This window comes from Pantoea sp. SS70 (assembly GCF_029866845.1).
GTDB lineage: Bacteria > Pseudomonadota > Gammaproteobacteria > Enterobacterales > Enterobacteriaceae > Pantoea > Pantoea leporis.
This window is the reverse complement of the sequence record NZ_CP117201.1, coordinates 57,672-115,342: the sequence shown is the minus strand read 5'-3', so window position 1 is coordinate 115,342 and position 57,671 is coordinate 57,672. Positions and strand designations below refer to the sequence as shown.

Genomic DNA, 57,671 nt, shown 5'->3' with positions numbered 1-57,671 from the left:
CACGGAGTTTCAGGAGTTTGGAGATATATATCCCACGATACACCGTAAGTCGATGGTGATCGCGCTCTACAATTTCTTTGAACACCAGATTAAAACACTCTGCATCGAGGTTAACAGGCTGCTTCCGGCAGATATGAGCAGCAAGTATTTTCGTAGCGTCTGCATCAGGAGCTACCGTAAATTTCTCCGACACGAGGCGGGTTTCGGCATTAATCCAGGTGGCTCACTGTGGAAGCTATGGGAGGAAATGCTTAAGGTTGAGCAAATCCGGCATGTTCTGGTTCATTCAGAAGGTGAGATAGAGAAAGACCGGGTTGAACGACATGCGGATATAGAGAGTTACTGCAAATGCCGGAGTGATATCAGGCTTTACCGTCACAAAATCCTCATCGATAAAGGATATGTGGCAACCCTAATTGCTGACTTAATCGCTCTCTTTGAAAAGCTAGATAACCACGTTGGCACTTTCATAAGACAGTACGAAAACGAACATGGCCGCTATGAAATTCCGTTGCCTCCGGGAGCATCACGCGCCCCGCTATGAACATTATGCACCGTACTGGACAGAATAACCTGAGTGTCCAATATGAGTGAAAAGCAGCTACATGGTAGAATCCTAGTATTCACTCATTTAGCACTAAAGATGACACCATAATGCAGAAGACCATAGCAGAACGGTATGACTTACTTGAAGATGATTACGAGGACGTATTAGCAACCAAATATCTAAAGTTCAATTCCATGCTTAACGCAAATAAAATGTATGTGGATTCCGCAAAATACAAAACATGGATCGGACGGGTAAAAAAGTTACTGGAAGACAGCTATGGAAAGGATTCTGACTTTTATAAAGATTTTATTAATGCGCAGAAAGGATTTTACGCTTCAAACCATGAGATTCTCACCACCCAACTGAAACCGGCTTTCGATGCCGCTAAAGCTGACCTGGTTTATGCCATACCCCTGAATTCAAGTCCGGTATATCAAGAAACTGACAGATTAGATCTGATTATTAATGTGCTTGAAAGGTTTCCTGCATTCTGCCGTCAGTTAAAAATGCGACATAACGAAAGAGAAACTATTGAGGTGAACGACGAGTATGACGTTCAGGATCTGGTTCATGCGCTTCTGACGCTGCATTTTGATGATATCAGGGATGAAGAGGCTTCACCCAGTTATGCAGGTTCATCATCCAGGCAGGACTTTCTTCTGAAGAAGGAGAAAATAGTCTTAGAGGTGAAAAAAACCCGAAAATCTCTGGGTGCACGTCAAATTGGAGAGGAGCTGATTATAGATATGGCACGCTACCGTGAACATCCTGACTGCGAGACGCTGATCTGTTTTGTGTATGATCCTGAAGGCTGGGTGAAAAACCCCAAAGGTGTTATAAGCGATCTTGAGCGAGGTGATGCAAAAGGAAAGACCAGAGTGGTGATAGCTCAGTTCTGATTGCCAAGTTACCACCTGGACAGAATAACCTGAGCGTCCAATATGGCGTTGTAAGAACGTTGCAGAGCATATTTACCATCGGTTCAGCTACTGACTGCGCGCCCGGCCGAAAGTTATGCCAGCATTTTTCAGTATGTCCGTGTAGTTGGTGCAACCAGAATGCCAGCACTGGACAGAATAACTTGAACGTCTGCTATTGGCACTCAGCTGACGAACCTGAATTGCCGTCGGTACGGACGCACGTCCGCTGCTAAACTCAGTATACTCGCACGATAAGCCGGCTCACCAGACAACTCTTTTTCCCTGCGGGGGTCCGCCGCAGGGAACGTTTTTTCCTTATAAACAGCCCTTTTTGAACTCCAGCAAACTGATGGCCAGCCGCATGTATGCTTGGCTGAGAGTGCCATGCGGAGGTCCGTAGTTAAGAAGCATTACGGGGAAGGATGCCGGTACGGGGACAGTTTATTTAACCCCTGGTGAAATACGGAGCCTATAACCCGTACCGGCGAGCCTTAATTTAGCACAGCCGCGCACCGTCTCCATCTGTCCGGGGCCCTGCATCCGTCCTGCCCCAAAGTGCCTGCCGGGTGAGCCAGAATCCGGGGGGAGTGAAAAACGATGCCCAGCTGGTCGGCCAGCGTCTGCTTCACCGGCAGGTGCCCCGCCAGAAAATCCCAGACGATATCGCTGTCTAGCCCGCTGCGGTCACACAGCTACGAAACGGAGACGTCGTGCTCAGCCAGAAGATAAGCGAGAAAGCGTACGGGAGAGGTGTGGCCATCCATAGGTTGCCCCGGACAATTAAAGGGAGAGTTTTCCAGATTCAGGCGATTCGCCTGCCCTACACAACGGGTCCGGAAAGAAATATCTGCCGTTAACTGTCAGCCCGCAACGCTCGCCGTAGTCACTGCTGAGGCGTACCGCAGCAGCGCGAAGAACGAACAGCCGTGCGAGGAAGCGTCATTTCACCGGAGCCGGCAGAGACTACTTACGCACCCGGCCCGAAATCAGATAAAGCAGTTTAAGAAGCCCGGCCGCGGAAGACCAGGCTGCTGGAGTACAGCCAGAGAACGCATCCATACGCATCTCTCGCCCTGCCTCATCATAGGTGATGTCTGGTCGGGTTCAAAAAAATTTTCGCCTGCCTCTCAGCCACATAAAACCGTTTACGGCATGTAACTGCATGTCTCCTCTTGCCATCTAAATCCCGCCCCTTAATACTGTATGCATAAACAGTAATATTATGAGGAGGATTTTATGCGCGACTTACATACAGCACTCACCCGTCATCCTGTGTACATCCCGGGAGCAGCAACATGAAACCCGCGGCGTACGCTTCCGGCCTAATGCTGCTTTGGCCACCCATATTCACGCCGCGCATGCGCGTGCCAATGTTTGCTGACCCCTGCGCCGCCGGCTTTCCTTCTCCGGCGCAGGACTACGTCGAAAAAGAGCTCGATCTCAACGAGCTCTGCATTCGCCGGCGCGCGTCGACGTTCTTCGTACGCGCCAGCGGCAACAGCATGCAGGATCTCGGCCTGTTTGATGGCGACGTCATGGTGGTTGACCGGGCAGAAGAGGCCGCGCACAACGACATCGTCATCGCGGAGGTAGACGGCGAATTCACGGTCAAGCGCCTTCAGCTGCAGCCGTGTCTTGCGCTGCTGCCCATGAATCCGGCCTACCCCATCATCTATCCGGAGGAGCTGCAGCTGCTTGGCGTGGTCACATGGTTTTTCAACAGTACGCGCGCACGCCGGAGGTAACCATGCCTATGTTTGGAATAGCCGACGCGAACAAGTTTTATGCCAGCTGCGAGGCGCTGTTTAGGCCGGACCTGCGCGGCAAACCCGTGGTTGTGTTGAGTAATAACGATGGCTGCGTAATCGCAAGATCGGTCGGAGCAATCGCCATGGGTATCAAAATGGGCATGCCGTGGTTTCAGCTTAAAGCTCAGGAATACTCTGAGAAAGTTCACGTATTTTCAAGCAACTACGCCTTATATCACTCGCTTTCGCAGCGCATTATGACAGCGCTGGAAGAAATGACGCCCCGGGTTGAACAGTATTCCATTGATGAAATGTTCCTCGATTTAACCGGCATAGATGGCTGCGAGGACTTTGAACATTTCGGGCGGCGCCTGCGCGCGCACGTACTGGCCACAACCGGCCTGACCGTGGGGGTCGGCATGGGGCCGACCAAAACTCTGGCGAAATCTGCGCAGTGGGCCAGCAAGGAGTGGAAGCAGTTCCGCGGCGTGCTTGCGCTGACGCCCGGCAATTCTAAAAGAACCGAAACCCTTCTCCTGAATCAGCCCGTAGAGGAAATCTGGGGCGTGGGGCGTCGCATCGGCAAGCGCCTTAACCTGATGGGTATTGAAAATGCTCTGCAGCTGGCGCGAGCGCACCCTGCCCTCATCCGCAAAAATTTTAGCGTTGTGCTTGAGCGAACCGTGCGCGAACTCAACGGCGAATCCTGCATTCCCATCGAGGAGATGCCGCCGGCGAAACAGCAGATCGTCTCCAGTCGCTCTTTCGGCGAACGCATCACCACCAAGGTGGCCATGCAGGAGGCGCTCTGCCAGTACGCCGCGCGCGCAGCGGAGAAGCTCAGGAAAGAGCGTCAGTTCTGCCGGCACGTTGGCGTATTTATCCGGACCTCGCCGCATGCGAAAGATGAGGTGTTCTACGGCAACAGCGCCGGCGAGAAGCTCCCGCGTCCGACGCAGGACACGCGTGACGTCATTGAGGTGGCTATGCGATCTCTGGACCGCATCTGGCTGGGAGGTCGCCGTTATATGACTGCAGGCATCATGCTTGATGACTTTACGCCGCATGGCGTCAGCCAGCTGAACCTGTTCGATGAAGATCAGCCGAGAAAAAACAGTGCGCAGCTGATGAAGGTGCTGGACGGTATTAACCAGTCCGGGCTGGGAAACCTGTGGTTTGCTCGTCAGGGTGTGAACAACGAGTGGAAAATGAAACGGGAGCTGCTTTCCCCTGCCTGGACCACAAACTGGAAAGATATCCCTGTGGCATTTGTCAGATAAGGTCTGTCGAACAAATCGGGATAAGAAGCCGATCGTTATCAGCGCTGCCCGTGATGAGCAGCGCATCAGCAGTCTCGATTACTTTGGCCGGACCTCCGTGCTTTTTTCACAGTAGACCACTTTTAGCCAGCACATCTTTATTCACAAAGGCCATAGCGCCAATCGTCACGTTATTACCAATGATTATTCTCCCTGATTCATCCTCAGCGTTTTTTTACCCAATCGCCATATTCTCACGCAGTTTGAGGCTACGCCCGATGACAGTTTTTGCTCTGACGACAATCTCGACGTAATGGTTCACTTTCATTTCCGGACTGACAGAAGCCTCAAGGGTGATGTCAGTGCCGTAACGTCTAAGTAGCTTGAGGTTGAAACGGAGCGCTCTTTTCTGCATACGCAGAGAAGGCAGCATATGTATATAAATGGCCACTTGCCATCAGAAGTAATAATTGTTCTTTTAGCCTAAAAGCACCCGATGGATGACTTTAAACAAGGTTAAATATTCAATTTCTCAGTGGGTCAAGACTTCGCTTTAGGAAGTAACACCAAGTGGCGTCAGTTAGCTAAGGCTGTTTAAGGATCGGTAGGCCAAAGCAAGCTGCGAGAAGCTAATTGAAATTCTTAACGACATTAACCAATCTGGCGCGAAAACGTATGGTTTGTGAAGCAGGTCGTTAATACATAATGGAATATTAAATGAGAGAGTCTTTCAACGGCATGAACTGCTAACTGGAAGAGTATACCAATAGCAAAAGTTTATTGATGATAAGTAAAAACAAATTTGATTATCAATTGAAAGCCCCCCTCACATCATTAATGACATTGAAATCATGGGAATTTCAGATTGAAATATCACAATATTTGACAATACATACAATGACTTAAAAATATTTTTTGCCGGGGATTACTATATGAAATTTCATCACCATACCTGCACCTGAAGCCCTAATGTGAAGTGAGGCAGTCCCTCATTAGCAGCTCATTCTCTACACAGCAAAAAGCGAATCCGATTATTAACAGCGAAGGGCGGTCATCAGGAATATCTTAAACACAATAATGGACATCGATGTAGAAAATCATGTCAGTACAACAATTTTATGAATATCAAAAAAAGTTGCACGCACAAAATTTAAATGTACACTCGCTTCAATGATTGCCAATGGAGATGAGTGATGAAAAGTACTTATGGTGGCGTGGATGAAACAGCCCGCAGGGCGACCGCAATGCTACGCAGTATGAGCGATGACATAATAGGGAAGCGTCACGAGTTTGGCCTAGATAAGTATTACCAGACTTATACGCGTAATACTGTGGCAAACATGCCAAAACTGAGTCGCCGCGCGGTAGAGCAGGCGATTGCAGAAATGGAAAAAGAAGGGCATGTGTTCGGAAAAAAAGATGCTGGCAATGCTAAGCACTACGCTCTGACAGTTCAGGACGTCGTAGACATCTATGAACACCGTAAAGTGCCCAAATATCGTGAGCTACACGAAGAGGATGGTCCGTTCACTATTTTCGTCGTCAATCTTAAAGGTGGTGTGTCCAAGACGGTTAGCACCGTAACGCTGGCGCATGGGCTGCGCGTTCATCCCGATCTCCTGCAATATGACCTGCGCATTTTGGTTGTTGATCTTGACCCGCAGGCATCCAGCACGATGTTCCTTAATCATTCAAGCAGCATTGGTTCCATCATGGAAACCGCAGCGCAGGCCATGTTGAATGATTTGGATGCGGAACAGATAAAGGAAGACATTATTCTTCCTACCATCATCCCCGGCGTAGATATTATTCCGGCGTCCATTGATGATGGCTTCGTGGCCAGTCAATGGAAGGAACTCGTTAGCGAGCACCTGCCTGCAATGAAGCCTTCGGAAGTACTGCGCCGCAATATCATTGATCGCGTCGGTAAGGACTACGATTTCATTTTTATCGATACCGGGCCACACCTAGATGCCTTTATGCTTAATGCTATTGCTGCGAGCGATCTGCTTTTAACACCGACGCCGCCAGCTCAGGTCGATTTCCACTCCACATTAAAATATCTGACTCGTTTACCAGAAATGCTGGAGAAGCTTGAGGATGAAGGCATTACTCCAAGAATCAAAGGCAACATTGGATTTATGTCGAAGATGACCTCCAAGCGTGACCATGAAATGACGCATGGTTTAGCGCGAGACGTCTTCACGTCATACATTCTGGACGCGACATTGCCACGCCTTGATGGGTTTGAACGCTGCGGTGAAACCTTTGACACAATTGTCAGTGCCGATCCTCAGTCATATCCAGGTAGTACGGAAGCATTGAAAAATGCAAAGCGCGAGGCGGAACGGTTTACGCAGGCAGTATTTAAAAGAATTGAGTTCGTGAGGGGAATGAAATGAAGAAAGAGCTGAAAGGGCTAGGGCGTTCAGTAAGTGAATCCAGCTTTTCTAAAAAATTAAGCGAGACAGACGGCAACCGAACTTTTGTCCTGAAATCAGGTGCGGAAGCAAGTTTTACGCTCACACATGTACTTCACGATGAAATTGAAAAGCAAACTTTCGTTGATGCCGGCGTAAACGGCCGTGACCAGTCATTCATCACCAAGGAGTCGGTTAGTGACATTGCCCGCACTATTAAGCTTCAACAATTCTTCCCGGCGATCGGCAGAGAAGTAGAAGGGCGGATTGAAGTACTGGATGGCTCTCGCCGCCGTGCAGCCTGTATATTTAATGGCGCGGCTTTTGATGTTTTGGTGACTAAAGACGATTTATCACTGGCTGATGCCCGTCAACTGGCGATCGATATCCAGACGGCGAAAGAGCACACATTACGTGAACTGGGTAAACGACTAAAGCTGATGTATCCGGAAGGAACGACGCAGTCTGAAATGGCGAAGGCAGAGGGCATATCGCCCGCTAAAATCACCCGCGCTTTTCAGGCCGCATCAGTGCCCGATGAAATGATCGGCGTGTTCCCCTCCGTTAACGAGCTTTCAATCAGCGATTATCAGGCTTTGCTTGATGTAGCGGAGAAGGCCAACGTTAAAAACATCTCCATCAGCGACCTTGTGATTAACGTCCTTGAAAAAATGGACGAAGATACCAATTTGAAGGTTGATGAGACGGCTTACAAAGCCAAGATTATTGGTTATTTCCGCACTGAAGTCGCTGGCCTAAAAAGCGGCAAACCAGCCTCTAAAGTCGTGACTATAAAGATGGCGGATTTTGCGGATAAGAAGCAGTTCGCGCGTAAGAAGACTGATTCAGAAAAGCGACTCGTTACATATGAGTTTGCTCGCCTTCCAGCAGTTTATCAGGCGGAGCTCGATGCTGCTGTTAAAGAAGTAATAGCGCGAATGCAGGCTGAAAGTAATAGCTAATTAATACCATCATATGAAAGAGACACTCTTCAGCCTGTGAGCTGTTTGTGTCTCACTCAAGCAATCAGAAAAAGTGAAATGCTCCCCCTATAAAAACCCACTGTAAATTCCTGTAATTATTACAAATTTTATAAATATTTCACATTGAAATTCCCAGATAACTGCTGACCTGCCCCAGGATTAGATACAACCTTAAGTTAGTAATGTCGGTTGGTTTTTCTTCATATTTCCCGTTTCGCTAGTCCGTTGCGAATTCTGCTGGTGTCTGGTAATACAGGATGAATGGAGACGACACTCGTATAATCCTGCCGCCAGTCATTAATCGTTTTCCGGGCATGAAGAATATCGCTGAACCAGTGTTAATTCAGACACTCATCGCGAAAGCATCCGTTAAAACTCTCAATAAATCCGTTATGTGTTGGCTTACCTGGCTGGATAAGCCGTAGTTCCACACCATGCTCAAAGGCCCATTGATCGAGCGCGCGGCAGGTGAATTCCATGCCCTGATCGGTTCTTATTGTCGCCGGATAGTCCCGAACCAGCGCGATGCTGTCCAGAATACGCGTGACCTGACGCCTGAAATAACGAAAGTAGCGGTGATCCTCAGACACTCCTTCGTTAAATCATCCACGCAGGTCGGGTACTTAATCCGGTGGCCGCTGGCATGTGCATCCATGACAAAATCCATCGACCATGTCAGATTTGGCGCATCCGGACGAAGAAGTGGAAGCCGCTCAGTTGCCAGCCATTTACGGCGTCGCCTGCGCTTTACGCCCAGGCCATTGAGATGATAGATGCGATATACCCGCTTATGGTTGACGTGAAAGCCCTCTCGGCGCAGTAGCTGCCAGATGCGTCGATAACCAAAGCGGCGGCGTTCACTTGCCAGCTCTGTAATGCGTAGAGACAGTTGCGCGTCAGCAGCCGGACGCTGAGCCGCATAACGACAGATTCAAAGGGACAGAACTGCTAACCTGCAGGCTCAACGTTGTGACAGATCCGTAGCTTCACACATGGCCTCCACAGCTTCCCGCTTCTGGTCTGTCGTCAGAAATTTCGGCCCAGAGCCACCTGAAGTGCCTTCTCATCCGGCATTGCTTCAGCTAGCAACTTCTTGAGGCGGGCCTTCTCCTCTTCAAGTGAATTGAGCCGCTTTACTTCGAGAACTTCCATACCATCAAGCTTCTTGCGCCAGGTGTAGAAGTTAGCTTCTGAAATAGCATGCTTGCGGCAGAGTTCCCGGGCCGAAACTCCGACTTCGGCCTCGCGGAGAATACTAATGATCTGTTCGTCGGAAAATCGCTTCTTAACGGGGACGTCCTCATGTGACTAATGAAGACATTACTAACATCGAGGGGTATTAATAAACGAGGATCTGGTCAACTAGCAGCTGTTGATGGCTTAGAAAACAGCAGCGTTTTCCGTAAATTCAGCTCCTTCATTAAATGCACGTGTTAGCAGACTTTTGTTAGTACTTTTTCAGTGACGACCACTATAGCGAGTAAGTTACTCTCTACAGCGGTCATTTTAAGAAGCAACAAGCACGTCTTGTGTATGAATGCAGACTTCTCAGCCTACAAGATTAGAGAATTTATCTTCTCTCTACAGTGGTCTTTAACCCATAAAAAATGGTCTTAAGGCTTGATTTACAAACCAAGTAATCAGAAAAATTTAATATTCAAACCATGCATTTAGCATCAGTAAGTACGACTCGGTCATCCTCCGATCCCCGACATTTTATTCATAAAACTACCTATTGTCCGTGTTTTGATACACGAAACTAACGAGTCAATTAGCCAAGAGTAAGAACTCTTTTGTGTAGTGGCGCTCCTTGGCTTTTTACGGTTAGGCAGCCCTGCACAAGTACGCTAATTCGTAGTCTATAAAGATCGTGCTTAGCTATTATCCTCTAAATCTCCAATATTTTTCATAAGCTAATGGTTATATCGTTCGTCTGGACTTTATCCACGTTATCCACAGGCCAGATCCAATAATTTGATCCTAATATGATCCCATCAAGATCCTAAACAGATCCCTAAATCGCTGCAGGCCATGGTGTTAAAGGCTTAAACCCCTATAGATGACTGCTGTAGAGAGCGTAATGACTATTGTAGCGAGCAACTTGACCGCTATAGAGAGCACTGAGGACCTTTATAATGAGAACATAATGACTGCTATAGTGAGTAAACGCCTGATTTACCTGTTAATAAATCATTTAGATGATTATTTGAGCTTAGCCTTTCTGCTAAAGGGCTCAGCTTCGCTTGTAATCTCTTGGACTCTTAGTTCTAAATAGTTATGCATCGAAAATAGCACCAGAAATTGGCAATAATTCGTTTCTAAAAGTTATCAAATGACTAGATCCGATAACAGATCCATATAAGAACCAAGATGTTCTTATTAGATCTCGGTACGTTAAGGAGCCTTAATCTAACTGGGTTTACTAATGATCTCCGACCGCTATAGCGAGCGAAAAGACTACTGTAGAGAGTAATTAACCCGCTATAGTAAGTAGAATAACCGCTGTAGTGAGTGCTAGTATCCTCTTTAACGAGTAACGGCGATTATCGCTTGTTCATATCACGGATTTTCAAATGCCGAAAAAAGAACAAGAAATCAACCTGATAGCTGAAGCATTCAGTGAAACGGACAAACGAACTGGTGAAGTTATTCACCTTACGCCCAACAGCAACAATACTGTTCAGCCAGTAGCGTTAATGAGGCTTGGTCTATTTGTCCCAACACTGAAATCCACCGCTAATGGTCGGAAGAATCAGATGTCCTCTATGGACGTAACTGATGAGCTTAAACAACTCTCGATCGTTAAGGCAGAAGGTTATGAAAACATTAAGATCACTGGCGCACGCCTTGATATGGATAACGACTTTAAAGCATGGGTCGGGATCATTCATGCCTTTGCGAAATACAAAGTGCTGGGCGATAGTGTAACGCTCCCCTTTGTTGATTTCGCCAAACTATGTGGCATTCCCTCATTGCGCTCGTCTGCGAAGCTTAGAACGCGTCTGGAGGCCTCTCTAACGCGTATTGCTACCAACACCATCCACTTTGCTAACAAAGAGGGTGAATATTACGTCACGCATCTGGTTCAGTCAGCTAAATACAGTGTCAAAAATGACACTGTGACATTGCAGGCTGATCCTAAGATTTTTGAACTTTATCAGTTTGACCGCAAGGTATTGCTTCAGCTACGCGCTATCAACGAATTAGCGCGCAAAGAGTCCGCTCAGGCACTTTACACATTCATTGAGAGCTTACCCCCCGATCCCGCCCCGGTGTCCATGCAGCGCCTTCAGGCGCGCTTAAATTTGACCTCGCGGCCTAATACTCAATATGCAACCGTCAGAAGGGCTATGGAGCAGCTGAAAGAGATTGGGTATCTCGATTACACGGAGTTCAAACGAGGATCGACGGTCTACTTCTCAATCCACTATCGGCAACCTAAGCTAAGGCCTGCAAATATCCCAATTAGTCTCCCTGAACTTGAAGACGATGAATTGGATAGTGACCATGAAATTGCTCTGGCTAAAAAGCCAGTGAAGCCGAGAACAGCTCCTAAAGCTAAGGAGGGAGCTGCCGGCAAGATGGTCATGTTGTCAGAAGAAGAGCTGGTTATGCTGGAAACCATCAGGAAGCGCAAGAATAACTAAAGTCAAATACTGACAAGATGGCACTCAACTATGAGTGCCTTTTTTAAATTTTTGAATAACCAAGACCGCTGTAGTGAGAAGGCTACTCGCTATAGCGGTCTATAAATGGGTCATAAATGTGACTGTAATCACTCTCACTACAGTGGTCATTTAATCTAACTTTTAGGGGGGTAACTCAAAATAATATTTAAAATTAGTAATTTATCTCGAATCAAAACTCATGGCTTTATTGAGAAAACGCTGATTATTTCCCAGTCGGTTTTGACTGCTGTAGCGAGAAGACATAACAGCGTAAGCTTAACTTTTTACAGAGCGTCCTGATGATCACTACCCTTATAATTTTGGTCACAAAGCTTGTTGGTAATGACTAACTGTGCGCATTACCATTAGGCTCTATCATTTAATATAAAGCCATCTGTTTGGACTTTAGTCTTTATACTCATCACAGCGGTCATTAACATCTACTCGTCATAGCAGTCATCCTAGTTCTACGTCTCGACTACTCACTACAGCAGTTGTTACTCCCCATAGCGGTCATTGCTTATTACTAACTACTACTCATAAGATGAATATGTGGAGTCATCCAAGCTCATAGGTAAATCTACCCTTTATTTTGAGCATACAAGGAGCCCATGGCCCACCACGATTTATTCAATTCATTTAGAGAAGAAGCTGTCCGCCAGATGTTCGAGTGGGGCTATTCCGTCGCCGACTATTCTGAACATTTTGGCTTCTCGCAACACTGCCTACACAAATAGGGCCGCTACATGATACCAGCTGTTAGCGGGTACCAGGCATGGGATATGCTGCAGGCCCAGACGGAGATACCCCGACTGAAAGCGCAGCTCAAGCGATCTGGGGACAAGCGGGATACACTGAAAAAGGCGGCGCGGTACTTTGCAAGAGAGCCCAAATAAAGTGCCGCTTCATTAACGCTCACCATCAGGTCTGATCGATCACACTGATGTGCCGGGTTCTGAAGGTTCCCCATTCCGGTTTTACATCTGGCTCCACTGACCGGTGTCAGCTGAAGAACATCATAATAAGCGATTGCTGACGCTTATCCTCGACTCTTAGACCCTGATTGGCGGTGGTTACGGATCTCCACAGATCCACAACGACCTGCGAGGAACACGAGGGCGTCCGTCAGTAACCGCTCCTAACTATCAAGCTGCAGGGCAAGCAGGCCCGGCTTATTAAGCCAGTTCTGTAGAGGCTGATTACCTGAAACTGCTGCATGAATGTCTTGTTTAAAGACTTCTTTTTGAGCGCGACGTCAGCGGCAGCACTTCATTTACCTGGCTCTTTGCAAAGTTAAAACTGAAGCGATTTAAAAGCGTCTCAATGTGGTGAGATCCTGTCATACACCGGGAACACCCGCAAAGCCCTGGAGAAAGTCAGCTTCTTCAGCTTCCACCAATAAGATGCTGGCAACGGTTTTTGGGATCCCAGTTCCGTTTCAGGGGCGTTTTGAAATCTGAAAAGATGCTGGAAGCTTTGGTGTAAGTAGTTACCGGGTAGTCGGACGGAATTTCTCTCGCCCCCAGAGCGGGATCAAGGAAATAGCGTTTACCCGGTTCCGGGATGAATGAAACCCAGCGTGATGCGGTAAATCCGTCTTTATTGAACGTCATTTTCCCGTCAACCAGCGCCCACTGGCCAGCGGAGTAGAGCTGTTGCAGCGCCATCAGCTGGCCGGGTCTGACTTTAGCGGACATCAGTGTTCCTCCGGAGGGAAGAATATTCGAACCCAGCTCGTAGCGCTCTTTTCTGTCGTAGCAGATTCCCGTCTTCTCATACACGGAAAGGTAGAAAGTACCGACAAAACCTTCAGGGTCCTGAGCAAGAACAGTTGCCGCATCCTCACCGGTATAGTTGGTATAGTCACGGGGCAGGAGGGCAGAACAGCCGGCAAGCAGCACGGCCGGGACAAATACAAGGAAGGCGCTGCAGGGGCGCACAAAAGGCATAGGATACTGCTCCATATATCATAAATATGAACATGTATCGGCTTCGTCTTACTAAAGATTAATGATTTCTGGCGGAAAAGCACTTTCCACAAAAAGGCTGAAGTTATGCCCGCTTTGCTTACTTTCAGTACCTTAGTTATTGATTGGTGTAAACCTAACTTCCAATGTAAAAACACTTCTGAAAGTCATCATCATTTCTTATAAGAAGCCGATAATCCACGACAGAGGCGTTGGGTCTGCTCTCTGAGATCGGCCATATCCAACGTGATAATAAAGTTAACTCTCCGTTAGTAGAACATTCAGGAGGATATGCATTCAGTGAAACTCTATGAAAACGTGGTCATTGGTAATTTCCTTTACGGGCTGGGCGTTTCTGTGGGGGCCCGGCTGGGAGGAGAGGTACTTCCAGCGTCGGTGAACCTTCTGCAGCAGACGCCGGAAGATAAGGCGCTGGGAGACGTACTCCTTTCCTTCCCCGGCACGCTGCGGCTGATTGAGTTCAAATCTGCGGCAAACCGGTCAGATAAAGAGGAGACCCGCTTCCGAAAGCTCTCCCACGCGCTGGAGTGCCGTAAGGGACTGAGTGAGGTCTCTCACCGGATCCACTGGTACGTTGAGACCACCCCTGACGTTCAGTCTGGCGTAAAAACCTACTTTTCGAGCTATCTCAGCGCGCTCTCTCAGCCTGCCCGACAGGCAGAGCCCCTGAACCTTGAGCGCTTTATTGCACAGACGACGCGCAGCATCTTTTCAGCTCAGACGGAAGCAGAAGATCCGGTGGCCGTCAGTAACTCCCTGAAACTGATCCGGTGGTGCCAGGACGTCGATGAAAAGAGCAGCGCCGGGGCGCTTATCGTCGTGTGTGACGGCCGCGGCAATCTGCAATATGCTGAGCTGAAAAATATCATGGAGCTGTCAATGACGCATGAGAAATGGCTCGAATACAGACTCAGTATGGAACACGGCAAAGAGCTGGAGAGGGAAAAATCAATGGATTACGACAGAGGAATGGATCTGAGCCTGTGAAAAACACAAACATAAACACAATCAGCGACCATGACATACGCCTGTTCTTTGACGCCGCAGACAGGCTGCTTCAGGCCGCGCAGCAGCAGGGAAAAACGGCCGACAGAGCAACGTCAGCGCTGCTTAAGGTCACCGCCGCCCATGAACGACACGTAAGGGAAGTCAGGGATGACGTCATCGGTGCCGTGACGTCCATGGCCGGCTCAACGGCTCAGGAGTCAGCACGGCTTCTGACGGACCATTTCCGCGAAGCCGACAGGGCCGCAGAAAAGGCGGCTGAACGCTATGAGCGGGCCTGTAAATCGCTTGGCTGGCGAAGATGGCTCTGGTTTCTGACTGCGCAGGTGGCGTTTTGTGCAGTGACCATTGGGCTTATCATGACGCTTATCCCCCCGCTGGATGAGATACAGGCGCGGCGGGCAGCGCTGGCGCAGGCGAAAGAAGTGGCCGATCGCTTCCCACTGCACTGGCGCGACTGCACGGTGGACGGGAAAACAACACGGTGTTTCCGGACCGATGAAAAGGCCGGTGTATTGAAGCTTGATGATGGCAGCATATGGCGTGTTCCGTGGCGTAAGCAGTAGCAGCTCCGAATTTTCAGGAATAAGCACGCCGGCAACCAGGGCCCTCTCTGTCCGGTAAAGTCGCCACGCCTGGCCGAACTTTTCAGCGCTATTGCCTGCACTCCACTGCCAGCTTCGCCTTACACTCCGTGGCTTCAGCTTAGCCGGGTAGCCCGGTGCGAATGGCACCGGGTTACCCCTGAACGTTCAGGCTTATCAGCGATGACAGGCAGCATTACCGCCCGTTCAGCACAAATCCATCCTCAATATGACTGCTGCCGCGGTTACAGGCGATGATGCCGTCACGGCACATCTCCTGTAGCGCCAGCCAGACGTCTGCCGGCGGCCACTCATCCGGGAGCCAGCAGATCGAGCAGACCTGGTTACGTTCGCGGGTTGCCAGCACTTCGTGGCAGCGCTCCAGAATGGCCTGCTTAAGCTGTGAAATTGTCATGCGTTCGTTTCCTGTGTAGATCTCAGGCCAGCGCCGCCCACTGCTGCACCGTGCCGGATACCTATTCTGCGGAAAGTGTGTTTTCTGAAGGTAAAGGTTTTTTTGATTTTTTTCTGGGCAGATAAAAGGCCTGCGCAGAGCAGAGCCGGAACAGGTCTAGGGGCGCGGACCGCCCGGCAGCAGTAGCCGTTCGGCCTCTCCGGCGTCCATCGATAACCGCACCCCGAGCTGGCGGTTGACGTCCAGCGCAAACAATCTGGTATACCACTCCGTCGACTTCGCGTCCTTATGCCCCATCAGCGTCTGGATCACCTTCTGCGGCACCTGGTGCATTGCAAACGAATCCCTGAACGTCTTCGGCGTCACCGGCCGGATGGAAAACGTCACGCCGTCACGCGCCGCCGCCGCGACCGCCTGCGAAATCCAGCTGCGCGCCGTGTCCTCGCTCTTAATGTCCCACAGCCGGCTGCCCGCCGGCAGCTGCGCCGTCGCAAACCACTCCCGCAGCCGCTGCACGAATCCCGGATCGGTGAGCGGCACCGCGCGCGGCGGGTTCTCGCGGATGGCGGCCTCCGTCTCGCGCTCCGCCTGCTGCTCCTCCTTCGTCGGCCGGCCGCGCCGGCAGCGGTGGCTCTTCGCCGCCTCTTCCAGCTTCCGCTTCTTGAGCGTGCGCAGCGCCACGAACGGCGAGGCGAGCGGGGCGCCGGTGGCAGGGTCGTCCAGAACGAAGTCCTCCCGCGTCAGGGGAAGAATTTCATTGAGCCGCCCGCCGGTGTTCCACAGCACGTCGATGAACAGGCGTTTACGGAGATCGGTCACCATTGCCAGCAGCACGGCCACCTCGGGGGGCAGCAGGTAGCGGGGCATTTCGGTGCCGTAGGTGGCGGCCAGGCTGGCAGGCCTGTCCCTTCTAACCTGCCATTATGCGGTTCAGCTTCTGGCTGCTAAAGCTCAGCTGTCCCTTCGCATCAGAGAGCTGGCGCTTGAAAGCCGCCGCTTTGGTTACCGGCTGATCTGGAAGTTATTGCATCGGGAGGGCCTTCACGTCAACCTCAAACGGGTATAACGCATTTATCACTTTAACGACTTGGGTGTAAAGCGCAGGGGACGATGTAAGGGCTGGCGACTTAGCAGCTTCCACTTCTTAGCCCGGATGCGCCAAACCTGACATGGTCGATGGATTATGTCATGGATGCACTTTCCAGCGGCCGTCGGATTAAGTGCCTGACCTGCTTGGATGATTTCAGGAAGGAGTGTCTGAGGATCACCGCCGCTTTCGGTATTTCAGGCGTTCAGCTGACGTGTATTCTGGATAGCATTGCACTGTTTCGTGGCCATCGCCAGCGCCAGGAACGTCAGTTTCATGGATGCCTCCGGACAGGTTTAAAGGCGGCCATTCAGGGCGGTGAGTGTCCGCATTTTATCAGTGTGATACAGGGGCTTTATCAGGAAATAAAAGGGCTGACGCGATAAAAAAATGCCCGCAAGCCTCAACGGGCTAATCGTTGACTTATGCCGTGGTGAGACAGCACCGATTTATTAAGCATTTCCCGTTATATTAGTCTACTAATATAAAGTTAAACAGTGAATTATTAGATTAATTTTAATTAAGGAGAATTAAATTCGCTAATCTGACGTGAGCCGGTCCCTGCAATCCTGCCGCGCGGCTCATAAAAGTCGCGCTTTTCTGCCTTTTAACCCGGGCCATTACCGTTACACTCTGATGACACCTCAACCGGGTCCTGACGCCATGCCGTTGAAAAAACTCCGTCTTCGTACGCTTCTCCTTTCGCTCTCCGTCGGCGGAGTGATCCTGACGTCCTGCCTGCTGCTCGGGGCGCTGCTGATTTTTCAGAAGGGCAACATCGAAGACAGTCTGATGGAGAGCAATATCGCCTACGCGAGGAAGCTCGCCGATACCACCGATCGCTATCTCGGCACGGCTCAGCGTGAGCTTGCCTGGAGCGCCACCCAGATTAAGGGCCTCACCGACCCCGCGCTGCTGAGAGGCGAGACCGACCGCCTCCGGCTGCAGTCCGGCTTTTTTAACACTGTGGTGGTGGTGAACCGCGATGCCGTTATCGCCGCTACCTCCCCGGAAAGCCTGAGCCTGGTCGGCGTGAAGCTGCACTCCGATGCAAGCCGGCAGGCCATCACCACGCAGAAGCCGTTTATCTCGGCCCCTTTTACCTCGGCCTCGGGCAATTACGTCGTGTTCCTTTCGCAGCCGCTGTTCACGCCGGACGGCGGCTATCTGGGCTACATCGGCGGCACCATTTACCTCAGGAAGCAGAGCATGCTGAGCGATATCCTGAGCCAGCATTTTTACGCCCGCGGCTCTACCGTCAGCATCGTCAGCAATGACGGCCTTATCGTGTTCAGCCACGACCCGTCTCTTGTGGGAACAAGGATGACGCTGAGCCCCGCCCTGATGAAGAGGCTTGCCACGACGGACAGCGGACGGTTCAGCTCCGAGACAGGCGGACAGGCGTTTCTTACAGGATTTGCCAGCCTGCACAAAACGGACTGGAACATTTTTATTGCGGGTACCTCTGAGACGGTCCGGGATATCCTTGTGCGCACGGCAGAAAACGCGCTGTGGTTCCTGCTGGGGATCATCGTGCTCACGGCCGTCGTGGTTGCCCTGATGGCCAGACGCATCGCTTATCCGCTTGAAAGGCTGGCCGGCATGGTGCGCGATGACGGCGGCGAGGCGTCGCTTGCCTCGGTACCGGCGTGGTATTATGAGGCCGATCGCCTGAAGGAGGCGGTAGAGGAACACCGCCAGGCGGTCGCCGGCCGCATGGCCATCCTGAGCGACGAGGCCATGACCGACCCGCTAACCGGACTCTGCAACCGCCGCGGCTTTACCGTACTGGCGGACAGGTTCAGCGATGACGCCGCGCAGTGCGTAATTGCAATCGACATTGACCACTTCAAAAAAATTAATGACTGGTACGGCCATGATGCAGGCGATGCGGTGCTGGTCAGTCTCGCCGGTCTGCTGCGGCTGGCGTGCCGGACGGGGGACATCGTCAGCCGCTTCGGGGGAGAGGAGTTTATTCTTCTGCTGCCGCAGACCTCTGTGGAGGATGCAGCCCGTACAGCGGAGCGTATCCGCGACGTGGTAAGCACCACGACGTTCCCGTACGTGGGTGCCATGACGGTCTCTGCCGGCGTGGCCGCGCTGTCAGACTGCGGAAGCCGGGACGCGATGCTTCGCCGGGCGGATGAGGCACTGTACGAGGCGAAGGGGGCCGGACGAAACGCGGTGATAATAGCCGCTCCCGGGAGTTTCAGAAGGTATGAAGAGCAGGAGTCATAGGCTCTCTTCTTTTTTGGCTGCATATCTGTCGCTGAGGGGCCGTGATTAAGGTCCGGTGCGGTATGAAAATTTTCTGTGAGGGATGTCCGCTCTGGACGTTTTTCGCTGTTTGAGGCTCAGCATCGGCAAAGAGTGAGAGGAGCGACATGTTTTTTTTAACAGCATCGCTGTATTTAGCGCCATTTATTAACAGAAAATCCCTCTGAGTTAATAATCTGTCGCTTTCAGACCATGCTTCATGGGGTAAGCAACAGCACTGTAAAAAGGATATGATGAAACTGGCCCCGAAGCATTTTCGTCTTCTTTCCTCAATGCAGGAAAGGGGCTCTGTACCGGCAGACATGATGCCTGCCGTGATGGCGATGCTGGTAAGACTGCGGCTGGCCGAATTTTTTTACGGCGAAGCATGGCGAAGGGTCAGTGAACGCTGCCGCCTGACGGCAAGAGGGGAAAAGGTTCTCATGGCGTATGATGCCCGGATTAAGCAGGACCAGCTACGCAGCAAATATCAGGTTGGCATCAGGCGATGCGTAAAAAAAACCGAGTCTGACATAACCTGAGATTTCACCACGATTAAACCAGCTTTCGTCAGCAGCCTGTACTTTCTTTAGGACTGCGCATGCTCCCGCGTATTTTTACTTTTTATAAAAATCGTTTTCTGCTGATTTCTCCTGCGCAGAAAAATCATTATCGCTGAACGCCGATAACCGACTGCGACAACGATTAGGGTAGCGGTGGTTTTTACTGCATTTATTTACATCTGTACGCTTCAGCTGATTTATATCAGGATATTTGTTTGAGGCGTCCCCACGCCTAAAAGTCAGCTTATCAGTCATTAAAGTCGTCTGCCTGCACGGTCCGCAGAGTAGGTTAGTCATCGGGCTTGACGAAAGGGCCGCAAAAACTAAGCTTCTCATGATTTCTATAACAACTGCAGTATGAAATCCGCATTGCTGTGCCGCGCCCATCAGCGCGGCTTTTTTTTATGCTGATCGTCACCCTCCTGACTGTTAAGACGCTTATCGTCAGGAGTGAAACAAATCATCAACTGTTTTTTTCATCTGTGTTAACGTCTTGCCGCGATTATCTCTGTCGCGAATTTCTTTGTTTTTTTTCCGCCCGGCATACCTGGTCAGGTTGTGGGATTTTTTTATTATCTTCCTGAATCAGTACCCTGTTTTTTTCTCCTCATACTGCGTCACAAGCTCAACCGGCGCTTCAGTAGCCTGCAGAATCTGACCCGGGTGCGCAGTTAATCTGTCACAGGCTGTTTTGAAGAGAGGTTAGCGTCACCAATTGCCATCAACACCGTTGCACACATCCGCGCTTACGGGCTTAGCATCAGATACCGTGTTATTGTCGAATCTGAGGCGACGGAAGAGGCAACCTGCAGCATGCGCAGCCAGGGCTGCCTTCCCTCAGCACCAGGCTCATTCCTAGCGGCTGGCGTCAGCACTGCCCGCGCAGCTTCCAGCCCAGCCACTCGTCGAGCTCCCCTTCCGGCAGAGGCCGGGAATAAAAAAAGCCCTGCGCCTGGTCGCAGCCGTACTGCGTGAGCGCGGTAACCGTTTCTGCATCCTCGACCCCCTCGGCAAGCACCGTGTAGTCCAGCTCCTTCAGCATGGCAATAATGCTGCGCGCGATGATGCGCGAGGCGGTGTCTGAAGAGATGTCGCTGATGAGCGTGCGGTCCAGCTTGATGATGTCCAGCGGCATGCGCCGCAGGTAGCTGATGTTGCTGTAGCCGGTGCCGAAGTCGTCCAGCGAAATGCCAAAGCCCCTGAGCTTAAGCATCTCCAGCCCCTGCATCGCCGCCGGGCTTTCGATAATGCGCTCGGTCTCCAGGCACTCAATGCCCAGCAGCGAAGTGGGCAGCTTTGCCCTGAGCATTTTTGCCTCCAGCGCGTCGGCAAAGCCCTCGCGGGAAAAGTCCCTGCTGCTGATGTTGACAGTTACCGGGAGCTGAATGCAGCTGTTCCGCAGGCGGGCAAGCCGCGCAATCGTTCGGTCGGTCACCCAGTCCGTCAGCGCGCTGAGCAGCTCGGTCTGCTCAGCCAGCGGCACGAACAGGGCGGGAGAGAGTTCGCCGCGCTGAGGATGGTGCCAGCGCACCAGCGCCTCCAGCCCCACAGGCCGGCCGCTGTGCAGGCAGATTTTCGGCTGAAAGGCGAGCCACAGGCCTTTGCCTTCCTGCAGCGCGGCCGCCAGGTCGTTCATCAGGGTAAAGTCCTGGGTGTGGCGGGCATCGGATGCAGGGCTGAAGCGCATCGAGGGTACACCGCGCCCGATGGCCTCATGCAGGGCGCTGACCGCGCGGCGCAGCACCTCCTGCGCCGTAATGCTGCCCGTGCTAAAGGCTACCTCGCCGGTGTGGGTGCTGAGCGCCACGGCGATGCCGTCGCCCAGATCGGCGCTGATGCCTTCCAGGCGACCCGCCACCCAGTCCGCGCTGAGCGGGCTGTTTTCATGCGTCAGTAACGCAAAGCGGCCGGTGGCAACGGTGTAAAGCATTTCGCCGCTGGCAGGGCGCAGCCGCAGCGGCAGCAACGTGGCGACGTCCTTCAGCAGGCTCTCCACCGGGCCCATGCCCATCGAGCGCGCAAGTTCATAGGCGCGCGGCATATCGATGCAGTCAATAAGCACCAGCCGGCGCGGCGTATCGTCCCCCGCCGCCGCCAGATACTGCAGGTCACGGATGAGGCGCTGACGGTTAGGCAGTCCGGTCACCGGGTCGGCAAACCCCGCGGAGTGCCAGGCCTCGAGAAACGATATCACCAGCGCGGCCAGCAGCTTCAGGGTAGTGACCTGTTCGGCGCTGAAGGGGTGCGGCGCGGTGTCCGTGACGCACAGCGTGCCGAGCACGAAGCCTTCGCGGTTTTTCAGCGGCACGCCGGCATAAAAGCGGATGTAGGGGGTACCCGTGATGAGCGGGTGTGTGACAAAGCGGGCGTCCAGCCAGGTGTCGGGCACCACCACCGCGCTGTCGCTGTCCACCGCGTGACGGCAGAGCGAGTCCTGCCGCGAGGACTGCGTGAGAGTGAAGTTGTGGGCGGCCTGCACGTGCTGGTGCTCGTCGTCCAGCACGGAGATAAAGCTCCCGGGGATGCCCAGCGCCTGGCTCGCCAGCCGCACAAACTTGCGCAGCACGTCGTCGCGGCTTTCGTCGGGACTGCGCAGCGCTTTCAGCGCCCGCGCGCGGCGATCGTCGTCGCCGTTAAGATTCATCAGCATGGGCTCCTCCGCTCCGGCCTGATTCCGGTGCGAAATTATAAAGTTAAAATGGACGGTAACGGGGCCGTGTAAAAGGCAATAACTGCGAAAGGGAAAAACGATTAAAGCAATTTTAATGCCGCCTACTATAGGCGCAGCCTGGTCTGATGTCATGTTTATTTTCTTTAGTAAATTATTTAGCGCAGCGCGATTCTTTTATTTTATCGTCTTCCAGTGTCCTTTTTTTAATATTCCTGCCAGACTCCTTTTAAATAAATGTAGTGCGCAACTTAATCACGCACACAATTAAAATAAACGATAATGCTTCTTATTATTTTAATAGCAGCACCGGGGAAATCTTATGCAGTTACTCAGACATTTTACCATCCGCCGCGTCGTGCTGTGGATGATGATCGTTTCATTCAGCGTGGTCGGGTTGGCCGGCGCTAACAGCGCACTAACGCTGCGCGAGATGTACCGCCACGCCGACCGCGCCGACGTGCTGACGCAGCAGCTGACCTTTCTGACCCGCGCGGGCCTTGTCATGCAGGACGGGACCGCGGCGGACAGAGCCGCCCTGCTGAACGCCGTTCCGGCAGGCGCAGCGTGGGACGGCTACCGCGCGGCGCTCAGCGCACCGGAGCGCTATCCGGCCGCCGCACGCGAGCGGCTCGGGAGCCTGACGCAGCAGCTCGCGGCCGACGACGCGCCGGTGATGGCTGAGCGCCACCGGCTGGAGATTATTCTCATCAGCGCGCTGCTGGCCGCCGCCGCGCTGCTGGCGTTCTGCGACCGCTATCTGGTGGTACACCTCGTGCGTCCGGTGGCAAAAATCCGCGCGCACCTGAAGACCATCGCGGACGGCGACCTCACGCGCGAGCCGGAAGACCTGGGCCGCAACTGCATCGGCCAGATGGTGCCGCTGGTTCGCGAGATGCAACACAGCCTGCTCGACGCGGTAACGGCCATCCGTGACAACGCGGTTATCCTCCACCGCGAGGCCGGCGAGATTGCGGCCGGCAACGCCGACCTGTCCGACCGGACCGCCACGCAGGCCGCCGCGCTGGAGCAGACTGCGGCGAGCATGGAGGAAATTACCGCCACCGTTGCACACAACGCGGAAAACGCCCGCGAGGCGCGCGAGTTGGCAGAACGCACCGCCGGCACCACGCAGCAGGGCGCGGAGCAGGTGCAGACCGTGGTTGACGCCATGGGCGGCATCGCGGAGGGCTCAGAAAAAATCCGCCAGTTCACCGCGACCATTAACGGCATTGCCTTCCAGACCAACATCCTGGCGCTCAACGCCGCCGTTGAGGCCGCCCGCGCCGGGGAGCAGGGGCGCGGCTTTGCCGTGGTGGCGGCCGAGGTGCGGTCCCTGGCGCAGCGCAGTGCGGCCGCCTCGAAGGAAATTGAGGGCCTGATTGCCGACACCGTGGCGCGGGTCAGCGACGGACGACGTGCCGCCAACAGTGCCGGCGCCACTATGGCCGGGGTGCTGCACGGCGTCGGCGGGGTCAACGCGCTGATCGGCCAGATTGCCCTGGCCTCGGAAGAGCAGAGCAAAGGCATAGCGCAGGTCACGCTGGCGGTCGCGGAGCTTGACCGCGTCACGCAGCAGAACGCCACCCTGGTGCAGGAAGTCTCTGCCACCGCGGGCAACCTGAGCGGGCAGACGACCGCGCTGGGCGGCGCCATTACCCGGTTTACGCTGCCTGCAGAAGGCGACCACACGGCTGCCGCAGCGTCGGCCCCACCGGTCAGCCCGCGCCGGGTGACCCCGCCATCCAAAGGCGACTGGGTAGCCTTCGGGCATCAGTAACGCGTGGGGCGCGGGGGCGGGTTTTTCTCCAGCCACGCGCGCACGCGGTCGGCTTCCGGGCCCGCCTCCCGCACGGCCCGGGTCAGACGCTCCTGGGTCGTGCGCAGTTCCAGCGTCCAGAAGGTAATCTGCCACTGTTCCCGGATGTCTACGCGGCTCAGGTCAGCGGGTACCCGCCGCTGGAAATAATCACGGTTTTTCATCAGGTTATCCTTTTTTCGGTACAGGGTGTGGCGGTGTAATAAATACAGCCACCGTAAGCCCTGCCTATCCTGGCGAATAATCATCCGTAAAATACCGGAATAATCCCTCTGTCAGGATTTCGTAAAAAAAGGAGAGAATTCCTGGCCGTATGGATAATATTCCTCTCGCGCTGAGCGGCTGATTTGACTTAGTGGAATAAAAATAAATGAAGGGATTGCAGTTAATTACGCCGGGGCCGATTTATGGCGCATTGCATTACGGAATAAAGATTAAGATAATGTAATGAATTACGGTGCGTGCCCCGTATTTTTATCCTGACGGCCCGTTGTGGTCCCCCTGCCTGAAAGGAGTGTTTTCTGGGAAATCAGCTTTCATACCGGCCCGTGGCGGTCGGTTCCGACGTCCGCGAACTCCGGCTTGCCGCCGGCCTGTCGCAGGAGGCCGCCGCCGAGCGGTTTGAGCTCAGCCTGCGCGTCTGGCAGACGAAGGAGGCGGCGAAAAATCCGGCTCCCCTGAGCCAGGGGGAGTATGAGCTTCTCCTGCTGCTCGCCGGGCGTCACCCGCACTATGCCCTTGTGCCGCATAAAAAAAAGTAGCGGCTCTGTCCCACGCTGCCCCCCTGAAGTTCAGTCAGGCCTGGCCGATAAGAGGATAGGGACATGAGTGGAAAGTATTACTATGCGGTCCGGCGCGGACGCCCCGCGATCGAAGAAGTGCACTGTGCGGGCTGCAGCGAACTGGCGGAGGCCAGCGGGGGCCGCTTTCTCGGCACGTTTTACTCCCTCAGGCACGCGCTTCAGTCTGCCCGCCTGCGGCACCCCGAATGCGTTATTTGCCTGCGGTGCGCCTCCCTGCAGCCCTGATCCGCAGCCATGAATGGTCCTGAAATGACAGTTTTGTGATGTCCCGTTAGCAGGGCGTCACTGTTATCCCTGATCCCGCCTGCGACGGGGTCAGCTGACGGGCCTTTCTTCCGGCGGCGGGGCAGCAGGCATTTCTGCGGCCCCGCCTGACTGAACGTGTCCCCTTTTTGCTGTGTCATGCCGGCCACAGCCCATTCGACATTGGGGGACAGACCCTGAAACACCCGACATCAGACCACGAGGCCGCGCGCCTCGCGGCGCTGGCATCCTACCAGCAGGCGGATGCGCTGCCGGACAACGCGCTTGACCGGCTCACCACGCTCGCTGCGCGCCTTTTTCGCGTGCCCACCGCCTTCGTCTCGCTGATTGACGACCAGCGGCAGCTATTTGCGTCCCGCTACGGGCTGAACATCACCGGCACCGCGCGCAGCGTCGCCTTCTGCGACCACACGCTGGCGCAGGGGGAGATCCTCTGCGTGCCGGATACACTGGACGATCCGCGCTTTCGCGACAGCCCGCTGGTGCACGGTTACCCGCACATCCGCTTCTACGCGGGGATCCCGCTGGCCACCCCGGACGGGCACCATATCGGTACCGTGTGCCTGACCGACACGCAGCCGCGCCCGCCGCTGACTAACGCTGACCGGCAGCACCTGACCGACATCGCCGCGCTGGTGATGGACCGTATGGAGGTCCACCGGCTCGAACTGCTGCGCCACGCCAGCCAGCAGCGGCTGGAGTCTATCTCGGCCACCTCCCCTGACGCCATTATCTGCACCGACCTACGCCGCGGCATCACCTTCTGGAACCCGGCCGCCACCGCGATGTTCGGTTACGGTGCGCAGGAGATGGCTGGCCAGTACGTGGCCGGGCTTATTCCCGATCGCTGCCAGACCGACTACCGCAACGAGCTGGATCGCCTGACGGCCGACGAGGCGGCGATTTCGCAGCCGCGCACGCTGCAGATATGGGGACTCAGGCGCGACGGCCGCGAGTTTCCGGCAGAAGTATCATTTTCCGGCTGGCGGGAGGGTGGCGAACGACTGGTGGGGATGATTGTCCGCGACGTCACCGCCCGGCATGAGAGCGAGGCCCGCCTCTGCGAACTCGCCTCGCTGGACATGCTGACCCGGCTGGCGAGCCGGGGTGCCTTTATGCAGCAGCTAGTGCAGCTGACCGACGCTGGCGTGCCCTACACCCTGCTGATGACCGACCTGGACGGCTTCAAAGAGGTGAATGATACGCTCGGGCACGCCGCCGGTGACGCACTGCTGTGTCACGTGGCGGAGCAGATCAGGCGGGTGTGCGCAGACGCGGTCACCGCCGCCCGGCTCGGCGGGGATGAGTTTATTATCCTGCTGTCGGGTGGAAGTACCGATCCCGGCCTGACGGCGGAGCGCCTGGTTGCTGCCGTGCAGACGCCTTTCAGCTACCACGGCTCATCCGTTGTGGTCGGCGCCAGCACAGGCATTGCCGCTTATCCCGAACACGGTGAGGACGCGTCGGCGGTGATGTCGGCGGCGGATCTGGCCCTCTACCGGGCCAAGGCCTCGGGCAAGGGCTGCAGCGTCCTGTTCCGGCCTGAATTCCTGGTAGCGGAGCAGCGCCGCCGGCGCTTTGAGCGCGAGCTGGAAACCGCGGTGCGCCAGCAGCAGTTCATTCTGCACTATCAGCCCCGCTATGACGCCGTCAACGGGCACCTCATCGGCTGCGAAGCGCTGGTGCGCTGGCAGCATCCTGCACGCGGCCTGCTGCTGCCCGAGGAATTCATCGGGATGCTGGTGAAAAGCCCGCTATCCGTTACGCTCGGCGACTGGATCATCCGCACCGCGCTGGCGCAGGTCCGCCAGTGGCAGATCCGCTGCCCGGAGCTTCGGGTCAGCATTAACCTGTTTCCGCGACAGCTGGCCGGGGACGGCCTTGAAAGCGTGCTGCGCGAGTCTACAGATGGCGACGCCGCCTTTGTGGACCTGGAGGTAGACGAACCGCTGCTGACGGGGATCGAACAGGATGCACCGGCGCAGTTTGCGGCCATCCGCGGCACGGGGGCCGCGTTCGTCATCGATCACTACGGGCGCACGCTGGGCGCTATCAGCCTGCTGCAGCACGGCTTCGTCAGCGGCTTCAAGATTGACAAGTCGCTAACGCTTAAGCTCGGTACCAGCATGCGCGTACGCATGATGTTCCGGGCCATCTCGGCGCTGGGGAAGAGCCTCGGGCTCAGCGTGGCGGCAGAGGGGGTAGAGGACGCGGGGCAGCGGGCGTTCGTGACAGCCACCCAGTGCGACATCATGCAGGGGAACGGGCTCTGCAGGCCTCTGACGGCGGCGGCGTTTGAGGCGCTACTCAGCGCGGAAGACGACAGCATAACGCTCACGGACAGATGACGAAGCGGGGGCGCTTACCGGCACAGAAGTCAGTGCGCCAGCCTGTCGGGCAGCAGAAAGGGCAGCGAGCCCGGAAGCAGCAGGCCACGCCCGGCCCTGCGCAAAGCGCTACTTTCAGAACAACGGACTCCGCGGTTCCTGCTGAGCGCCAGTCGCTTGTAGTTTGCCAGCTCGTGATTGGTGGCGGGTGCCTGGCTGAGCGAGACCTTCAGGGCTGCATCCGGGCTTCGGCCGTCAGGTTGCAGTCCCACCGGTGGTGCAGCCGCAGACCGGCTACAGTGAGCGGCGGACCATCCATGTGTCCCGCAGCGCCGAGCCCCTTGCGCAGCAGGCGCTGCCGATGCCCGGAAGATCGCCACGCTGCAGAGTTGACAGCACGTGCGAGGCCAGCGTCAGCGAACGCACCAGGCTCCGGGGCCACTGGAAGGGAAAGTGCCCCCCGGACAGACACAAGGAGGCGGACCGGCGCGTCAGGCAGAATGTTTGCGGGTAAGCGGCGGACCGTCAGGAAACATTCTGTAAAGGGCCCTGACCCTGTGGCGGCTGACATAAAACGGCTCTTGATGGTATTCAGGGTATCCTGATGTGAGCGGGGCGCGCACAGCAATGCGCTAAGCGGGCCATAATTCAGGATAATCTTTACCGGCTGAAACGGTGGTGGTGCAGTTAGTTTAAAAAATCAGTGAATCAGACACTTCCTGGCATCACTGTCCTGATGACGTAATATATTCGTACTATGCTCCCCTGTCTTACTGATGGCTACCTTGCGCATTATCAGTAAGCACTTTTAGGATTCTGGTACGCCTTTTACACAGCCGGCGTCAGACCGGTTATGTGAAATCCAGCCTTGATCCCGGGTCTGAACATCCCGGGTTAATTTTTTGCCGTGTGTCCCGCCACATCATTTTCCGGCTGTAGTCGCTGTTGCCTCGCGTTGTTCTGTGACACCGTGCAGGGTTATTTATTCCGCCGCCGTCACCTGCTTTAAGCTTGTGTGACAGAGTCAGGTCGGGAGTGATAAAACCTAAAAGGTTGAGTTGACAGGAGGCATCCGGATGAAAAATGCTGCCACGCCTTATCGCGAAGCGCTGAAACGTCTTTGTGCGCTCAGGTTGCGCTACCGGCGTGCGAGCCTAATCCGGCAGCCGGAATGGTTGACCTTGCGGCGCTGATGTCCGAGCCCGAAGAGGCAGAACAGGACGTTGAGCGGCATGAAAAGCAGTAAATGCTTCCGGTAGATCGGGCTTTAAAGTTTTACGCCAACAGGCCGATACGAATAAGGTGGCTAATCCGATGGACGCACTCCACGACACGAGTAAGTCCGTCTATCTCATTGATTTTATTCAGGCACTGCCCTGCTCCTATTTTTCCTCAGGCCTGCCATTGATCCTGATTTTCCCTTTCTGTTGAGCGCCCCTGACCGCACCGCGCACCACAACGTCTTCCTTTAACTGTATATGCAGGCATAAAACCGCATCAGTCTGTCGTGAATACTACGACAGGTTCATGCCTGACATTTTCTATTTGGTCAGTTTGAAAAAAATGGCTTCCGGAAGGAAGCCATCAGCACAATCAGTCGCAGTATCGGTTATATGTGCCTTTATGAGGCACATTAAAGATATTGGCACGCGCAGGCCAGACATATGCGCAGCAACGATGTGTTTATTCTGGCCGGCAGGTATCACGATTTTAACGTAAAAATGCTGCAGGGTTGAGGAAGGGCCCCTGCCACGTGCTTCAGCCTAAAAAATGTAGCTTCTGCCTCAGAAACTCTTCCAGTTATCATCCCCCGCTGCCGCAACGGCAGGGATGGGACGTAATGCAGCAACCGCCCTTATTGGCCGGGTTGCCTGAGCGCGCACAGTATCTGCCTGTCCCAAGTCGGGAACCAGCGTGAAGGCACTGACCAGCTGGTTCAGCGCCGCCGCCTGCTCCATCAGCGAGCGTGACGCGGCCGAAGCCTCCTCAACCAGCGCGGCGTTCTGCTGCGTCACGTCATCCATCTGGTTTACGGCAATATGGACCTGCCCGATACCCTGAGACTGCTCACTGGCGGCAACGGATATCTCATCGACAAGGTCGGTGACCTGCCGCACGGCATCGTTCATGCGGGTCATATTTTCCCCTACGCCCTCAGCCTGCGTCGCTCCTGCCTGGACAAAGCCCATGGATGACTCAATCAGCCCCTTGATTTCGCGGGCGGAGGAGGATGAACGCTGCGCGAGGTTACGGACCTCTCCCGCCACCACCGCGAAGCCGCGGCCTTGTTCCCCGGCACGCGCGGCCTCGACGGCGGCATTCAGGGCCAGAATGTTGGTCTGAAACGCAATCCCTTCAATGAGCCCGATAATATCGGTAATTTTTGCAGAGCTCCCCCTGATGTCACCCATGGTGTCCAGCAGCGTGCGCACCCGGCTGGCGCTGTCTTCAGAAATATCCCGGGCATTCTTCGCCAACTTACTGGCAAGCTGAGTGTTTTCTGCTGTCTGGCGTACGGTCTCGCTCAGCTCTGACATGCTTGCCGCCGTCTGCTCCAGCGAAGCAGCCTGCTCCTCGGTTCGCGAAGAGAGGTCCTCATTACCGGCTGCTATCTGTGCAGAAGCAGAGCTAACCGACTGTGCAGAGGCCTCCACTTTCGACAGCGAGGCTGAGACGTTTTTAATGAGATGATTATACGCTTTTGCGGTCAGGCCGATTTCATCCCGGCGCGACTCGTCCACCCTGAGGGTCAGGTCAAGCCGCTGGCTGGCGGTTTCCATGGTCTGCCGCATGCCGTTGAGCTGCCCGCGGATAGCGAAAACAGTTTTCAGTGCGAAGAAGGCCAGAATGGAAACGGCCAGCGCTGAGCCACCCACCAGGCTCCAGACTGTCATATGATAGGTCCGATCATTTTCTTTACGCAGGGAGCTACCGATATCCACGTTCAATTTGAGCTGTTTCTGGTAGCCCGCAATCAGCTGGCGGGCGGCTTCGCCAATGCCGTCATTGCTCTGAAGCGCCCCAAGCGCAACGGCGTCATTCTGCGCGCGTGAGCCGGCAAGAAAAGCCGGAAGCGAGGATTCAATCTGTTGGAGGGTGGTGAACGCTCTCTCTGTCAGCTGCCGGTCCTCCTCGTTCGATATGTCGTTATTCAGGTAATACTGGTTAAGTGATTTGATATTACTGATAGCTTCATCAATTTTCTTTTCGACATCAGCCTGCCGCCGAGGGTCTGTTGCACTCTGGTGACGGTAGAGCCAGATAATAAGGGAGTTACTGCCGTCTACCAGCTTGCCCAGGTCCAGCAGTGAGGCAACGGTATTTTCCTGCACATACTGAAAGCGGGACTGAAATCCGCCGGCAACCATGACGGCCACGATGACCATCGCGACCAGCGCGGCAGAGAGAAGTGAAAAGGTAAGCAACAATCGCTGTGTAATCGTCATCTGTTTTTCCTGCCATCGTAAGTGACTGATATTTTATGAAATCAGAAAACATTAAAAACTTTCAGAATATTTATCGGCAGAAAAACAGGAAACGTTATTTCAGATAAAGCGGATCCAGCGAAATAAAGCCTGTCATGGCAATGTCATTGCCTGACTCTGACTATTCCGGATGTTTACAAATTGCGGCTGCAGGTGTAAATGAATCAAAAGTTCAGAACGTAACCATTTTCGCCCCCCTGTGAATTGATTTACGTCTTGTTGGTGTCTGCATTTAGCTGATGACGCCAGGCAGGTAATCACAACTTTCAGCGGCAGGTATGAAAATTAACACGCTAGTTGAGTGAAGTTTTTTCGCAGAAAGACGATAAATACTGTGTGCCTCACCAGGGTACACATAATTGATACTGCGACAGAATGTGATGTGCTTATGGCTTCCTCCCGGAAGCATTAACGGCGAAAGCACGGTTTTAAGTCCAGACTTCATCTGAAATGAACGATTATGTTCACCCTGCACCAAGCATTCACCATATAATCTTATGTTAAAATTGATAAAAGTTAAGCGGTGAACAAAGTGAAGGATAATTAGTAAAATCTTTTTTATATCGAAAATGATTACGTGGACATCTACGTACAGAACGAATCTGCTCTATTCACTAGATTTTTACTTTATAACGGGCAATACAAAAATTCAGTAAGAGGAACTTTATGAAAAGTTGGGTAAAAACTTTAGGGGACACATAAAGGGGCATGAGTGTTTTTTTTAATTTGTTTTTTGTTAAAAATCAATTTATTAGCTTGAGTGTCGAGTCCGGCCTTACGCGCAGCCGCTCGGTTGCATCACCGATTTTCTCCCGTGACAGCCTGTCCAGGCTTTCAACAAGCAGCACGCTGCCGCTTTCCACCAGGTTTCGCTGCACAGCCTCCATGAACGCTGAGAATGCGCCCCGGGCGGCATGCTCACCTCTATAGGCGCTGAGCCCGAGGTCCTCAAACGTCACCGGATCGAGCCAGTAATCAGTGTGCTGCTTAAGCCAGTCATCAATCAGCTTTTTCTGCCTGCGGACGGAGTCGCCCAGAAGCTGAGGCAGCGAAGAAAAACGCAGGTAGGCAATCGCCCTTTTCATAACGATCTCCGCGCAGAACGTTGAGGCGGGTGAAGTTTACGGGGCATGGTACGCCACCATACGCATAACGTAACCGGATCCGGTACAGCAGAAACGTTACCTCAGTTATACAGGGAGTGCGGATGTTTTCCTGGACCTTCAGGAGATGATTTATGCATTCTTATGAGGACCGGATTCGCGCTGTTGAACTCTATTATCTATATGGCAGAAAAGCGTCTGTAGTAGTCAGGGAATTAGGTTACCCGTCCATAAAACAGCTTGGCCGCTGGGTTAGTATTTATGAAGAGAAGGGTGATTTACCGAGAGAATTAAAGCCAAGGGAACGTTACTCTTATGCGCAGAAAGTCGCCGCTGTTGAGCATTATCTTACGCATGGTGGATGTCTTGCTTTCACTTGCCGCGCCATCGGATATCCCAGCAGCGAAGTGCTTAAACGCTGGGTCATAGAGATTTATCCGGGACGACGTCCGCTGATTATTCGCTCGAATACCAACAAATGCTTCAGTCCGGACGAAAGAACACAGGCTGTTCGCGCACTCTGCAACCGGCGCGGGACGGCTCTTAAAGTTGCACAAAATATAGGCTTCAGCGTTCCGGTTCTGTACAAGTGGAAGAAAGACTTAATCGACGATGAGGCTTATCAATCCATGCGTAAACGTAAATCAGGTTCTCAGGATTAAAACCAGGATGCACTGCCAGAAGAGGTCGCACGGCTCAAACAGCAAGTTCATCAGCTGCAGCTTGAGCGTGACATTCTGACTAAAGCGAATGAACTGATAAAAAAAGACATGGGCATCAGCTTCCAGACCCTGAAGAACAGGGACAAAACCCAGGTCGTTGATGCCCTTAAGGAAATATATCCTTTAGCTGAGCTGCTTAATGCACTGCGACTTGCGCGCAGTTGCTATTTCTATCACAAAGCAAAGCTGCGCCGGCACGATAAGTACGCTGAAATACGCGTGACGATGGCAAAACTCTTTGACGGGAATTACCGTTGCTACGGCTACCGGCGTCTGCACGCGATGCTGCGTAAAAATAACATGCATATCTCTGAGAAGGTCGTCCGCAGGTTGATGGCTGAAGAGCAGCTTGTTGTTAAACGAGCCGGAAGGCGTCGCTACAACGCTTATTGCGGAGAAATCAGGCGGGCACCTGAAAATCTTCTCGCCAGAAATTTTCGATCCTGCAGGCCAAATGAAAAGTGGCTGACCGATATAACCGAGTTCCAGATCCCAGCAGGCAAAGTCTATCTGTCACCAGTCATTGACTGTTTTGATGGCAAAGTGGTGAGCTGGACTATCGGAACGCGACCGGACGCTAAGCTGGTGAATACCATGCTGGATGATGCGATCGATACGCTCAGAGAAAATGAAAAGCCGGTAATACACAGCGACAGAGGCAGTCATTATCGATGGCCGGGCTGGCTTGATCGTATCAACGCGTCGGGACTTATAAGGTCCATGTCGCGCAAAGGTTGCTCATCGGATAACGCAGCGTGCGAAGGCTTCTTCGGGCGGGTTAAAAATGAAATGTACTACGGTAGAAACTGGGCGGGCGCAACGCTGGAAAATTTTATGTGCTTCCTGGACAGGTACATACGCTGGTATAACGAGGAGCGTATAAAAATATCATTAGGTGCAATGAGCCCGGTGAAGTACCGGCAGCATCTGAGGATCTCAACATAATCAGTCCAACAAAATATCCGCATCTCCACAACGGCCAGGTTAGCTTTGCCTCTATAATAAAAATGCGTTTAATACTTATTATGTTAAATAAAAACGAGTTACGCATAATAACTCAAAGGTGGAACGCCGACTGAATGCCCATTATCTTAGTCTAAGAAACTGCCTTCGTTCCATTGATCACCATTGAAATAGCAGCTTCTACCTTGAGGAATTTAGATCCTCGTTCCAATGAGTGTCATTCCGTATAGATGTACTGCTCTGATCAAGCATTAGATCATGGGACAAAATTAGTTCCGAGTTAAATCCATTTCTTTCATATTTAGTCGTAGTTTCCGCTATTTCCCAGTCTGTTTCTGCCACAGACGGTTGAAACGCGTGACAATAGATGACACATACATATTCCCCTTACAATCAAAATCACTGAGGCTTGAGTCTATTTTTTACGCTCTTCTGAATTCTATATGGGGTCCATGGAATGTTTCAAAGGCTATGTAGAAAGTAGCGTCAGAAATAGCATGCTTACGGCAGAGTTCCCGGGCAGAAACCCCGGCTTCAGCCTCGCGGAGAATACTGATGATCTGTTCGTCGGAAAAACGCTTCTTCATGGGGATGTCCTCATGTGGCTTATGAAGACATTACTAACATTGGTGTGTACTAATCAACGGGGAGCAGGTCAATGTTTGTAACTTCATATCACTTCTGCAAACTCCTTCTTCTTCAGCCGATTATGCTGCTTTCTCGTGGGCGCTGCTGCAAAATTCCATTGCATATGCAAGGATTATGCACATCATAATTATTTGCATCGCAGCAAAGATAATGCACCAATGTTCTCTATGTAATAATTCTCTGAAGCTGATACTTAGGAAATGACAAAAATAGATCAAAAAAACCATTCCCTAGTTTCAATTCCATCCTTTATAATCATAATAAATGATATGTTATGTTAAAAAATTAATAAACAAATACAAGCTAAGAATAGTTATGGGTTAACATCACCTTGGTTTTAATCTTCCTATAAAGGGGAAATAATCACTTTGTCTTTTCAATGGTAAGTTTTGTAAAATATTGATTGGTAAATGATGAGCTATAGTACGAAAATGAATTATGAACTTTCGGTTCCTTTGTTTGGAGGGACCAGGGGGCGAGTGAATAAAGGAATCGATATATTCAGAAAATACTCACCAGAATTGGGTGGAAGTGCAAATCAAGCCGCTATTCATGCACATGGTTCCGTGCCGGTAAACAATATACATGTTGCACTGGATAAACAAACAAGCATTCAATATCTGGCGGAGCCGGGCATGCAGCATCTTGAGGCTGTTGGCGCAGGTGGTTTTGAGTATTCATTGAGGCCAAATTTCATGCATAACAAAAACTTAGCCAGCCCTTGTGGAGTACACGTAACAAATTATCATCTAAAATCGCTATACTATCGAGATGAAATGGTTCCACTTTGGAAGAAAGCAAAAATTGCTATCGTTGGCGAGACAAACTCAAATAGATTTCTTTGGGATCAAGTTAGCCCTCAATTTAAACGAGGAGTAAATGCAGCGGGAACTCTTCAAGATCTCGATGTTTATTACCAATGTATCGCAAACTTTTCAGGAAAAGATATTTATGTGGTAATGAAAGATACTGATTTTTCGACGCTTTATGAATTTATGAAAGAAAGATGCTACTCTATTATTTATGCTGTGCATTGTCGAGGAAACGTAGACCCGCGTGCCACTGGAGCCCGCCTAATGGTTGATAATGTGAATATTCATACGCCGTGGAGATAGTCTCGTAATTTGATTTTTAAGAGGTTGTGGTTAAGAGTTAAACTAATTATGTTTTAAACCCTAAGTTACTGGTCTTCAAAACTACTCACATAGTTTTTAATGAATTGTGTAAATTGTTATGATTAAAGTTCTATGAATGCACCTGTAAATAGTAGTAAAGTTAGTTTTATTCTTGCATTATTAAGATTTTGTCTTATATTGATTTTTATCTATTGGGTTGTCATTAATCTGCATGATTTTTGTTAATGAAAAACTTTAAGGATCTCAAGATAAACATATAAATATTTTTTTATATTTTTTCTGCCTTTATTCAATGCCCTGTTTTTTATTCTCAATATAATAATAAAAAGAAAAGCCAACATTAAGTTCATTTATTCTTTTTTAAGAGGGCCGATTTTAACTGCTCATTGAATAACAACAGGAATGTAAATTGGTCCGGGGTGAGATTCCTTTCCTTGGATCTTGAGAAGGGAACCCTATTATTTATAACTCATCCATATACATCTATATTTGATTTGATTAATCCACCAAGTGTCTGTGCGATGGGATTTTTTATGAATGACATCAAATCGGTAGATGTTAAAGGAAATACATTAACAATTAGTATTTATAATTATGATATTTTTTCATTATCACTTAAAATACCTAATACTGATCATCTCAATGAGAAAATTAATGCCATGCTTATTGGTAAAAGTAATTTTATCAAATTAAATCAGCATGCTAAATTAATCATCCCTAGCTACGTCGAGCACATGGCGAAACGCATCGCTAAAGATCGAGGGCTAAATTTAATTTCCACACTCCATTAAGTAACGCTTAAATATAATTTTAAATGGTGAATTATGTTAAATGAATATAGACTGCTCGTAGAAGACTATGTTAAAACATCATTGTTTCGAGTGGACAGTAGACCCCCAGAGATTGTTTTATCACTTGGGTTCGGTTCATCCAGCGACTTTACTGCTGTAAAGAACATGATACCTGAGCACCATCCTAGTCTTATCGCCTCTGAAAAATTGATCGGAGCTCTAAGATATAGAATGTTGATGCCTCTTTCTTATGTTTATGAAATAAATGGTCCTTTTATTAAGGGGGTGTCGTTAAAGGATAATTTTCTTCGTTACAAAAAAAACAGTCAGATTTTTTAAACGTTAATCTCCATGAATTGGACAACAAGATTGATTTTTCTGATTATGTTAATGGGGCAAATTATCTCAGCGAAGTACATCTATATTTGTCGGGAATTACTCCTAATGATATTAGTCTTGTTGAAACTGGTGAAATACTAAGGGTTACACCACTTAATACTGGTCACTGGCGCTATTTTATATAATTACCTCCTTTTATCAATTTTCAATAAACTCAAAGAATTCCATTGCCCTCGATGAATTATGAATATTTACACTATTTTAAAATAATTGTTTCAATAATTGGCACTAAGTTACTGTTTTCTCTATCACCTGTAATATAGACTTTAACGTCTGCTTGCTGGTAAATATAATGTAGCAAGCTTATCAAGCCGCAGCGCCAGTTCGACAAGCTACGCAATGGAATTATGAGTACCGGCTCAGCTTTTCCATTTAAACATGAATAATTCCATGCGGAAATAATTTTGCATCCTGATGCTCTTACTTAATAGCAGATTTTACATAACTTCTACTTGGTTGTTAGTTTAATAGAAATATTTAAAGATTGCTGGAATAAATTTCATACCCCAGCAATTTTTTTGACTTTTTACAGACTTCGACAAAATAATGCATGAACCTGGTCATATCTTCTAAGCTTGGCTAACTCCAAAAAAATATCACTTAACCTGATACCATCCATTTTTTCCACCATAATTACATCGAAATTGATCCTTTCATTATAATCAACAGCATCCTTAAGCATTGACAAACTTAACTCTGCGCTTGCTCTTCCGCCTCCGGATAAGGAAAAACTTGGTGGGTATATGAATTGATCCCTAACTCTTCGCCCAACAGGGATAATTTCAATTAAATTTGGTAGTGCTTCTAATCCGCATACCACATAGCCAGCATTCAATTCAATAACATTTCCTTCATGGCAATAATAATATAAGGCTAAGGGGGTGTCGAAGAATGTACATAAATTCAATGGTTCAGGGCTTGATCTCAGTGCTCTTTCTAAACTTGTGTTAGACGAATGCCCAACAATATATATCTTTCGATTTTCAGTCCCTCGTCTAATGATTGTGCATTCTTTGTTTTTTTCTGTAAAGATCATCGTTGTTCCTTTTTCACTCATCTTTAGAGTAAAGAGTGTTTTTATGGCAAGAATATGTTTATTTTGTTGGTTTGTTACTTTCGATGTTGAAATTAACCGTTCGTTAAGTTTTGTGTTTTTATGCTATAATATTGCATTTCAGTTTACTTAGTGATGCATTATATATGCTTGATGTTACCGCACGCGCTTTCTCCTTTTATTTGTGCGTTTGTGATTTATTCATTTGTAGACCTATACCATTCAAACATGCTCTATGTAAAAAATCGTCAATTTACTGAAGTTGTTATTTTTAACTAACTAAAAGTGCTTAGCTTTTTCACTCAGCTTGCAGTCTGAGTGAATTCCTTTGCCAAGTTGTTAATTTTTTGCTCAATCAGTACATCTAGTGCTTTTACACTTTCTCCTTTTTCACTCTTTTTTTTACGCATCCACAATAAAACGCTTACTGGAGTTTCCATTTTTTGCATCGCTTGCTTCATCTCATACACTTCCGTTTTTAATTCAGAAATAGTGATGTGATTTCGTTGCTTTTTTTCTGATTCCAGTAAGCGCTGCTCTAGGGTACTCAACCGCTGTTGAATCTCCAGCCATCCACCAGCATGATTAGAGATAACCTGATTTTTTAGCAAACCAGAGCGCCAATTTGCGGTTGCCAGATTATTAGGATGTGTTGTTTCAATATGTGCAGCTAATTTAATGACCTTCAATAAAAGCTGGCTGACAGGTTGATCCATCAGCGCTTGCAACTGAATATCTATTTCCGCAATCTGATGTTCTGTCAGCTTCTCAGTTTGCAGCATAGCGCGCTCAAAATTTGTTTCAGCTTTATGCAATGCATTCAGTGCCGATATGGCAGCGGGTTCCTCATTCAAACGTGCATATAACCACACAATACTTGCAGCGAAGCTTAGCACAACTGTTGCTGCAAAAGCTCCGATCGCCAGCCAGCGCCATATTTTCTCGTCCTTAACCAATATCGGTGCAGGCGCGGTTTCTTCCTGTGGCGGTGTTGATGCAGAATCGATGGCTGGCGATGCTTTACACACCAGCTGCATCTGTTGTTCATGATCAACATTCAGTACGATGTTGTGCGAAGTGCGAGCGCGCACTTGGAGGAAATAGCAAAGATTACTCAGCGTATCGGCATCACGCACGTTTAGCTTTTTCGCTTTACGGCTGATGATATCCAGCGCCGACTCCGCGCGAGACATCGATTGCCCATCTTCTGTGGATTGACTTTGGGTATACATTGGCGTCAGGGCATTGGCGATAAACCATGTCAGCATGCTGCGCGGCAACTCAATATCCCCCACGTCTTGTCCATGGCGCTCGCCAAAGCTTAGTGCAGAAGCAAACAACTCCAGCGATTTTGCTGCCCCGGACCAGCCCGCTAAGCGCAGCTGAATCAGGCAAAACCATGCACCGGTGGTTAGATCGTAGCCCTGCTGCAGAAACACGCGCTGGCACAAACGATCCAGTTCCGCCCAATTCATTGTTGTATGGGGTGAACGTGTCAGCTTCGCCATCTCACTACTGAGCAATAAAAAAGCTTTGCTGTGTTTGGGAACAACTGGATTAAATTTCACTTCGCTCAGTGAAGATGGCGACGTACTCATCCGGCCTCCCGTGCTTGTTTCATCGACAGGGCAATTTCACCTTTACGCACGGTGAGCATTAAGGTCTGGCTTGTGACTTCACCTAACAGCGCATCGGCAAGTATCGGCATCACCAAACGATTGATAACCGCATCAATATCACGCGCGCCACTTTGCGCCACCTGACAATGCCTTACGATTAGAGAGACCACTTTTGACTGGTATTTCAGTGCATTATCAGTACGGGTGGCGGAAATACGCTTAGCCAGTTTGTCCAGCTTTAAGCCGACGATTTGCTCCAGACTTTCCTGGCTCAACGGCAAATACGGAATCAACTGAATACGCCCCATCAGTGCCGGACGGAAAAAGTCATCAAAGTCCGGACGAATCACCTTACATAACTCATCAATGGTGATATCGGCCTGTGCTGCAGCAGCTACAAGCTTGTCTGATGCAAGGTTACTGGTCAGAATAATCAGCGTGTTACGGAAGTTGATATGCTGGCCTTCAGCATCTTCCATCCAGCCTTTGTCAAATACCTGATAGAAGAGTTCCATTACATCGGGATGTGCTTTTTCTACTTCATCCAGCAACACCACGCTATACGGATTACGGCGTACCGCTTCGGTCAATACGCCACCATTGCCGTAACCGACGTAGCCCGGCGGCGATCCTTTGAGTCCCGATACCGAGTGCGCTTCCTGATACTCAGACATATTGATGGTGATTAGCCCACGCTCGCCGCCATATTTCAGTTCTGCCAGCGCCAATGCCGTTTCGGTTTTACCCACACCTGAAGGTCCTGCCAGCATAAAGACGCCGGTTGGTTTTTCCGGATCGTTAATGCCGGCCTGAGCGATTTGCACCTGCTGAGCAATCTCAGATATGGCGTCCGCTTGACCGGTGACACGCTGCTGTAAACGATTGATTATGTCGCTTGCGCGCTGAGCGGTCTTTTCCAGCATACGACCTAGGGGAATACCGGTCCAACCGGCAACCACATCGGCCACACACACATCGTCGACGCTATCAAAAACCATCGCATGCTGTTGATGCAGCGCGTTGAGTTCATTGCGTAATGTCATGCGCTCAGTCAGGTCTTCACACTGACGAATTTGCTCAACCAGATTTTGTTGCTGCTGCCAGCAAGGTTCCAGTTCATTTAGGCTGGCAACTAATCCCGCCTCACGCTGGGTCAACCACGCTAAACGCGTTCCATGTCCACCCTCTTTTAACAGACAGTCACGCTCACTACGAACGTTGCCCAGTAGTGCACGCAAATCCTCAATCTCTCTCGGCGGATGACAAAGCGAGACGGCAACACGCGCGCAGGAGGTATCCAGCAATGACACTGATTTATCCGGCAACTGCCGACCTGCGATATAGCGCGAGGAGAGTTGTACGGCGGCATTCAAAGCACTTTCCTGAATGGTGACGTTATGGTGTTTCGCCATCATTGGTGCCATGGCACGTAGCATTGCCGTGGCGGTTTCAGCATCAGGCTCAGCGACTTTCACCACCTGGAAGCGGCGGGCAAGCGCAGCATCCTTTTCGAAATACATTTTGTATTCTGACCAGGTAGTTGCGGCGATCACCCGCAACTCACCTCGTGCTAACGCTGGCTTCAGCAGGTTAGCCGCATCATTCTGTCCAGCCGTACCGCCGGCACCAATTAGCGTATGCGCCTCATCGATGAACAAAATGATCGGTTGTGGGTAGGTTTTGATGGCTTTCAATAAACTTTGCAGGCGATTTTCAAATTCCCCTTTCACGCTGGCACCGGCCTGCAACAAGCCCATATCAAGCGTGAAAATCTCTATATTTTTCAGTACCTCCGGAACGCTGCCGTTCACAATGCGTTGCGCCAGACCTTCCGCCAGTGCGGTTTTACCCACGCCCGCTTCACCGGTCAGCACCGGATTGTTTTGGCGACGACGCAGAAGCACGTCAATCATCTGACGAATCTCGCCTTCGCGACCCAGTACCGGATCGAGCTTGCCGTTACGCGCCAGTTCGGTCAGGTTATGAGTGAACTTGGCTAAGGCTCCGTTTTCATCGTTACGGGTGGTGCGCGGCGATTTGTCGATGCTGAGTTTAATAATGGCGGCATTTTTCAGGCAGTTTTCAGCCGTTTCAGCATCACACTCCAACGCGTGTTGAACCGCATCCTTGGTGAGTTGCTTACGACCTTGCTGATCGCTGATGACGGTTGCCAACAACGCTTCACGGGTGATGGCAGCGTTTTGCCACTCGACGCTGGCATGGATCCACGCGGTTTCAATAAAGCTAATCAGCGACGCCGACAGCACCGGCCCGCGAGTATTGCCACTGCGGAACAGATCAAGTGTTTGCTGTAACGCGGCTAACAGTTGGTCGCCTTGCAGGCCTGCTTCGAGGCACAAATTCTGTACCAGCTCAGGGTTGTCGGAGACTAAAGCCAATAGCAGATGTTCTACATCCACTTCGTGATGGGTACGGGCCACTGCAAAAGCGATGGCGTTATCCAGCGATTTACGGGCGTCAGGTGCCAGCAACTGGACAATGTTTTTAAGATAGCTGCTCATTATTATTCCTTAATTTACACACATGGCGACAGAGGTAGGCAGAGAGGTTAACTTTCCCTGAAAGTACGCAGGCTGCTGCAAGGCAAACTGCTCGGACTGCAAGCCATCACGCTCTTCCTGCAACAGGGCAATTTCATCGGTGAGGTTTTGCCATTGATGCCAGCTGGCTAATACCTTTTCCGCACCGCTTAACTGGAAACGCACCAACACCTTATCGACGGCGACATCACGCAACGCCTGAATATGGTCGGACGAAAACTCATCGAGACTGAACAGACGTTCGCCTTCGGTGAAATCACTGATGAAATCACTCCATGCGCTGTCATCTTCGTAACGATATTTCAGTTCCGCGCCGGGGAAGCTCACGGTTAACGTGACGGCGTTACACTGACCTGGTGATGCGCTGAACAGCGCTTTTTCCAGTAGATTGCTGCTTTCCAAATACGGAGATTGGCGCGCGCAATGTAGATCGAGACGCGTGCCAATCGGCATCAAGCGCGCCCCACCGGGCACCGTAGCGGGCAAACTGGCGACTTCAAGGCGAGTGATCTGTTTTTCCAGCCTGGAGCGCTGCGCTTCCTGTTGCGTGATAGAGGCTTCTACGCGGCTGATGTCATCATGAATGCGGGTGATATCACGTTGCGGCAGCAACAGCAGATCCTCTGGCGCCACCACGTGGTTGACGACCTCGAGGAATTCGGGGCTAAGCGGCATGCTGTGCCCTTGATAACTCAGAGGCTGCAAACCCGCAGGAGTTGAGTGCAGCACGTGCACTGCGCTGTTTTTGAAAAAGTCAGAAATGTAGCGCCAGGCTCTATCCTGCTGGTTTTGTGTATCGCGATTCGCCGCCTGGTTAGCCAAAGGCTGTAACACCTTGGTGTGCCAGTTATCTTCCAGCCAGCACGCTGAGCTGGCCATCGCATGCGCCGTCAGCATATTAATCTGGCTTTCTAACAGTGACCAAACCGCGCCGTGACCGGGAATATTGCCGGATAACTCAAACTGCTTACGCAACTGCGCCCAGCTTAAATGCAGCGATGAAAGCGGCGTCGCCTGGCTGGTTTTATCTTTAGCCAGCAATCCTTCAGTCAAGGCCGGCGATACACCTTTATCCATTACTGCCTGATTAACTGCCTGAGCCATGGAATCACGCCATTGCTGCCAGCTCGCGCGATCCGTTTGAGTCACTTTGCCAGACCATTCGCTGGCAAACAGCTGATGTCGCAGGCTGCCGCGCAGATCGCGCTCTTTTTTAGCAGCAGTTCGCAGCAAAGGGAATGGACCTGTTACTGCTTCAAGCGACTGCACGCGACGCAACTCCGCCAGCCAGGGTTGGGTTTGTGCATGGTTAATATCAGCCAGCTCGGCTATGGCACGGCGCATAAACAGGCTGTTAGGATCTTCGCCCTTCAGCAGCGCTAACAGCTGCGTAGTGTTGGCTTTCTGACCGGGAAGTAGTGCATTTTCGCGCGCCATCTCCATCATAAACGCCATCCAGGCTTGCTGTTTCAGCTGCGGCCATTGCTGCCAGAATGCAGTGATAGCGGGTAGCGTTTCGTTTTTTCCGCTGGCTTGCTGGATCAACATGACATGTTGATTTAGCACTGACTCGCCTTCGCGCAGCCAAATGCCGGATAGTTGTGCGTTGCTGTTCGCCTCGCGCCAGAACTGAGTTAACGGCAATCCTCGGATATCGCTGTTATCCGCCACCAGCCAGTTAAACTGCTCGTCACTGCTCACCCACTCAAGCAAGGTGCTTTGCATCAGCTTAATGCCTGAATCAATCTTGCCAAAACGCAGAATGGCTTGGGTCAGCGCTCGTTTTTCCATGTCACCATGCTGCGCGTCAGCGGGTAGCAAGCTCAGCTGAGCGGGCGGTTCCGGATAGTGGATCAGTGCCTGTAGTGACTCGCCATCCAGCATCGCTTGACGGGTCTTAATGGTTTGGGCTAATTGCAAAATCATCAAGCGCTTTTGTGGCGCAGCAACTCGATAGAATTCATGTCGCCAAAGACTAATTTGCTGATTGATATCATTGACATGATGCTGATTACTATTAACTAACGCGCGCTCAAGTTCTTCATGGCGATTCTGCAGAATGAGATAAAAAGGCAGATAACGTATCGGCTGGGTTTTCCATTTTTCATTGTGCTCCAGGCGCTGGACGAGCGAGGCGATATCGCCGCCATCAGCAGGCACCATTAAGGTGCGGGTTTGCCAGGCGCTGCCTAACAGCAAAGCGGTAACCAAAGCGGTCAGGGCTGGATTCCGACACTGCTGACACCAGCGCTGACGGGGATTTAGTGCTTCCAGCGGTTGGCGCTGGCAGCTCACTGGCAGAGCATGCGTTAACAGCTGTTGTACAAACATGCCGTCGCGCTCGGTGTGTTGTTGTGATGACTCGACGCTGGCCGTTAGCCAAATACCCGTGAGCTGAGTACCGGCAAACCAGGCATCGGTTTCACATAATTCAGTAACATATTGATGCAGCGACTTTTGCAACGCAGCGATGTTGTTGTTCAGCGCCAGTATCTCACCGGCCTGTGCATCCGGTAGCGCACCATTCAACATGCTCATACGGCTCAATGCGAGCCCGTTGCTTAACACCTCGAATAACGGATCAAGCAGCTGTGGGTCCTGACGATCCACCACCGGCGCCGTTTGCCATGCATGACCCAACGCCTGCTGGCGCTGCTCTGCAGACAACTGGTTAGCCCATAGCGTAAAGCCAGCCAGTCGATCGCACTCAGTGAGCACAATACTAACAGGCAATTTACGGCGATATGTCTTCGCCATCGGTTCCAGCAAGCCACGCACTCTACGCGCCTGCTGATGCAACGCTAACGGGTTATTTTCCAGCAGATCATGGCAAGAGATGCACACCACTACGCCAGTTGGCGCGTTAAGGCGACCACACCACTGTGCCAGTTTTTTCCATGCGGCCTGTACGCCCGGCTTTTCCACCAGGAAATCGCTGGCGGTATCCATAAAGCTGACGTTTTTGAAAAACCACCAGCGCAGCGTGCGCGTAGGAACACCCGCTTCGATGTCCATTTTATGCGACATCAACGGTAATTTTGCGCTCGCCAATAAAGTGGTTTTACCACAACGCTCCCCGGTTAAAATAAACCACGACATCGCCTCACGCTTTTTGCCGAGACGTTTAATCATTTCAGCGCCACGGCGCCAGTGCTCATAGATAACCTGCTCAGCACGCGTATTTTTTAATGGCGACCAAATGCGGCTCAGATAACGTTTTTGCCACAATGCGGCGATACCGGTCCAAACCAGACGCATGAAGAATAGAATAACAATCAGCGACAGCCATAAAAATATAGCCAGCCACAGGCTTTCGTCGAACCATATTGTTATGACAACAGAGACTGAAAGCAATATGCAAAGCAGTAGCGCCCACCCTGCTATACAGAGTAATTTTTTAAACATAGTCAACTCAGTAAAAGATAAGCAGTGCGGACAGCACCAGGTAATTAACTGCCACGCCGATTACCATAGCATGGTTATCTCGCATCCATCCTCGAATTACTCCATGTTGCACGTGCAGTCTGGAATGGTTCATTGGAGTAATGAATAGTTGATTAGGCCAATTTTCCCAGCCGTCAGGCAGTGATTGACGCTCGTCTTTAATTCGCTTAATCAGTTCATGGCTATCCTGCAGATGATATTTACCGTGAAAACCCATTAATAGGCAGTGAAGATATACGCGACGCAAAGCGGTATTTTCTTCTGGGATATTATCCAGCCGCGTGAAAAAGGCTTCCCCCCCAATGACGGTATTAAAGAAATGCGTCTGAAGTAGTGCGGTACGCCACTGCGGTTTAAAAGGCAGCGTCGAACGCAACACCATTTCATCAAACCATACCGCCATTGCGAACGTAGCATCCTCAATATCGGCAGGTGCTGCAGCGATCAACTGACAAGCCTGTTCAGCATCAGCAAAGCGTTGCAGAATCTGCTGACGGAAATCCTCAAAGCTCAGGCTTTCACTCTGCAAGGCGGCTATTCCGCAGGCGAAATGTACCACCGGAAAGTAACATTCAAGTAAACGCATTAGGTTGCCACCCTATAAAGCAATTGAACTTGCAGATCGTCTGGCGCTTGCGTCCAGACATAGCCCACATGTTGATCGCGTTCAATGTGGTGCCAGAGTTCGCTGTGACGATCAATCAGCAAGTAACGGGTATCAGCACGGTTTGGGACACCGCGCGGCGGCTGCTGGCACAGCTGCAGCGGTACGCCCGGCAGCGCATGCTGAATAATCACTTTCATAGTGTTACGCGACGCCAGTTTCATGTTTTGTACGCTGTCGGTCAGCTTGTCGCCACGACTCCAATGTGAGGAACGAATCATCAGATAGATAGCTTCAGACTGAGCTGAAGGCTGGCGATCGAAACGCGCGCAGTAAACTTCATGCTCATCTCGCTGTAAGGTCAGATAGGTGTTTTCTTCGAGTACCAATCCATTTAATAACGCCATTAACACACGATGCGCGCTGTCAAAACAGGCCGCCAGATTTTCATGGTCATAAGGCAATAACGCATAATCGCCATGGCTCCATTCGCCATTAAAATTACAATCATCATTAAATGAGGAAAGCTCACCAATTAATTGGCTCAGCTGTGCGTAAACCATCCATGGATGCAAAATTGGCGTGTTGCGATAGTGGGTTAGCAACGGCAGAGCACGATTCAGTGAACGCATCGCCAGCAGTTGAATGACCGACTCAGACTGTTGTTCGTTATTCACAAGGCGCTCTGATCGTTTGTACTCTTCCAGCATGCGCGCACGGTTACTCAACTCGTAATAGAGTCGATCAATGCGTTGGCGCAGCGCAGCGGATCCATTCAGCGTAATAGATGCCGGTGTGAAATCCTGATCCACCACGACACATTGCCCATCGAAACGGAAGCGGGCCATTGGGAAACAGAGATAATCCACCGCCTCTTCGCGCTCTTCATCCCACATCACGCGCAGGTTGTAGCTCAGGTGTGGTACCGAGGTTTCCGGCCCCTGATGATAAACATCCCTCATCACATGCTCATCGCGGCAGTTCACCCAGCGCGTAATGGCTGAGTCGTCGTCCTGCGGCATGCTTACGTTTTGGCGTTGCGGATCAAACTTTCGCAGCGCCAGCCACAGAGTGAAAGGCTTATCGCGTTGCTTCCATGCTTGTCTGAAATTGCGTTTTTCAATCTGACAATTACCTGGATATTCCAGATAAAGGCCATCGGACATCAAAATTCTTAGCTGTTGTATTTCGGCAGTAAAATCAATCAGCGCATCATTATTAAGTTGATAATCAACCACACCGTAATTCCATGGCTGCGCCAGCGTATAATGGCGACTGTGCAGCCATTGCTGATGTAAGTCGGCTGACTGAAAATGCTGTGGCTGTAAATAGAGCCCAGAATACCAATAGATTGCTTGTTGTTCCGGTAGCATATTAATTAACCCCCTGCTGTTTCGGAATCGTTTTATGGCGATTTTCAGCACCTTCAATCCGGGTAATAGTATCTTTCCCTAAGGTTAACGAAACAGTTAATGGCGTAAGTGTTGCCTGCCATTCGCTGCTCCACCAATTTGTCTTACTCGCCTTAACGGGAATATCAAAGCGGGTAATATGCCTATCATCAGGGAAAGGATAATAACCTGCTATCACGGCGACCTGCCTGATATTCATTGCACGATCAATATGCAATGTGTGCTGCTGACCCGGCATCAGGTTATAACGATCGCTCTTCAGTCGATTATCGCTGCTGGTTGCACCATTAAATAACGCACGTATTTCTGATGGGTTATTTAATACGTTTTCCAGCTGCGTTTTGTTTTCGGCCTGAATAACAAACAGCGTCACGCTGTTTGGGATCTCTTTATACGCATTCAGCAACGGCTCAGCCGTGAGCTGAATGTTAATAGCCCCCTCAGCAAATACGGGTTTTACTGCTTCGAGCGCTTGTTGGCGCTGATCAGTGCTATTACTGCAACCCATCAGCAAGAAAAGTATCAGGGCGAGAGTGATAAGACTCATTCTGCTCATCGTTTTGGCCCAAGCAAGACAAAGTTGATCTCCTGCAGACTACGTTCGTCGCCTACCATCTCCTCCAGCCAGTCCGCCAACGGCATATTGGCCCAGCGCGCTGCACGTTCCATTAACATCGGCACCGGGCTTGACGGTTCAGTTTGACGAAAATAGTGTGCAATCGTCAGCATCTGGGTAATCGCCAAATCGCGCGACATCACCTTCTTTTCATCACTGTGCTTTTGCGTGTGGTTTACCGCCCCAAAATCCAACACGTTCAGCGTCATCAGCTCTTCCTGCTGCGCATCATTGTCGATTTGTTGGCTAATGCGAGTAAGTAAATCCTGCAGATCGGACAGCAGTTCAGCGCTCTGGTAAAACAGCGATCCTTTAGCTTCTGGGTTGAGCGCGGCGTAGTCCTGTTCCAGCTGAGTGATCAGATGCTGGCACTGATCAACGTCCGCCATCACCGCCGCAATCTGGTCATAATTCAACTGGCTCGCCCAGCGCATAAATGCCGCCATGCTGAAGTCTTCTGCATGTTCCTCATCACTGGGTTTACCGCTCTGATGCTCGAAACTCAGTACACTTTGCCACCACACCAGGCTGCTCTGTACATCACCGAGCACTGGTTTCATCAACAGAATTTGTGCCAGGTCACGGTCAAGGCGAGAGATCATACCGTGGCGATAACCTGCTCCCTCTTCTTCCAGCAAAGGCCAGCTTTGCTGCCACATTTCACGCACCAGGCCGCCTAACAGATCGAGACCGGCGCGTAATCCGGCGATTTGATTGATCTGTGTCCAGGCTTCCACCAGCCAGCAGGCAATCTGAAAATCTTTGCTGTGCTTTACCAATACCTCTTCACTGAGGCGGGCAACCAACACCCAATCTGCTTTGCGTGGTGCGCTGGACCACTCATCCGCCGGCATAAAGTCAGGATCGCTGATGCGGGCCTGGCGAATGCGTTCACAGATCGGTTCATATTCAATATTGCTGCCTGCTGGCGCTTCGGGGCTGATCGGCTGGAGTAACGCGGCAAGGTCATAACTTTTTTTTGTACTCATTGTTTCACTATCCAATTAACACTTTAGGGCAACCGGCGACGATACTGCCGCCATGCGCGCAGAGATCGCCCATACGCGCAGCCGGTTTTCCGCCAATTAATACTTTGGTGCTGCCTTTTGCGATGGTGTCCGGTGGTCCACTGCACACCGCCATATCTCCCACTGTGGCGGCTGGCATTCCGCCAATCAGCACTTTTGCGATGCCTGGACCGCTGATCGGTCCACCGACATGCGGGACAGGTACCGGTCCAGGAATCATCATCGGACAGACGTGCATATCGCCTACTCTTGCGGCGGGCTGGCTCATAGTTGTTCTCCGTTATCCAATCTTGATCAGGCCGCCATCGAGTGTCAGCATGCCACTGCCTTTCACTTCTACTTGCGCGCCTTCAACCTTAACCGCCGCCAGGCCTTTCAGCTCAATCTGCGTACCTTTAATGGTGATACCTGAGGTGGTGATGGCGATCTCATTGCCGCCGACTTTAAAGGTGATCGACTCCGTGGATTCAATCACGCAGGCTTTGTCCGCCTTCAACTGGCTTCCACCGCCTGAAATAGTGTTTTTTTGATCGCCACCGTCCAGCTTGACGGTCTGATTGCCTTTGATGCTGAGATCGAAATCACCGTCTTTTAGAAAAATGCGACTCGCCCCTTTTTTCAGGGTTTGTATCCAGTCACCATCCTCAAGCATCAACTCGCTATTGCCCTTTTTCAGGGTCAGCTTATCGTGGCCTTCAGTTATCTCACTGGTGCGGTTTTTGCCAATCGTGACGCTGACGTCGTTATCTACAGTGGTGGTGGCATCATTAAGCACGGTAAGCAGCAGATCTTTTTGCGCATCGATGATCAGCTTCTCTTCATCTTTTTTGTCATCGAAGATAATGCGATGCCCTTCCGTGATTTCGCCCTCTAAGGTGCTACGAGAAACAAAACCGCTATGCGTTTTGCCTTCCGGCAGCGAAACGGGTAGTGGATTTTTATCGCTGTAGAGTGACCCGGTTACAACCGGATGATCCGGATGCCCTTGAAGGAAACTGACCAGCACTTCACTGCCGATACGCGGTAAAAACAGTGCGCCAAACTTGCCGCCGGCCCACGCCTGAGCCACACGAATCCAGCAGGAACTGCTGTCGTCGTTTTTGTTTTCCTCATCCCAGTTGAACTGGATTTTGACCCGTCCCTGTTCATCGGTATGAATCTCTTCAGAGTCCGGCCCCACCACGGTTGCGGTTAATATTCCGGCAATCCTCGGCACCGCGGTGACACATTCCGGGCGCTGCGGTTGCTGCAGCGGCCAGCACTCCACGGTGCAGGAATAATGGTTAGCCGATTCCAGATTGTTACTGGCGCTCAGCAACACCTTGCGCACGCCGTACTTATTACTCGCCGACGGGTGGCCGGTTAATGAAAAATGCTCGCCGGCACTCAGCCAGAAGGCATTCATCTCACCCACATAGTGATGGTGCGTCTGTTCAACTCGTTCTTGACGCAGTTCGGCGCTGGCTTTTTGCCGGTCGCTCTCCTTCTCACCGTTGGCATCAAGGTGCGATAAGGAGGCAACCGAACTGTAGCCATGCTCGTTAAGATCTTTGGCCTTGATGGTTGCGAGGCGACGATTGACCGTCCAGCTCAACACACCAAAATTTTGTTGCGTGCCTTTAACCGGATGGAACGGTAAATCTGGCACGCTCGATGCTGGCCACGCGTTGGCGTGATCCGCCATTACCAGTTGATGTGCACTGTCAGAATGCACAAAGAAATAACTAATTCCTGCGGCTTCCAGCAGGCGATGAATGAAATCGAAGTCACTTTCGCGGTACTGGATGTAATATTCCTGCTCTGGATATTCACCGCTCAGGCTGCGCTTTACGTCTGTGATCTCATGCTCTTTCAGCAATGACTCGACCAGGTCTGGCACCGTGATGTTTTGGAACACCCGCAAACCCGATCGCTTACGTGTCGCGACTAAACGTGGTTCAATCAATGCCTCAAAATAACCGGCGCCATCCTGACCATGCTGTTGTTCAAGTTGCGTCACCACACCGTGGATCAGGCGCTGCTCTTTCTCTTCACCAATTCGGCAGGTCACCTCTTTACCCAGCGCATCGCCGGGATCGGCACCGTCGGCGGTTGTAAATCTCGCTAGCCAGCGGAAAGGCGTAGAGAGCTGCTCTTCACCACGAAGGGAAAGCAGGACCCACTTCGATGCGTAATCACTCGTCCAGCCAATGAAACGGCGGCCCTGATTCATCAATACCGACATTCTGTTAACTCCTTTGAAATACGTAACTTGCGTATTGGCTGATTCACATCACTGCCGAGACAGATACCTCGGCCCAGATGATGTTTACCGAGTTCACCGGCATCATTTGCTGAGTTCTCGATTTCCAGCTCAATATCAAAATCCAGGCCTGGACCAAGGTAATCGCGCAGTACCCGGCACAGGCGTGCCAGCACCGCTTTACCGGGGAAAAAGTTGAGTGCCTGCTCCTGGCTCATCGGGCCGACTTGCAAGAGCGCGGTATTTTGATGTTCCCAGCGCACGCTGCCTAACATTGGCGCATTACCCAGCGGCTGTTCACTTTGACCCAATTGGCAACCCCAACCGGCTTCAATGTTTTGCCATTGACGACGAAACGGCACGATGCGCATCGGCGTGGCAAAAGCATGACCCAACAAGGTTTCGAGATTGATCATTGAGCGTACTGCCGGTGCAACCAGTGAGGCATAGCGCCCGTCAGTAAACGATGAGGGTTCATGCAATACGCCGCACAAGCTTTGCGTGGCTTCGCTGAGCGGCAACACATCTCGCTGCTCAGCACGCGCGTAATAGTGATATTTTTCCCAGGCGAGATAGCGCAAGCACTGCAGGCGATGGGTGAACATATCGAGGAATGCTTTACCGGCGCGATCGCCATAGCGGTAATAGCGCTCAACCAGCCATTCGGTATAAACCGCAGGCAATGCGCCGAGTGCGCCGGTTAATCCTTGTGTCCATACTTCCAGTTGCCAGCGACCATCTGCCGTTTTCGATAACTCGCCGACTTCACCTTTGGGTGCATCCAGCGACATGGGTGAAACGAAGCGAATGGCTTCATCCAGCAACTGCTCTTTCTCTTTAGCCTGCTGGCGCCCCAGCGCCGACAATAACAAGCGCACCTGCTGATAAAAGTTAAAACGGTTACCGCAGCGACTCAGATCCATGACAGCCTCCCGGCACGGATCGGCCAGACGCGACGCATGGACTGGTCATTGCCAATTTGCGTAATCAAGCGAGAGAAACTGTTTACCGGCGCATACAGGCCTAAGAAACGGTCCAGAAAACGGCAGAAAAGAAAATATTCGCTTTCGGCTTCCGCTTCGGGCGTAAATGTCAGAATGATCTCCACCCCGCGCGCCAGCGAGTGCGGATCGCCCGACACTAAACGTGTATTGACTGGCAGCACTTCCAGCGAGGTGATCATCTCCACCAAACGCTCCATCGCACGGTTATGGGTGAAGTCATACAGCGACAGCGTCTCTTTTAGAACCTGGCAACCCTGCTTTCCGCTGAGCAGCACATGATTAAGGCTTAGCTGTGAAATCAGCTGCCAGCAGGAAGGTGACTTTCCCGGAGGTGCATGCGGTTCGGTTGGGCGCGTTAGCGCATTAATAGTGATGCCTGCTAACGGGAGATCCACATCAAAATCTCCCGAAGGATCGCCATTTAACATGCGTGATGGCAGTGAGCCGTTATGGCATGTCACCTCAAGCAATGCCACATCACCTTCGGGCAGTAAGCTGTCACCGCGTCGGTCAGCAAAAGCGATTAAACACTGCTGACTTAATCGCCCTTCACCGACGCTTTCACGTTGCAGTTGTTGCCAGAAAAGACCGTTTTGCGCATCAATGCCGGCTTCGTCCAAACCCAGTAAGGCATAGACATTCAGCGATGTAGTTTGGTTATCGCTGGTACGCTGAATTTTAACCCGATCGATTGACCAGATTTCCGCCTTGAGTTTTTCACGCACATCGGCAATCACCGGGTATTCCGCAGTGTGGGCATTGATGTTGATGGGTTCCGCACGGCGTGAGTAAAGATTCACCGCCGGTGTGCAATTCAGACGGAAGAAATCGTGCTTAAGTGCGCCGGCGCGTCCATCCAGCTGGCGCGTCATCGCACAGCGGTTAAACACCATACGGATGCTAAACGGTGTATCAGCGGCCGCGACAAAATTGGCTGGCAGCGGCAAATCAATAAAGTGAAATTTAGGCGTAAACAGTAAATAGTCGTGCAGCAAACTGTGGGTGGCGGCAACCCGTGCATCACGGTTAAACAACGCTTCATCATCGGAAAATCCCACTTCGCCAATGTGGCGCAACGGCAGTTCGGTATGAGACTCACCCTGAATCAATTCAAGCTGTTTCAACTCTGACGCGATCAGCGCATAGAACAAATTCACATTGCTGGCGCTGCCGTGTAAATGCAGGCGCAGGCGATTATCTGCCACGGTAGCGCCGGGCCAGACGGTGAAATGAAGATGCAGACACCAGTAACTCTCTTTACTGTCTAGCGCCAGATCAGCTTGCGTCAAGGTTGCGGGCCATAGCGTGAGCGGATAGAGCGTGGCGAAGCGGCAAACCTGCCCCTCAATCGGCTTTGACATCAAAATCAGTTCGGCGGGCAGACTTTTTTTTGCCGTCATGCCGCTAGCTTTACGATCAGGTGTGAATTGCACGATGCAGGCTGATGGAAAAGTACGTAATAGCTGTGGCGCAAGAGTTTGCATCAACCCTTGCGTCACCTGCTGCATATCATCATCAAGTCGTTGGTGAATTTGTGCCGTTAATAAAGCGAAGGATTCAATCAGTCGCTCAACATGCGGATCCTCAGTGCGGCCTTCTGAAAAGCCAAGACGGCGCGCCACCTTGGGAAAAAGATGGGCGAAAGCCTTGCCATGTTGATGCAAGGTTGTTAATTCTTTCTGATAATAAGAAAGTAATTTCTTCATCATGATTAAATTAAGCCATCTCATTTAAATAGAAGGTACTCATTGCATCATCCCAGATTAAGGAAAAGCTGAGGAGTTGGTCATTCCACTCAGCGTTAACCGTAAACTCCATGCGCGGCAATTGAACATTACTTATAGCAACATCAACGTTAAATAGTCTCGATTCAAAGCTCGCTAGCGCGTGGAAAATACGCTGGCGCAATATTTCCGTGCGCGTATCCGGTTGTGAGACCGAAGCAAACCCCTCTTCCAGGCCATAATTAACTACGGTTTTAGTGATGTCAGGAATATCAGCTACACCGGGAAAGCGTGGACGAGAATCAAAAAGCATCCGGATTTCATCAATAATCCAGTTACTTTTTATTTCCCACTCAGAATTTAGGTCTTCTGGTTGATCATCAGATAATCGCTGTAATAATGAAATCATTTTTTTCACCAGAAAAGAGGATGCAGCACGCTGCATCCTTTAAGCGCAGATTAACGCTAAATTTTTATATGGATAAAGGGAATATGATCCATACTCTTAATATAAGGTTAAACTTATGTCGCAGCCTTATAAACGCAAGTGTTATATGTCACATTTAGGCTTATGTATTGGTCATTATATAAATTGACAAATTCACGTCAGGCCCTTGGATATTCAAATTGGATGTATGTTTATCGACATTATTAATCATTGAAATTCACCGAATAGCGTTACTATATTGTTTCTGGTTTTGCACAGGCATATATGAGTGCATTCATAAAATCTTAATGAAATTGACCTTTTAATATAGCCTAGTCGCTTCCCAACTATTACCTTTTAAAGCAGTTATATAACATAAAAGTCTGTAAAAGTATTTAAACGCCTGTTGATGCCGGAAGCTCTGCGACAAGTCGTAGAGAAAGCGTCAGCCCTTCAAGTTGGAAATGAGGTTTTAAGTATGCTACGGCACGGTAATTACCTGGGGCCCCAGGGACGTCATAGACATCAACCCGCGCTTCCCGCAGTGGTTTTTTGGCCTTAGTGGCTGTTCCTACATCATCAGATGCAGTGACATATTGCCCAATCCACTTTTGCAGATAGACCTGGCACTCATCTTTCGACATAAAGCTGCCAACCTTGTCGCGAACAATAGCTTTCAGGTAATGTGCAAAGCGTGAGGTAGTCATAATGTACTGAAGCTGGCTGGACAAACGTGCATTTGCATTGGCCAGATCAGAGTCGTATTTACGAGGTTTGTTCACTGACTGAACGGCAAAGAACGCGGCGTAATCGGTACCTTTGCAATAGACCAGTGGAATAAAACCAAGATCAGCTAGCTCTTTTTCACGACGGTCTGAGATTGCTACTTCAGTTGGGCACTGCATCACGTTTTCGCCAGTCACAGAATTGTAACTGTGTGCTGGCAATGATTTTACTAAACCGCCCCCTTCCACACCGCGAATGGCTGCACACCAGCCATAATTCTCGAACGCGTCAACCATGCGGCCAGCCAGCTCATAAGCGGCGTTTATCCACAAATAGCTTTCATTTACATCGTTTTCATTATGTGCTTCTTCAAAATTGAAACTATCACAGCTGATGGTTTTCGCACCATATGGCAGACGGCCGACAACGCGTGGCAACGTCAAACCGACATAACGCGAATCATCGGTCATGCGGAAAGATTTCCAGCGAGCATAATCCGAAGTATCAAAAAGCTTGCTAAGGTCACGAGGACGTGGCATTTCGCCGAAGCTGTTCATGGCGAACATGCCGGGATTGGCGGCGCTAAGGAAAGGTGCGTGGGCTGCGGCGGCAACATGGGAAATGTGCTCCAGCAACATAATGTCTTCAGCAGTGTTATCAAATTCAAAATCACCAACAAATGCAGAATATGGCAGACCTCCAAACGTGCCGTACTCGCTCTCATAAATGGCTTTGAAGAGTACGGACTGATCGAAGTCAGAGGCAGACTTAAAGTCCTTGAGGAGTTCATTTTTTGTGCAGTTGAACATGCGAACGTGGGTATTTTCCGTTACGCTGCTCTGCACTAATTTGTGAAGACCACGCCATGAGGATTCAATTTTCTGAAATTCAGGCGCGTGCAGAATATTACTCACCTGTTCAGATAAAAGAAGGTCGATTGCAGCAATACGTTGCTCAATACAGCCAACGAGGTCGCTGGAAATAACCACGGCACCGGTTGCTACTTGTGTCATGAAACTGTCTAGCTGACTTTTAACTTTAGGACGATCACTTTCTTTACGAATGGCATTGGTATTATCAATAATTGCATCAAGATAATCTAGACTGCCTGCTGCTTCAGGTGTTACGGTAATGGCTGAGGAATCACTCATTCCGCATCTCCCTCATTATTTCTGGTATTATAACTTGGCTGTTGATTCAACAATTCAACCAAATGTTCCTTCAAACGGTCATTACTGGCAGTACGATTACGCAAGTCACTCAATTGCTCTCGTAATTCAAGTAATTTCTTCAACGGCTCAACCTGTGCGACAATGTTGTCCGGTGTAAAATCTTCCAGCGATCTAAAGGTCAAATCAACCGTAAGGTTACCTTCCTTATCAGGTAATGCGCTATCAACAAGCAAGTGTATTTTCGGTGACATTCCTGTCATCACTTCATTAAAACTATCTTTATCAACTTTAATAAACTGGCGGTCACGGAGTTGAGAATGATCATTAGTGAATTTTCCAATAACACCTATAACCAAAGGCAGCTCTTTACTTTCTTGAGCACCTCCAGTCTCAACGTCATAACTAATCTGCACGCGGGGGGGGCGCGACTTTGATAATTTATTCTGTGTATTACTCATAAAATGTCACCAATACTAAAATGAAGTTATGCATTATATATCTTCTACTAATAGGTTTATTAGTGATTGTTAGGTAAGCAGGACTAAATGAATAATCTAATCTATCTTCGCATCGATTAGAATTTCATTAAATGCATATGGCACTTGGACATAGATACCTGCTTCCTAATAAAAATCCATCAAGTCAAGGTATCAATCTTTTTTATTTTCGATGTTGCTCCACGACATTTCACTCTCTTTGTTAGTCTTGGCATCTACCGGCACGGATACTTTATAGTTTACAATATCGAAAGCCATCGTCAGCTCTTCTTGTGGGATAGCGTTGTTATTATTGACGGATATGCTTTGTCCGACAAAAAGGCATTTGGTGAAAGTCCAGCGCACTAGTTCTTTATCATCACTGCCAAGTTTGGTCATCACCTTGATAACAACCTCCTCAACTTCACTTGCTTCAGCCACTTTGGTAGTCATGACTGGAGTACGTTCGTCAAGACGCTTTACCATAGGGATGTTGAGGAAATGTGGTGCACCATTATTACTGATTTTTCCACTACTACCATCAATACGTGCTGAGCTATAAACCTGCATGGATGTGTGCTCTAGAGGAATCCACTGTTTAATATCAGTTGGGGGTTTATCTCCGGTAAAACCTTTGATGTGTAGGAAAAGAGTATTAGTAGACATTTATATTCCTTATTTACAGTGCGTTAATTATGTAACAGTTGATGATGAAAAATTTGTAACGGCCGCCAGATAGGAGGTCAAGCATCAAATCTTAATTTTTAGGACTCGAGATAATTAAGCGTGCTGGTTTGTATGTCGATATTATAAAGTGTGGTATGATGATTGTTATCCATTTTATAGATGATGTCAGTAATAATCTATAAATCATAACCTGCCTCATTTAAACATTAAAGGATAATGTAAAGCATTTATGCAAAGTCATTGGCAGAATAGCTGCACAGTTTAGAAAATTAATTTTAAGATTGAATTCATTTTAGCAGCC

Annotated in this window: 39 protein-coding genes and 4 pseudogenes (1 of these 43 only partly in view); 18 read left to right on the top strand and 25 right to left on the bottom strand. The window is 50.8% G+C overall.

Annotation, left to right across the window (positions count from 1 at the left end):
* The 6 genes from PO881_RS23630 to PO881_RS23605 all read left to right on the top strand — a co-directional run.
* Positions 1-544, top strand: the 3' portion of a protein-coding gene (locus tag PO881_RS23630) for a hypothetical protein (RefSeq protein ID WP_280173339.1). Its footprint begins 227 nt before the window's first position; the window shows 544 of its 771 coding nt (coding positions 228-771); its start codon lies beyond the left edge, outside the window; its stop codon occupies positions 542-544.
* Positions 545-654: 110 nt separating this feature from the next.
* Positions 655-1,449 carry a malate dehydrogenase gene (locus PO881_RS23625; RefSeq protein ID WP_280173338.1) on the top strand — a complete coding sequence of 265 codons (795 nt, stop codon included), beginning with the start codon at positions 655-657 and terminating at the stop codon, positions 1,447-1,449.
* Between the two features lie 1,316 nt (positions 1,450-2,765).
* Positions 2,766-3,215, top strand: a complete 450-nt coding sequence (umuD, locus tag PO881_RS23620; protein ID WP_280173337.1) for a translesion error-prone DNA polymerase V autoproteolytic subunit — start codon at positions 2,766-2,768, stop codon at positions 3,213-3,215.
* Positions 3,216-3,223: 8 nt separating this feature from the next.
* Positions 3,224-4,498, top strand: coding sequence for a translesion error-prone DNA polymerase V subunit UmuC (gene umuC, locus PO881_RS23615; protein WP_280173487.1), 1,275 nt, complete (start codon positions 3,224-3,226; stop codon positions 4,496-4,498).
* A 1,172-nt stretch (positions 4,499-5,670) separates the two neighbouring features.
* Positions 5,671-6,879: an AAA family ATPase gene (locus PO881_RS23610; protein WP_280173336.1), complete on the top strand. Its 1,209-nt coding sequence runs from the start codon at positions 5,671-5,673 to the stop codon at positions 6,877-6,879.
* On the top strand, positions 6,876-7,859 hold the full coding sequence (locus PO881_RS23605) for a ParB family protein (protein ID WP_280173335.1): 984 nt from the start codon (positions 6,876-6,878) through the stop codon (positions 7,857-7,859). Before PO881_RS23610 ends, PO881_RS23605 begins: the two co-directional genes overlap by 4 nt.
* A gap of 238 nt (positions 7,860-8,097) precedes the next feature.
* Here PO881_RS23605 and PO881_RS23600 read toward each other — a convergent pair.
* A pseudogene (locus PO881_RS23600) lies at positions 8,098-9,143 on the bottom strand (IS3 family transposase).
* 1,310 nt (positions 9,144-10,453) lie between these two features.
* Between PO881_RS23600 and PO881_RS23595 the strand changes: the two are divergent.
* The gene (locus tag PO881_RS23595) at positions 10,454-11,527 is read left to right on the top strand and encodes a RepB family plasmid replication initiator protein (protein ID WP_280173334.1); all 1,074 of its coding nucleotides are present in this window, start codon (positions 10,454-10,456) and stop codon (positions 11,525-11,527) included.
* A 1,406-nt stretch (positions 11,528-12,933) separates the two neighbouring features.
* Here the strand turns inward: PO881_RS23595 and PO881_RS23590 are convergent.
* Entirely contained in the window at positions 12,934-13,497 is a 564-nt protein-coding gene (locus PO881_RS23590; protein ID WP_280173333.1) for a hypothetical protein, read from the bottom strand.
* A 318-nt stretch (positions 13,498-13,815) separates the two neighbouring features.
* Between PO881_RS23590 and PO881_RS23585 the strand changes: the two genes are divergently transcribed.
* Positions 13,816-14,523, top strand: a complete 708-nt coding sequence (locus tag PO881_RS23585; protein ID WP_280173332.1) for a hypothetical protein — start codon at positions 13,816-13,818, stop codon at positions 14,521-14,523.
* Complete coding sequence (locus tag PO881_RS23580) at positions 14,520-15,107, top strand: hypothetical protein (RefSeq protein ID WP_280173331.1); 588 nt, start codon at positions 14,520-14,522, stop codon at positions 15,105-15,107. Before PO881_RS23585 ends, PO881_RS23580 begins: the two co-directional genes overlap by 4 nt.
* Positions 15,108-15,321: 214 nt before the next feature.
* On the opposite strand, the gene PO881_RS23575 is transcribed toward PO881_RS23580, so the two are convergent.
* Complete coding sequence (locus tag PO881_RS23575) at positions 15,322-15,540, bottom strand: hypothetical protein (RefSeq protein ID WP_280173330.1); 219 nt, start codon at positions 15,538-15,540, stop codon at positions 15,322-15,324.
* 156 nt (positions 15,541-15,696) lie between these two features.
* Complete coding sequence (locus tag PO881_RS23570; protein WP_280173329.1) at positions 15,697-16,407, bottom strand: tyrosine-type recombinase/integrase; 711 nt, start codon at positions 16,405-16,407, stop codon at positions 15,697-15,699.
* Between the two features lie 16 nt (positions 16,408-16,423).
* Between PO881_RS23570 and PO881_RS23565 the strand changes: the two are divergent.
* The 3 genes and pseudogenes from PO881_RS23565 to PO881_RS23555 all read left to right on the top strand — a co-directional run.
* Positions 16,424-16,878, top strand: a pseudogene (locus PO881_RS23565) (IS3 family transposase); the annotation flags it as partial.
* A gap of 412 nt (positions 16,879-17,290) precedes the next feature.
* Complete coding sequence (locus PO881_RS23560) at positions 17,291-18,865, top strand: sensor domain-containing diguanylate cyclase (RefSeq protein WP_280173484.1); 1,575 nt, start codon at positions 17,291-17,293, stop codon at positions 18,863-18,865.
* A gap of 269 nt (positions 18,866-19,134) precedes the next feature.
* Positions 19,135-19,425, top strand: coding sequence for a hypothetical protein (locus PO881_RS23555; protein ID WP_280173483.1), 291 nt, complete (start codon positions 19,135-19,137; stop codon positions 19,423-19,425).
* Between the two features lie 889 nt (positions 19,426-20,314).
* On the opposite strand, the gene PO881_RS23550 is transcribed toward PO881_RS23555, so the two are convergent.
* A complete protein-coding gene (locus PO881_RS23550; protein WP_280173482.1) occupies positions 20,315-22,096 on the bottom strand; it encodes a sensor domain-containing phosphodiesterase in 1,782 nt (593 codons plus the stop codon).
* 340 nt (positions 22,097-22,436) lie between these two features.
* On the opposite strand from PO881_RS23550, the gene PO881_RS23545 reads away from it, so the two are divergent.
* Positions 22,437-23,894: a methyl-accepting chemotaxis protein gene (locus PO881_RS23545; RefSeq protein WP_280173481.1), complete on the top strand. Its 1,458-nt coding sequence runs from the start codon at positions 22,437-22,439 to the stop codon at positions 23,892-23,894.
* Here the strand turns inward: PO881_RS23545 and PO881_RS23540 are convergent.
* Complete coding sequence (locus PO881_RS23540; RefSeq protein WP_280173480.1) at positions 23,888-24,097, bottom strand: DUF3606 domain-containing protein; 210 nt, start codon at positions 24,095-24,097, stop codon at positions 23,888-23,890. The genes PO881_RS23545 and PO881_RS23540 overlap by 7 nt on opposite strands.
* A 357-nt stretch (positions 24,098-24,454) precedes the next feature.
* Between PO881_RS23540 and PO881_RS23535 the strand changes: the two genes are divergently transcribed.
* Both PO881_RS23535 and PO881_RS23530 read left to right on the top strand, forming a co-directional pair.
* A complete protein-coding gene (locus tag PO881_RS23535; RefSeq protein ID WP_280173486.1) occupies positions 24,455-24,694 on the top strand; it encodes a transcriptional regulator in 240 nt (79 codons plus the stop codon).
* A 527-nt stretch (positions 24,695-25,221) separates the two neighbouring features.
* The gene (locus PO881_RS23530) at positions 25,222-27,348 is read left to right on the top strand and encodes an EAL domain-containing protein (protein WP_280173485.1); all 2,127 of its coding nucleotides are present in this window, start codon (positions 25,222-25,224) and stop codon (positions 27,346-27,348) included.
* A 1,763-nt stretch (positions 27,349-29,111) separates the two neighbouring features.
* Here the strand turns inward: PO881_RS23530 and PO881_RS23525 are convergent.
* Entirely contained in the window at positions 29,112-30,773 is a 1,662-nt protein-coding gene (locus PO881_RS23525) for a methyl-accepting chemotaxis protein (RefSeq protein WP_280173479.1), read from the bottom strand.
* 782 nt (positions 30,774-31,555) lie between these two features.
* The gene (locus tag PO881_RS23520; RefSeq protein WP_280173478.1) at positions 31,556-31,897 is read right to left on the bottom strand and encodes a recombinase family protein; all 342 of its coding nucleotides are present in this window, start codon (positions 31,895-31,897) and stop codon (positions 31,556-31,558) included.
* 152 nt (positions 31,898-32,049) lie between these two features.
* On the opposite strand from PO881_RS23520, the pseudogene PO881_RS23515 reads away from it, so the two are divergent.
* Positions 32,050-33,582: pseudogene (locus PO881_RS23515) on the top strand (IS3 family transposase).
* A gap of 491 nt (positions 33,583-34,073) precedes the next feature.
* Here PO881_RS23515 and PO881_RS23510 read toward each other — a convergent pair.
* A pseudogene (locus PO881_RS23510) lies at positions 34,074-34,187 on the bottom strand (transposase); the annotation flags it as partial.
* Between the two features lie 540 nt (positions 34,188-34,727).
* Here PO881_RS23510 and PO881_RS23505 point away from each other — a divergent pair.
* Positions 34,728-35,363, top strand: coding sequence for a hypothetical protein (locus tag PO881_RS23505; RefSeq protein WP_280173477.1), 636 nt, complete (start codon positions 34,728-34,730; stop codon positions 35,361-35,363).
* A gap of 554 nt (positions 35,364-35,917) precedes the next feature.
* A complete protein-coding gene (locus PO881_RS23500; RefSeq protein WP_280173476.1) occupies positions 35,918-36,175 on the top strand; it encodes a hypothetical protein in 258 nt (85 codons plus the stop codon).
* Positions 36,176-37,100: 925 nt separating this feature from the next.
* Here PO881_RS23500 and PO881_RS23495 read toward each other — a convergent pair.
* The 16 genes from PO881_RS23495 to PO881_RS23420 form a co-directional block, all read right to left on the bottom strand.
* Complete coding sequence (locus PO881_RS23495; protein ID WP_280173475.1) at positions 37,101-37,610, bottom strand: putative adhesin; 510 nt, start codon at positions 37,608-37,610, stop codon at positions 37,101-37,103.
* A gap of 320 nt (positions 37,611-37,930) precedes the next feature.
* Complete coding sequence (locus tag PO881_RS23490; RefSeq protein WP_280173474.1) at positions 37,931-39,226, bottom strand: VasL domain-containing protein; 1,296 nt, start codon at positions 39,224-39,226, stop codon at positions 37,931-37,933.
* On the bottom strand, positions 39,223-41,769 hold the full coding sequence (gene tssH / locus PO881_RS23485; protein WP_280173473.1) for a type VI secretion system ATPase TssH: 2,547 nt from the start codon (positions 41,767-41,769) through the stop codon (positions 39,223-39,225). Before tssH ends, PO881_RS23490 begins: the two co-directional genes overlap by 4 nt.
* Before the next feature lie 9 nt (positions 41,770-41,778).
* Positions 41,779-45,066, bottom strand: coding sequence for a type VI secretion protein IcmF/TssM N-terminal domain-containing protein (locus tag PO881_RS23480; RefSeq protein WP_280173472.1), 3,288 nt, complete (start codon positions 45,064-45,066; stop codon positions 41,779-41,781).
* Between the two features lie 154 nt (positions 45,067-45,220).
* Complete coding sequence (locus PO881_RS23475; protein ID WP_280173471.1) at positions 45,221-45,838, bottom strand: DotU family type IV/VI secretion system protein; 618 nt, start codon at positions 45,836-45,838, stop codon at positions 45,221-45,223.
* Entirely contained in the window at positions 45,838-47,229 is a 1,392-nt protein-coding gene (tssK, locus tag PO881_RS23470) for a type VI secretion system baseplate subunit TssK (protein WP_280173470.1), read from the bottom strand. Before tssK ends, PO881_RS23475 begins: the two co-directional genes overlap by 1 nt.
* Before the next feature lies 1 nt (position 47,230).
* Positions 47,231-47,815, bottom strand: coding sequence for a type VI secretion system lipoprotein TssJ (gene tssJ, locus PO881_RS23465; protein ID WP_280173469.1), 585 nt, complete (start codon positions 47,813-47,815; stop codon positions 47,231-47,233).
* A 5-nt stretch (positions 47,816-47,820) separates the two neighbouring features.
* On the bottom strand, positions 47,821-48,873 hold the full coding sequence (gene tssA, locus PO881_RS23460; RefSeq protein WP_280173468.1) for a type VI secretion system protein TssA: 1,053 nt from the start codon (positions 48,871-48,873) through the stop codon (positions 47,821-47,823).
* A gap of 7 nt (positions 48,874-48,880) precedes the next feature.
* Positions 48,881-49,180 carry a PAAR domain-containing protein gene (locus PO881_RS23455; RefSeq protein WP_280173467.1) on the bottom strand — a complete coding sequence of 100 codons (300 nt, stop codon included), beginning with the start codon at positions 49,178-49,180 and terminating at the stop codon, positions 48,881-48,883.
* 12 nt (positions 49,181-49,192) lie between these two features.
* Positions 49,193-51,136: a type VI secretion system tip protein TssI/VgrG gene (gene tssI / locus PO881_RS23450; protein WP_280173466.1), complete on the bottom strand. Its 1,944-nt coding sequence runs from the start codon at positions 51,134-51,136 to the stop codon at positions 49,193-49,195.
* Positions 51,124-52,077 (bottom strand): type VI secretion system baseplate subunit TssG, encoded by a 954-nt coding sequence (tssG, locus tag PO881_RS23445; protein ID WP_280173465.1) that lies wholly within the window; start codon positions 52,075-52,077, stop codon positions 51,124-51,126. Before tssG ends, tssI begins: the two co-directional genes overlap by 13 nt.
* Positions 52,068-53,867, bottom strand: a complete 1,800-nt coding sequence (tssF, locus tag PO881_RS23440) for a type VI secretion system baseplate subunit TssF (protein ID WP_280173464.1) — start codon at positions 53,865-53,867, stop codon at positions 52,068-52,070. Before tssF ends, tssG begins: the two co-directional genes overlap by 10 nt.
* Positions 53,868-53,874: 7 nt before the next feature.
* Entirely contained in the window at positions 53,875-54,291 is a 417-nt protein-coding gene (locus tag PO881_RS23435) for a hypothetical protein (protein WP_280173463.1), read from the bottom strand.
* Positions 54,292-54,704: 413 nt separating this feature from the next.
* The gene (tssC, locus tag PO881_RS23430; protein WP_280173462.1) at positions 54,705-56,186 is read right to left on the bottom strand and encodes a type VI secretion system contractile sheath large subunit; all 1,482 of its coding nucleotides are present in this window, start codon (positions 56,184-56,186) and stop codon (positions 54,705-54,707) included.
* On the bottom strand, positions 56,183-56,665 hold the full coding sequence (gene tssB / locus PO881_RS23425) for a type VI secretion system contractile sheath small subunit (RefSeq protein WP_280173461.1): 483 nt from the start codon (positions 56,663-56,665) through the stop codon (positions 56,183-56,185). Before tssB ends, tssC begins: the two co-directional genes overlap by 4 nt.
* Positions 56,666-56,857: 192 nt before the next feature.
* Positions 56,858-57,349, bottom strand: coding sequence for a type VI secretion system tube protein Hcp (locus PO881_RS23420; protein ID WP_280173460.1), 492 nt, complete (start codon positions 57,347-57,349; stop codon positions 56,858-56,860).
* Positions 57,350-57,671: the final 322 nt, after the last annotated feature.

Bases quoted from the DNA above. Each gene is read 5' to 3' on its own strand.
- PO881_RS23625 (WP_280173338.1), top strand. From the start codon at position 655: ATGCAGAAGACCATAGCAGAACGGTATGACTTACTTGAAGATGATTAC.
- umuD (WP_280173337.1), top strand. From the start codon at position 2,766: ATGAAACCCGCGGCGTACGCTTCCGGCCTAATGCTGCTTTGGCCACCC.
- umuC (WP_280173487.1), top strand. From the start codon at position 3,224: ATGTTTGGAATAGCCGACGCGAACAAGTTTTATGCCAGCTGCGAGGCG.
- PO881_RS23610 (WP_280173336.1), top strand. From the start codon at position 5,671: ATGAAAAGTACTTATGGTGGCGTGGATGAAACAGCCCGCAGGGCGACC.
- PO881_RS23605 (WP_280173335.1), top strand. From the start codon at position 6,876: ATGAAGAAAGAGCTGAAAGGGCTAGGGCGTTCAGTAAGTGAATCCAGC.
- PO881_RS23595 (WP_280173334.1), top strand. From the start codon at position 10,454: ATGCCGAAAAAAGAACAAGAAATCAACCTGATAGCTGAAGCATTCAGT.
- PO881_RS23590 (WP_280173333.1), bottom strand. From the start codon at position 13,497: ATGCCTTTTGTGCGCCCCTGCAGCGCCTTCCTTGTATTTGTCCCGGCC.
- PO881_RS23575 (WP_280173330.1), bottom strand. From the start codon at position 15,540: ATGACAATTTCACAGCTTAAGCAGGCCATTCTGGAGCGCTGCCACGAA.
- PO881_RS23570 (WP_280173329.1), bottom strand. From the start codon at position 16,407: ATGCCCCGCTACCTGCTGCCCCCCGAGGTGGCCGTGCTGCTGGCAATG.
- PO881_RS23560 (WP_280173484.1), top strand. From the start codon at position 17,291: ATGCCGTTGAAAAAACTCCGTCTTCGTACGCTTCTCCTTTCGCTCTCC.
- PO881_RS23555 (WP_280173483.1), top strand. From the start codon at position 19,135: ATGATGAAACTGGCCCCGAAGCATTTTCGTCTTCTTTCCTCAATGCAG.
- PO881_RS23550 (WP_280173482.1), bottom strand. From the start codon at position 22,096: ATGCTGATGAATCTTAACGGCGACGACGATCGCCGCGCGCGGGCGCTG.
- PO881_RS23545 (WP_280173481.1), top strand. From the start codon at position 22,437: ATGCAGTTACTCAGACATTTTACCATCCGCCGCGTCGTGCTGTGGATG.
- PO881_RS23540 (WP_280173480.1), bottom strand. From the start codon at position 24,097: ATGAAAAACCGTGATTATTTCCAGCGGCGGGTACCCGCTGACCTGAGC.
- PO881_RS23525 (WP_280173479.1), bottom strand. From the start codon at position 30,773: ATGACGATTACACAGCGATTGTTGCTTACCTTTTCACTTCTCTCTGCC.
- PO881_RS23520 (WP_280173478.1), bottom strand. From the start codon at position 31,897: ATGAAAAGGGCGATTGCCTACCTGCGTTTTTCTTCGCTGCCTCAGCTT.
- PO881_RS23500 (WP_280173476.1), top strand. From the start codon at position 35,918: ATGAATGACATCAAATCGGTAGATGTTAAAGGAAATACATTAACAATT.
- PO881_RS23495 (WP_280173475.1), bottom strand. From the start codon at position 37,610: ATGATCTTTACAGAAAAAAACAAAGAATGCACAATCATTAGACGAGGG.
- PO881_RS23490 (WP_280173474.1), bottom strand. From the start codon at position 39,226: ATGAGTACGTCGCCATCTTCACTGAGCGAAGTGAAATTTAATCCAGTT.
- tssH (WP_280173473.1), bottom strand. From the start codon at position 41,769: ATGAGCAGCTATCTTAAAAACATTGTCCAGTTGCTGGCACCTGACGCC.
- PO881_RS23480 (WP_280173472.1), bottom strand. From the start codon at position 45,066: ATGCGTCTGGTTTGGACCGGTATCGCCGCATTGTGGCAAAAACGTTAT.
- PO881_RS23475 (WP_280173471.1), bottom strand. From the start codon at position 45,838: ATGCGTTTACTTGAATGTTACTTTCCGGTGGTACATTTCGCCTGCGGA.
- tssK (WP_280173470.1), bottom strand. From the start codon at position 47,229: ATGCTACCGGAACAACAAGCAATCTATTGGTATTCTGGGCTCTATTTA.
- tssJ (WP_280173469.1), bottom strand. From the start codon at position 47,815: ATGAGTCTTATCACTCTCGCCCTGATACTTTTCTTGCTGATGGGTTGC.
- tssA (WP_280173468.1), bottom strand. From the start codon at position 48,873: ATGAGTACAAAAAAAAGTTATGACCTTGCCGCGTTACTCCAGCCGATC.
- PO881_RS23455 (WP_280173467.1), bottom strand. From the start codon at position 49,180: ATGAGCCAGCCCGCCGCAAGAGTAGGCGATATGCACGTCTGTCCGATG.
- tssI (WP_280173466.1), bottom strand. From the start codon at position 51,136: ATGTCGGTATTGATGAATCAGGGCCGCCGTTTCATTGGCTGGACGAGT.
- tssG (WP_280173465.1), bottom strand. From the start codon at position 52,077: ATGGATCTGAGTCGCTGCGGTAACCGTTTTAACTTTTATCAGCAGGTG.
- tssF (WP_280173464.1), bottom strand. From the start codon at position 53,867: ATGATGAAGAAATTACTTTCTTATTATCAGAAAGAATTAACAACCTTG.
- PO881_RS23435 (WP_280173463.1), bottom strand. From the start codon at position 54,291: ATGATTTCATTATTACAGCGATTATCTGATGATCAACCAGAAGACCTA.
- tssC (WP_280173462.1), bottom strand. From the start codon at position 56,186: ATGAGTGATTCCTCAGCCATTACCGTAACACCTGAAGCAGCAGGCAGT.
- tssB (WP_280173461.1), bottom strand. From the start codon at position 56,665: ATGAGTAATACACAGAATAAATTATCAAAGTCGCGCCCCCCCCGCGTG.
- PO881_RS23420 (WP_280173460.1), bottom strand. From the start codon at position 57,349: ATGTCTACTAATACTCTTTTCCTACACATCAAAGGTTTTACCGGAGAT.